The sequence below is a fragment of the Parafrankia soli genome, from assembly GCF_001854695.1.
Lineage (GTDB): Bacteria > Actinomycetota > Actinomycetes > Frankiales > Frankiaceae > Parafrankia > Parafrankia soli.
Window position 1 is genome coordinate 57,672 of sequence record NZ_MAXA01000113.1, and the last position, 57,671, is coordinate 115,342.

Below are 57,671 nucleotides of genomic sequence, written 5' to 3' on the forward strand. Positions count from 1 at the left end.
CTCCGGCCGCCCGCCAGCGCCGCCCGCAGCGGGCGCCTCGGGAGCGGGTACGGCTGTGGTCCGGGTGGTGCTGGTCGGGAACTCGCCGCCGCCCGTCACCGATCGGCGGACCGTGGTCGTGTCGACCGGGACGCCCTACCGTCCGCCGGTGGCCGCAGGGGCGTGGCTGGCGAGCTATTCACGCGACCCAGCGTCGATGAAGGCGCTGGCGGCGGTGCTGGCCGGCGCGGTGCCACCCTCCGGCCGGCTGCCGGTCGTCACCCGAACCGCGACCGGCACCGCGTTGCCGCGCGGCGCAGGCCTACCGACCCCGCGCGCCTGCTGACCTCGGCCGCTCCTCCCGACCCGTGGTCGGTGGCGTGCCTGCCGCCGGGCCCCATCGCCGCAGGTGGTGGGCTGTGGTCCGCACCGGTCGGGGTCGGCGCTGCGCCCCGTCGACGTTGCCCGGCAGGAGCCCGGGCGGAGGCCTACCGCCCGGGCTCCTGCCGGGGATTGATAGCACTTTGCCCAGCGCCAGGGCCGCCACCGTGGACCCCAAGCCACCACAATCTGGTCGCTAGAAAACAACTGTGGCGGGTGAGTGAGTCCATGGACTCACTCACCCGCCACGCATCAATGCTGGGGCTGGTAAGGGTGCCGGGGAAGGTGTCAGGGGTGGAGTCGCCCTGGTGGTCGGGGGGAGTGGCATAGCGCCGGGGATGCTGTCGCAGGTACCTCTCGGGACCTGTGTCCGGGATGCCGCGTGGTGTCGGGGTTGCCGCCGCAGGCTGTGGGCTGCCCTCGGGAGCCGGTGGTTGGGGGGCGCAGCCCGGTGTCGGGGCTGTCACCGCAGGCTGTGGGCTGCCCTCGGGAGCCGGTGGTTGGGGGGCGCAGCCCGATGTCGGGGCTGCCACCGCAGGCCGCAGGCCGCCCCCAGAACCCCACCCGCCGAGGGGGCCACGGGGGGCACCGCCCCCCGGCAGACATGGCGAGTCGACCAGGCCCAGGTTCCCTGGGCACAGCAAACCCATCGACGAGCGGGTGACCGGGATCGAACCGGCATGGCCAGCTTGGAAGGCTGGGGCTCTGCCATTGAGCTACACCCGCGTAGGTGATGGAGGGAAGCTTACCCCGTAGGATGTGGGGGCAACGCCTCGGGGCGTAGCGTAGTGGCCAGCGCGCCTGCTTTGGGTGCAGGAGATCGGGAGTTCGAGTCTCCCCGCCCCGACCGATACCCTCGGCGCGTCACCCCGTCCAACGTCGTACCAGGAGACCGCCGCGCCGTGAAGGCCACCAAGGAGACCCTCAGCCCGACCCGGGTCAAGCTCACCGTCGAGGTGCCCTTCGACGAGCTCAAGCCGTCCGTCGATGCCACCTACCGCAAGCTGGCGCGCCAGGTGCGCGTCTCCGGATTCCGCCCGGGCAAGGTCCCGCCGCGGATTCTGGACCAGCGCCTGGGGCGCGGTGTGATCCTCGACGAGGCGATCCAGGAGGCGCTGCCGCGCCTTTACTCGGAGGCCGTCCAGGCCGAAGAGGTGGACGTCCTGTCGCGGCCTGAGGTGGACATCACCGAGTTCGCCGATGGCGTGCAGCTGGTCTTCACGGCCGAGATGGATGTGCGCCCGGAGGTGACCCTGCCGGAGTTCGGCGAGCTGGAGCTCGTCGTCGAGCCGGCGACGGTKACCGATGAGCAGGTCGAGGAGCATCTGACGAACCTGCGTGACCGGTTCGCCGTGTTGAAGCCGGTCGAGCGCCCGGTCCAGGAGGGCGACTTCGTCTCGCTGGACCTGTCGGCGTCGGTCGACGGTGAGGCGATCGAGGACGCGACCGCGACCGGCATGTCGTACGAGGTCGGCAGCGGGAACCTGATCGACGGGATCGACGAGGCCATCACCGGCGCGTCGGACGGCGATGAGCGCACGTTCGACACCGAGCTGCTCGCCGGTGAGTACGCGGGCCGCACGGCGCAGGTCACCGCTGTGGTGCGGGGCGTGAAGGAGAAGGAGCTCCCGGAGCTCGACGACGACTTCGCGACGACGGCCAGCGAGTTCGACACGCTGGAGGAGCTGCGCGCCGACGTCCGGACCAGGCTTGAGTCGAACCGGAAGGTCGAGCAGCTGGGCGAGGCCCGCGACAAGATGCTCGACAAGCTGATCGAACTGGTCGAGGTTCCGGTGCCGGATTCGGTGCTGGCCGGCGAGCTGGAGGCCCGTGAGCACCGCCTCGGGCACGAGCTGGAGCACATAGGTACGGACCGGGCGACCTACCTGGAGACGCTGGGCCAGTCGGCGGAGGAGTTCGACGCCGAGGTCCGCAGCTCGGCGGGTAAGGCGATCCGCTCGCAGTTCATCCTGGACGCGGTGATCGACGCCGAGTCGATCGGCCTTGACCAGGGTGAGCTGATGGAGCAGATCCTGATGCGCGCGCAGCGGGCCGGTGTGCAGCCTGACCAGTACGCCCAGCAGCTCGCGCAGGGCGAGGGGCTGACCGCCCTGATGGCGGATGTCCTCCGCACGAAGGCGCTGTTCCTGCTGCTGGAGAACGCGAAGGTCGTCGACACTGAGGGTAACGCGGTGGAGTTGAACCTGCCGCGCCGTCCGTCGGGCGAGGCCGAGGACGACGTCCGGGACATCTCGGACGAGCTGGACGCCGAGGAGCTTGAGGTCCCGGCGGCGGCTCCCTCGGCGGAGGTCACCGCCGCGGCCGGCGACGAGGCCACCGCCACCGCTACGGACGCGGACGGCGAGGGCGACTCCGAGCCGCCCGCGTCCGAGACCAAGTAACGACTGCCAGGTAACGACTGCCAGGTAGCGACCTCCAGGTAACGACCGCCGAGCAGCGGCCGCCCCTGTGACGACGCCGCCCTGCGCCACGGGCGCCGGGCGGCGGCCGTGGGGCACGGTGCGTGGCACAGCGGGTGGATTCGACCGACGGCCTCCGGAACGCGAGTTTCGGAGGCCGTCGGCGTGTCCGGTGCCACGCATGGACACCGAGAGGCACGCTGTCGCCCGGCACGGTGACGACGGGTGCGCGGCCGGGCCGGCGGCTGGTCACGGGCCCTCGACGCACATCGATGCCGGACTGGCTCGGCCTCACGCCGAGCGCGAACATCGAAGGAGAAGCACCGGAACCGGCTCGTGTCACAGATAGTGTCGAGCCGGTCAATCAGACGCCGCCGAAGGAAGCCGAGGATCCGACCGTGAGTGACATCGCCGCCCCTGGCCTGGCTGTCCCGGGCCCGAGTCTCCGCTCGCCGGGACAGAATGGCCCCGGCTTCGACGAGCAGGTCTTCAACCGTCTCCTCCGTGAGCGGATCATCTTCCTCGGTTCGGTGGTGGAGGACTCGATCGCCAACGCGATCTGCGCGCAGCTCCTGCTGCTGAACGCCGAGGACCCCGAGCGGGACATCTTCCTCTACATCAACTCGCCCGGCGGCTCGGTCAGCGCCGGYATGGCGATCTACGACACCATGCAGTACGTCGAGAATGACGTCGCCACGGTTTCGCTGGGGCTCGCCGCGTCGATGGGCCAGTTCCTGCTCTGCGCGGGCGCGCCGGGCAAGCGTTACTCGCTGCCGCACGCGCGGATCATGATGCACCAGCCCTCCGGCGGCATCGGCGGAACGGCGTCCGACATCGCGATCCAGGCGGAGCAGATGCTCTACACCAAGCGGATGATGCAGGAGCGCATCGCGTTCCACACCGGTCAGCCCGTCGAGCAGATCGAGCGGGACTCCGACCGCGACCGCTGGTTCACCGCGGACGAGGCGAAGGACTACGGCTTCGTCGACCACGTCGTCCAGCGGGCCCGCCAGGTCCCCAGCGAAGGACCGGTGAGCTGACGCCCGCCGCGGYAGCGAGCCGTCCCGACCCTCGTCACCCGCTCTCCTCGGAGGCAGTCACCATGCACGGACCACAGGGCTACTACGGAACGCAGAGCCGGTACGTCCTCCCCAACATCATCGAGAAGACGTCCCGCGGTGAGTACGGGATGGACCCGTACTCGAAGCTGCTGAAGGAGCGCATCGTCTTCCTCGGCGCGCCGATCGATGACACGTCGGCGAACGACGTGATGGCGCAGCTGCTGTTCCTCGAGTCCGAGGACCCGGACCGCGACATCTCGATCTACATCAACTCGCCCGGTGGGTCGTTCACGTCGCTGACCGCGATCTACGACACCATGCAGTTCGTGCGTCCCGACATCCAGACGATCTGCATGGGCCAGGCGGCGTCCGCGGCGGCGGTGCTGCTCGCGGCCGGTACCCCCGGCAAGCGGTTCGCGCTGCAGAACAGCCGCATCCTCATCCACCAGCCGTCGGCGCAGGGCGAGGGCCAGTCCAGCGACATCGAGATCCAGGCGCGCGAGATCCTGCGCATGCGGTCGCTGCTGGAGCACATGCTCGCCGAGCACACGGGGCGCACCGAGGAGGCCGTCCGCAAGGACATCGAGCGCGACAAGATCTTCAGCGCTGACGAGGCCAAGGACTACGGCATCATCGATGAAGTGATCAAGACCCGGAAGTCCTCGCGGCTCGCCTCGGCGCGCTGAGCCGGCGCCGAGTCGGCCCCGCCGGGCCCGGGCACGGCGGGGCTCACCGGGCCGCCCTCGGTGGGCGCCTCCGGGGCGCCGCTTCCTCCGTCGGACCCGGGCCGCGGGCCCGGCGGCCCTGTGGTGGCGCGGTACGCGAGAGGCTCGTCGGTGGCGGGCCGGGTGCGACGGGTTGGCATCCTCCCGTCCCCTTCCGGACGCCCGATCGGGCGGTGGTGCCGAACGGGCCGTCTGGACGAGCGGGGACGGGTCCGATGACCGTAGGCTGACCGGTATGAGCCCAGCGATTGGGCTCTCACCGGACGCCCCCGCGGGGTACCGTCCCCACGGGGACGGATACAGGCAGACACGCGACGACCGGGCGGTGCCCACCGCCCCCGACACGCAGGCGACACCATCGTCTGGACGAAGGGACTGAGTCCTCGGTGGCACGCATCGGTGATGGCGGTGACCTGCTCAAGTGCTCCTTCTGCGGTAAGTCTCAGAAGCAGGTGAAGAAGCTCATCGCCGGCCCCGGCGTCTACATCTGCGATGAGTGCATCGATCTCTGCAACGAGATCATCGAGGAGGAGCTCTCCGAGTCCTCGGAGCTCAAGTGGGAGGAGCTCCCGAAGCCCCGGGAGATCTACGAGTTCCTCGACGGGTACGTGGTCGGTCAGGAGGCGGCGAAGAAGACGCTGTCGGTGGCCGTCTACAACCATTACAAGCGGGTGCAGGCGGGCGGTGCCTCCGGCGGTGACGCCGGCAAGGGCGAGGTGGAGCTCGCGAAGAGCAACATCCTGCTGCTGGGCCCCACGGGGTGCGGCAAGACCCTGCTGGCGCAGACGCTGGCCCGGATGCTGAACGTCCCGTTCGCCATCGCCGACGCGACCGCGCTCACCGAGGCCGGGTATGTCGGCGAGGATGTCGAGAACATTCTTCTCAAACTCATCCAGGCCGCCGACTACGATGTCAAGAAGGCCGAAACCGGCATCATCTACATCGATGAGGTCGACAAGATCGCCCGGAAGTCGGAGAACCCCAGCATCACCCGGGACGTCTCCGGCGAGGGCGTGCAGCAGGCGCTGCTGAAGATTCTCGAGGGAACGACGGCGAGCGTCCCGCCGCAGGGCGGCCGCAAGCACCCGCACCAGGAGTTCATTCAGATCGACACGACGAACGTCCTGTTCATCGTCGGTGGGGCTTTCGCCGGTCTGGACCGCATCATCGAGTCGCGCATCGGCAAGAAGTCGCTGGGGTTCCGCGCGGTGCTGCACGGCAAGGACGACCCGGACGCCTCGAACGTCTTCGGCGACATCATGCCGGAGGACCTCCTCAAGTACGGAATGATCCCGGAGTTCATCGGCCGACTGCCGATCATCACCAGCGTCTCCAACCTCGACCGCGAGGCGCTCATCCGGATCCTCACCGAGCCGAAGAACGCGCTCGTCCGCCAGTACAAGCGGCTGTTCGAGCTGGACGGCGTCGACCTCGACTTCACCACCGACGCACTCGAGGCCATCGCGGACCAGGCCATCCTGCGCGGGACGGGCGCCCGCGGCCTGCGCGCGATCATGGAAGAGGTCCTGCTCTCGGTGATGTACGACATCCCGAGCCGTAAGGACGTCGCCCGCGCGGTGATCACCCGGGAGGTCGTGCTCGAGCACGTCAACCCGACCCTGGTGCCACGCGACGTCGCCGCGTCGAAGCGCGGCCCGCGCCAGGAGAAGTCCGCCTGACGAGATCGCGGCCGGCCGCCCCGGCACTGGTCGCCGTGGCCTCGGCGACGGCGAGGTGCCCGTGCCGGCCGCGGCCTCGGAACGGGCGTCCCGATGCCATAACCTCGGCTCCGTGACAGACGCACGCACGGGGCGCACGCCGGACGACGCGGCCGAGCTCGCCCGGGTGGAGAAGGCACTGGCCGGGCGGTTCCCGCACCGGATGCACCCGGACCTGGACCGGATGCGGGATCTCGTCGACCTGCTGGGGCACCCGGAGCGGTCCTTCCCGTCCATCCACATCACCGGGACGAACGGCAAGACGTCCACGGCGCGGATGATCGACGCGCTGCTTCGGGGCTTCGGACTGAGGCCGGGCCGGTACACCTCCCCGCACATGGAAAGCGTCACGGAGCGGATCAGCATCAACGGCGTGCCCGCCGACGCTGAGGTGTTCGCCAGGGCCTACGACGACGTGATCCCCTACGCGGAGCTCGTCGACAGCCGCCATCCCGAGCGGGTCACGTTCTTCGAGCTGCTCACCGCGATGGCGTTCTCCGCCTTCTCCGACTCGCCCGTGGACGCCGGGGTCGTCGAGGTCGGCATGGGCGGCACCTGGGACGCGACGAACGTGGTCGACGCGGGCGTCGCGGTGATCACGCCGGTCTCCCTCGATCATCCGGAGCTGGGTGACACCGTGGAGGCGGTGGCGGCGGAGAAGGCGGGGATCATCCGGCCGGACGCCCTGGTGGTGCTGGCGCAGCAGTCGCTGCCCGCCGCCGAGGTCCTGCTGCGGCGCAGCGCCGAGGTCGGCGCCACCGTCGCGCGGGAGGGCCTGGAGTTCGGCGTCGTCGGCCGGCGGGTGGCGGTGGGCGGCCAGGTGTTGACCCTGCGCGGTCTGGGCGGGACGTACGAGGAGGTCTTCCTGCCGCTGCACGGCATCCACCAGGCGCACAACGCGGCCGTCGCGCTGGCGGCCGTCGAGGCGTTCCTCGGCGGCGGGCAGGGCCAGCTGGACGCCGACGCCGTCCTCGCCGGGTTCGCCCAGGCCGACTCGCCCGGCCGGCTGGAGGTCGTGCGGCGCTCGCCGACCATCGTCCTGGACGGCGCGCACAACGTCGCCGGCGCGCAGGCCCTCGCGGCCGCGGTCGACGAGGCCTTCGGCTTCGACAATCTTGTCGGGGTCGTCGGTGTGCTCGGAGACAAGGACGCCGAGGGCATCCTCGCCGCCCTGGAACCGGTGCTCAGCAGTGTCGTCGTGACCCAGAGCACGTCACCGCGGGCGATGGGCGCGGACGACCTGGCCGCGATCGCGGTGGACGTCTTCGATGCCGACCGGGTCGAGGTGGCGCCACGGCTGGACGACGCCCTCGAGGCCGCGGTGCGGCTCGCGGAGGAGGAGGGCGAGCTGGGCGGCACGGGTGTGCTGGTCACCGGCTCGCTGGTGACCGTGGGTGAGGCGCGGCACCTGCTTCGTCGCTGACCGTCCGTCGGCCGGCGATGATCTGATGTGCCTGGTGATCCCGGTGTTGCCCGCGCGGTGCTCTGACGGGTGGTCCGGGGGACTGCGCGGACCGGTGGTGAACGCCGACCCTGTAGGTTTGCCAGGGGCCAACCGGTGTCGCGTAGACGCGGTCCGGGCGCCCCTACCACGTCGAAGATGACGAAACGATTCCGAAGGAGTCCCGTGTCCGCCGAGCGCACCCTCATCCTGGTCAAGCCCGATGGCGTCAGCCGCGGCCTCGTCGGTGAGGTCGTCGGCCGCATCGAGCGTAAGGGGCTGAAGATCGTCGCACTCGAGCTGCGCACGCTTGAGCGCTCGGTCGCCGAGACCCACTACGGCGAGCACGCCAGCAAGCCGTTCTTCGGCGAGCTGGTGGAGTTCATCACCTCCGGCCCGCTCGTCGCGCTGGTGGTCGAGGGGCCCCGCGCGGTCGAGGCGCTGCGTGGCCTGATCGGCGCCACCGACCCGGTGAAGGCGGCTCCCGGGTCGCTGCGCGGTGACTTCGCGCTCGAGATCGGCCAGAACCTCATCCACGGTTCGGACTCGCCCGAGTCGGCCAAGCGCGAGATCGACCTCTTCTTCCCCGGCCTGAGCTGACCCACCCGGCTCCGGCCGGCCCGTCCGAGGGTGGCCGGCGGCACCGTTGCGGGTGAACCGCCGGCCGCGCGGCGCCCCGTCGCGGTGGCACCCCCGTGGGGCCGCTGGCCGGGCGAGCCGTCCCGGCGGGCGTTTCGTCACCGATCCGGGGCGGTTGCGCTCGGAGCCCGGCGCCCGATCGGTGGCGCTGCGCCGCCCGCTCGGCAACCGTCCCGGATGGCCTGGCGCCGACCGGCGTGCCGTGCACGCCCCGCTACGCGCGGGGTGACACGCTTCCCGGTCGGCGCGGCGACCCCACCGGGGGCGGTCTACGCTTTCAACTGCCCGGAACGTGTCCGGCGGGCTGCGGCGAACGACCTTTCAGGCGGTCGCCGTGACCGTGTTCTCGCGCGGCGCATCCGGGCCGTCCCGCCCGCTCGACGAACTCTGTACGCGTTTCGCGCGTTGGTCGGAGACGGGCCGGTCGGTGACGCCCGCGTGCGCCGCCCGGACCCGTCCCACCTCGCGCCCCCCGGGAAGGCCGGCACCCGACGATGTCCAGTTCGCTGTCATTCCTCGGTCGTGACATGGCCGTCGACCTTGGTACCGCCAACACGCTCGTCTACGTCCGCGGCAGGGGGATCGTCCTCAACGAGCCCAGTGTGGTGGCGATCAATACGACCACCTCGGGCATCCTCGCCGTCGGCACCGACGCCAAGCGGATGATCGGGCGCACCCCGGGCAACGTGGTGGCCGTCCGCCCGCTGAAGGACGGCGTGATCGCCGACTTCGAGACCACCGAGCGGATGCTGCGCTACTTCATCCAGAAGGTGCACCGCCGCCGGCACTTCGCCAAGCCGCGGCTGGTGGTGTGCGTGCCGTCCGGTATCACCGGGGTGGAGCAGCGGGCCGTCAAGGACGCCGGCTACCAGGCCGGGGCCCGCAAGGTCTACATCATCGAGGAACCGATGGCGGCGGCGATCGGTGCCGGCCTGCCCGTCCACGAGCCGACCGGGAACATGGTCGTCGACATCGGCGGCGGCAYGACCGAGGTGGCGGTCATCTCCCTCGGTGGGATCGTCACCAGCCAGTCGATCCGCACGGCCGGTGACGAGCTCGACACGGCGATCATCTCCTACGTCAAGAAGGAGTACTCGCTGATGCTCGGCGAGCGGACCGCCGAGGAGATCAAGATGGCCATCGGCTCGGCGCACAAGATCCCGGACGAGCCGAGCGCGGAGATCCGCGGCCGTGACCTCGTCACGGGCCTGCCCAAGACGATCGTGGTGACCGCCGAGGAGATCCGCAAGGCCATCGAGGAGCCGGTGAACGCGGTGATCGACGCCGTGAAGGTCACCCTCGACAGATGCCCTCCGGAGCTCTCCGGCGACATCATGGACCGCGGGATCGTGCTGACCGGTGGTGGGGCGCTGCTGCGCGGGCTCGACGAGCGCCTGCGCCACGAGACCGGGATGCCGATCCACATCGCCGAGAACCCGCTGCACTCGGTGGCGATGGGCTCGGGCAAGTGCGTCGAGGAGTTCGAGGCGCTCCAGCAGGTCCTGATCTCCGAACCGAAACGCTGACCGCGGCCCGGGGCCGGGAACCCAGCCGGCCCGCCGCTCGTCCGACCAGGAAGATCGACGGTCGCGGGCGCGGCGTGTCGTGGCGGCGCCGGTCGAGGGTGTTGTGACAGCGCCGGCCAAGGCTTGCCCGGCCGTTTCGGCGGCCGGGCGGCCGGCCGGCCCCGGCTCGAGGGCTTGTCGCGGCCCCGGTAGAAACATCACCGGAACCTTGCGGCAACCGTGGGCCGGCAGCCATCCGGACCACACGGCAGGAGGACGGCACCGGTGACGGAGGACCGACGTGGGACGTGACACCAGGCGCTCCCGCCTCGTCATCGCCGCGCTGCTCGTCCTCGCCTTCACGCTGATCACGCTCGACTACCGGACGGGTGACTCCGCGACCGGGGTGCGCGGGGTGCTGCACTCGGCGGTCGGCGGCGTGGAGAACGCGGTCACGACGGTGACCCGCCCGGTGGGGCGCACCGTCTCCTCGCTGACCCACCCGAACCGCTACCACGACCGTGCCGACCGGCTCGGTGAGGAGAACGCCGCGCTGCGGCGCCAGATCGCCGACGGGGCCGAGATCGACCGGCTGGCGGGGGATCTGTCCGACCTGCGCCTGCTCGCGGACAAGGGCCAGTACACGATCGTCCCGGCCCGGGTCATCGCGGTCGGCGACGTCACCGGGATGGACTGGACGGTGACGATCAACGCCGGCCGCCGGGATGGCCTCGCCGTCGACAAGGTGGTCGTGAACGCGTCGGGCCTGGTCGGGACGGTCGCCTCGGTGACCGACAGCACCGCCGTGATCAAACTGCTCTGCGACCCGACCAGCCGGATCGGCGCCCGGCTGGAGACGACCCAGCTGCTCGGCGCGGTGGCCGGCGGGCAGGGACCGAGCTCGCTGACCTTCACTCTTTATGACGCCTCGTACCAGGTTAAAAAGGGTGACCGTTTGGTGACGTTCGGTAGTCTTGACTATGTGGCGGGCGTACCGATCGGTGAGGTGACCAAGGTGGTGGACGTCGGCGGGCTCTCGCGCACCGCGGAGGTCCGTCCCTTCGTCTCCGTCGGCACGCTCGACATGGTCGGCGTCGTGATCGGCGGCCCACCGGCGGACCCGGGTGACCGGGTCCTCCCGCCCCGCCCGGCGCCCGCGCCCGACGCCGCGCAGCCGCCGGCCGGCCAGCCGTCCGCGCCCGCCCAGCCCGACGGCGCCCAGCAGCCGGCCGGGCAGCCCCAGGCCGGGCAGCCTCAAGCCGGGCAGCCTCAGGGTGGTCAGGCGCAGGGCGGTGCGGGCGTCCCCGCGGCCGCGGGTGCGGGCTGAGGTCGGCCGTGTGGGATACCGGAACCTCCGAGGAGAGCCTGCATCCGCGCACGTTCGTGGCCGCGGTGGTGGTGCTGCTGGTCGCGGTCGTCCTGCAGGTCTCGGTCGTGGCGCGGCTCGGTGCGCCGCTCGGCCGGCCCGATCTGGTCCTCGTCCTGCTCGCGATCATCGCGTTGATCGAGGGGCCGATGCTCGGCGCGGTCCTGGGCTTCGCCGTGGGGCTCGTGGCCGACCTGTTGTCCACGCATGTGATCGGGCAGACCGCGCTTGTCCTGTGCCTGGTCGGGTATCTCGTCGGCCTGGTGATGAACGCGGCGGAGCGCTCGATCGTCGTGCCGCTCGCCGCGGTCGGCGCCGCGGCGGCGCTGGGCACCCTGGGCCACGCGGCGACGACGTCGATCCTGGGCGACGCGGCCCTCACCGGTGGCCAGGCCATCGTGCGCGCGATCGCCGCCGGGCTCTACGCCCTGCTCGTCACGCCGTTCCTGTTCCCGCTCGCGGCGGCGGCCTCCCGCCGCCTGCACGGGGATCGGAGGCGGGTGTGACCGACCGGATGCGCATCCGGCTGCTGATCCTGCGGGTCCTCGTGCTCTCCCTGCTGGTGACGCTCGGCGCCCGGCTGTGGGTGCTACAGATCCTCGACGGCGAGCGCTACCGCCAGGTCGCGGAGACCAACCGGGTCCGCGAGGTGGTCACCCCCGCCACCCGGGGCATGATCGTCGACGACGAGGGTCAGCCCCTGGTGCGCAACCGCACCTCGCTGGTCATCTCGGTCAACCGGTCGACCATCGACCGCCAGGCGGACAAGGGCAAGGCCGTCCTCGACCGGCTGGCCTCCGTCATCGGGGCGCCGCTGGCCGAGCTCGAGCAGCGGGTCCGCTTCTGCTCGGCCACGGTGCGGGCGCCGTGCTGGAACGGCTCGCCCTACCAGCCGGTGCCGGTGGCGAAGGACGTCACCCCGGCGCAGGCGCTCGCGGTGATCGAGCACCCGGACCGCTTCCCGGGTGTCTCCGCGGACCTGCAGGCCGTCCGCGAGTACCCGAACGGCCAGCTCGCCGCGCACGAACTCGGCTACCTCGCCCCGGTCTCCCAGGACCAGCTCGACAAGCAGGGCGACGAGAAGGGCTACCACCTTAACAGCCTGATCGGCGTCTCCGGCCTGGAGTACACCTACGACGACGCGCTGCGCGGCGCGGACGGGGTGGAACGCCTCGAGGTCGACCGGTTCGGCCGGGTCGCCGGCACCGCGTCGACGACCCCGCCGGTCAGCGGCGACCACCTCGTGCTCAACCTCGACCTGGACGTCCAGCGCGCGGCCGAGGAGGCGCTGGCCACGACGCTCAACTCGCTCGGCGGGGGAGCGCGGTCCGCCTCCGCGGTGGTGCTGGACGTGCGCACCGGCGGCGTCGTCGCGTTGGCCAGCCTGCCGTCCTACGACCCGTCGGTGTTCGTCGGCGGCGTCTCCCAGAACGACTACGCCGCGCTGTCCGACCCGGCCAACGGCACCCCGCTGCTCTCGCGGGCCTACCAGGGCTCGTCCGCGCCGGCGTCGACGTTCAAGGTCGTCTCCACCGCGGTCGCGCTGGAGCACCTGGGCGCGAGCGGCGACGACACATACGACTGCGCGCCGACGCTCCAGGTCGGCGACCAGGTTTTCCACAACTTCGACGGCTCGTCCGCGGGACCCATCACGCTGCACCAGGCGCTGGTGATCTCCTGCGACGTCATCTACGACAAGTTCGCCTACGACGCCTGGGTCGCCGACGGCGGGCTGCGCAACGGCCGCGGCCCCTACCCGGAGCCGAAGGAGTACTTCGCCCGAATGGCGGAGGGACTGGGCTTCGGCCGGCGCACGGGCATCGACCTTCCCGGCGAGACCGCCGGCACGGTCGTGGACCGTGCCGAGGCCAAGCAGATCTGGGAGGAGCTCAAGGACTCCTACTGCCGGCGGGCGCAGAACGGCTACCCGGAGGAGCCCGACCCGACGAAGGCAGAGCGTTTCCGCAGATACGCGGCCGAGGCCTGCGTCGACGGCTACCTCTACAACGCCGGTGCCGCCGTGCAGTTCTCCATTGGGCAGGGGCAGTACCTCTCCGCCAGCCCGCTGCAGCTCRCCACCGCCTACGCGGCCATCGCGAACGGCGGGACTCTCTACAAGCCCACCCTCGCCAAGGCCACGGTCTCGCCGGATGGCAGAGAGGTGAAGAGGATCGAGCCGACGGTCACCGGGAAGCTGCCCATCTCGCCGGAGAACCTCGCCTACATCCGGGACTCCCTGCGCGGGGTGACGACCGAGGGCGGCGGGACGGCGGCCGGGGTGTTCGCCGACTGGCCCAGCGACATGGTGCCGGTGGCGGCCAAGACCGGAACGGCCGAGGTCGAGGGCAAGGCCGACACCTCGTGGTTCGCGTCGTTCGCTCCGGCGAACGACCCGCAGTTCGCGGTCGTGGTGAGCATCCCGGAGGCGGGGACCGGCGCCGAGTACGCCGCGCCGGTCGCCAAGGAGATCTACAAGGCGCTCTACGGGGTAGGCCGACCCGGGGCGGTGCCTGGGGGCAAGCCACCGGCCGAGCTGCCCGAGCTGGGCCGCGACGGCACGTTCGCTGCGGCGCCCGGGGCCGCGCCGGACGCGGGCGCACCCGGTACGACCGCCCCGGGCCCCCAGGCGCCGGGAACAGCGGCGCCGGGCGCGGGTGCGTCGGGTACGACAGCCGCCGCCGCGGTGCCGGGGGATGCAGCCGCGGGAACGACGGTCCCCGGTGCGGTGCTGCCCGCTGTTTTCGCGGAGGCCAGGCACCCGGCGCCGCCGGTGGAACCGGGTGCCGGCGGCACCGGCGAGCCGGCGGCCGGCGAACAGGTGCCGCGGGCACGCGGCCCAACCGGGCACGACTGACGGTGCGAGGCCGGCCGGCGCCGATCCGGCCGGCCACCGGGTCCACAGCCGGCGACCAGGGCCACAGCCGGCCGGACATCCCACGGACGGCCACTCGGCAGTTCGGTCCACCCACAGTGCGGCCGGCATAGCCGGGGCCGCCCACAGACGGGGAGGGGAACGATGACGCAGGACCCGGGTCCTACCGCGCTGCGCTCCTCCCCGGTGCTGGTCCGGGGGCGGATCGGGCAGCTGCGCGACCGCGCGTCCGGGCGGCACTCGCCGCTGCGCCGGCTCGACTGGCCGCTTCAGATCAGCGTGATCGCGCTGGCGCTCCTCGGTGCCCTGCTGGTCTGGTCGGCGACCCGCCAGCGGCTGGAGGAGACCGGGGGAGACCCACAGACCTTCCTGAAGCGCCACCTGCTGAACCTGGTGATCGGCCTGCTGCTCGGGGCCGCCGCGACCCTGGTCGACTACCGGATCCTGCGGGCGTACGCGCCCTTCGTCTATCTCGGCTCGCTGGTCGGTCTCATCGCCGTCCTCCTGGTCGGCACCACCGTCAACGGCGCCCACTCGTGGATCGTGCTCCCGGCCGGCTTCCAGCTCCAGCCGTCGGAGTTCGCCAAGGTCGCGCTCGTCGTCGGGGCGGCGATGATCCTCGGGGAGAAACACGAGGACCGGCACACCGGCATCCGGCGCGGCGCGCCGGGCCACGGCGACGTGCTGCTCGTGCTCGGGCTCGCCGTCGTGCCGATGGCCCTGATCATGCTGCAGCCCGACTTCGGCACGGTCATGGTGCTGGTGTTCGTCACCCTCGGCATGCTGGCGGTGAGCGGCGCGCCGCGGCGCTGGGTGCTCGGCCTGATCCTGTGCGGGGTCCTCTTCGGCGGGGCGATCCTGCAGTTCCACCTGCTCAAGCCCTACCAGGAGGCACGCCTCACCTCGTTCGTCTCCGAGAACAAGGCGTCGTCGTCCACCGGATACAACGTCGACCAGGCGATGACCGCGATCGCGAACGGCGGCATCACCGGTCGTGGTCTGTTCGAGGGCCAGCAGACCCAGGGCCAGTTCGTGCCCGAGCAGCAGACCGACTTCGTGTTCAGCGTCGCCGGCGAGGAGCTCGGCTATCTGGGGGCCGGCGGTGTGATCGTCCTGCTCGGCGTGGTGCTCTGGCGGGCGCTGACGATCGGCTTCCACTCGCAGGACTCCTTCGGGGCGCTCATCGCCACCGGCGTGGTCTGTTGGTTCACCTTCCAGATCTTCGTCAACATCGGCATGTGTCTCGGTGTGATGCCGGTGACCGGCCTCCCATTGACGTTCCTGTCATACGGCGGTTCCTCGATGTTCGCGAACATGATCGCGGTCGGGCTGTTGCAGAACGTCCGCCTGCGCTCGCGCTCGGACCCCTACGCGCTCTGAGGGCTGAGGCGGTCGGCCACCCTCCGGTGCCGTAGGCTCGCGGGCATGTCCGGACAGTCGCTGTTTCCCCTCCTGGAGCCGCTGCTCCCACGGGTCCGGAAGCCCGTCCAGTACGTCGGCGGCGAGGGGAACGCGGTCGTCAAACCCTGGGGCGACGCCGCGGTCCACTGGTGTCTGATGTACCCCGACGCCTACGAGGTCGGGCTGCCGAACCAGGGCGTCCAGATCCTCTACGAGATCCTCAACGAGCAGCCGGACGTCCTCGCGGAGCGCACGTACTCGGTCTGGCCGGATCTCGAGGCCCTGATGCGTGAGCACCGAATACCGCAGTTCACTGTGGACGGCCATCGCCCGGTCGGGGATTTCGACCTCTTCGGGGTCAGCTTCTCCACCGAGCTCGGCTACACGAACCTGCTCTCGGCCCTGGATCTCGCCGGCATCCCGCTGCGCACCGCGGACCGTGCCGCCCCGGGTGACGGCCTGACCTGGCCGGTCGTCATCGCCGGCGGGCACGCGGCCTTCAACCCCGAGCCGATCGCGGACTTCGTCGACGCCGTCGTCCTCGGGGACGGCGAGCAGGCCGTCCTGCTGATCACCGACATCACCCGGGCCTGGAAGGCCGCCGGCGCGCCCGGTGGGCGCACGGAGCTGCTGCACCGTCTCGCCCGCCGCAAGCTGGTCTACGTCCCGGAGTTCTACGACGTCAGTTACCGGCCGGACGGGCGGATCGCGGCGGTCACCCGCAACCGGGACGACGTCCCGGAGCGGCCCGCCAAGCACACCCTGACCGACCTCGACTCCTGGCCGTACCCGAAGACCCCGCTCGTACCGCTGGCCGAGACGGTGCACGAGCGGCTGAGCGTGGAGATCTTCCGCGGCTGCACCCGCGGCTGCCGGTTCTGCCAGGCCGGGATGATCACCCGTCCGGTGCGGGAGCGCAGCATCACCACCGTCGGCGAGATGGTCGACGCCGGGCTCGCGGCCTCGGGTTTCTCCGAGGTGGGCCTGCTGTCGCTGTCGAGCGCGGACCACAGCGAGATAGGCGAGATCGCCAAGGGCCTGGCCGACCGCTACGAGGGCACCAACACGGCGCTGAGCCTGCCCTCCACCCGGGTGGACGCCTTCAACGTCACCCTCGCCAACGAGTTCTCCCGCAACGGCCGCCGCAGTGGGCTCACCTTCGCCCCCGAGGGCGGCTCGGAGCGGCTTCGCAGGGTCATCAACAAGACGGTCAGCGCGGAGGACCTGGTCCGCACGGTCAGCACGGCCTACGCGAACGGCTGGCGGCAGGTGAAGCTCTACTTCATGTGCGGCCTGCCCACCGAGACGGACCAGGACGTCCTGGAGATCGCCGATCTCGCCCGCGAGGTCATCCGGGCGGGCCGGCGGGCCAGCGGCCACCGCGACATCCGGTGCACCGTCTCGATCGGCGGGTTCGTCCCCAAGTCGCACACGCCGTTCCAGTGGGCGGGGCAGGCATCCCATGAGGTGACCGACCAGCGCCTCAAGCTGCTGCGTGACACCGTGCGCGCCGACCGTGAGGTCGGCCGGGCGGTCGGCTTCCGCTACCACGACGGGCGTCCGGGCATCATCGAGGGGCTGCTCGCACGCGGTGACCGCCGGGTCGGCCGGGTGATCGAGCGGGTCTGGCGCGACGGTGGCCGCTTCGACGGCTGGAGCGAGTACTTCTCGTTCGCCCGCTGGGAGGCCGCGTGCGAGGCGGAGCTCACCGGGCTCGGCGTCTCGCTGGACTGGTTCACGACCCGCGAGCGCGACGAGCGCGAGATCCTGCCGTGGGATCATCTCGACGCCGGCCTCGACCGTGACTGGCTGTGGGCCGACTGGCAGGACGCCCTGCGCGCGACCGAGCTGGACGACTGCCGCTGGACCCCCTGCTACGACTGTGGGGTGTGCCCGACGATGGGAACCGAGAACCAGATCGGCCCCACCGGGCGCACACTGATCCCGGTGATCCCGGTGGGTCGTACCGATGCGTCGGCTGCATCGGCTGAACCGGGCCCTGCCGGGTCGTCCCCTGTTCCGTCCGACCTGGCGCGGGTCAGTGCCTCGTCGACCTGAGGGCCCGCCGCCCCCGCCGGTCGTGGCCAGGGTGCGGGTCCGGTTCGCCAAGCGGGGGCGGCTGCGCTTCCTGTCGCACCGCGACATAGCCAGGACCTTTGAACGCGGCCTGCGTCGCGCCCGGATACCGGTCGCGTTCTCGGCCGGGTTCAGCCCCCATCCCCGGGTGTCGTGGGTCGGCGCGGCACCCACCGGCGCCGCAAGCGAGGCCGAGTACTTCGAGGTCGCGCTGTCGGCCCCGATGGAGCCTGAGCAGGTACGCGCGGAACTCGACGCGGCGCTCCCGCCCGGGCTGGACGTCCTGCACTGCGTCGCGGCGGACAGCCCGCCGCTGCCGGACCGGATCGACGCGTCCCGGTGGCGGCTGCGGATGCCCGGCGCCGCGATCGCCGATCTGGACGTCGCCGTCGCCGAGCTGCTGGGTCGGGAGTCACTCACGGTCGAGCGGGCCACCAAGGACGGACGGCGCCGCGTGGACGTGCGCGAGGCCGTGGTCTGGGCCGTTTGCCGTGCAGAGAACGACACCTGTGCGATACTGGACGTGGTCGTACGGCACACGACGCCCGCCGTTCGACCCGACGACGTGCTGACCGCCCTTTCCGCGGTCGCCGTCCTCAGCGTCCCGGTGCCGCCCGAGCCAACACGACTCGAACAGGGCCGGTTGCGCGAGGACGGAACGCTGGCGGACCCGCTGGTACCGGACCGCGACGAGGCTGCCCGGCTGGTGGGTCAACTCGAAGCGTGATGCAGGGCGTCGCAGGATTGCCGGCGGCACAACCGTCGGACCGAGACAGTGGCTTCTGCGCGGCCGCGACTGCTGACACAGCGCGCCCGGGAGCCCGAGAGGCTTCATAACCCGTGCCCGAAGATCAGATCATCGAGGACCAGGCCACGCGCTCCGAGGTAACGCCCTCCGAGACCGTGCCCTCCGACAACACCCTTGCCGATACCGCGGCCCCTGCGGCGGCGGCTCCCGAGTCGGTGACTCCCGCGACAGCTGTCGCTGAATCTGCGGCCCCTGAGAGCGTGACCGCCGAGACCGCTCCGCAACGCCCCACCCGGCGCCGCCGCGCGGCTGGCCGACCGGCCGGGCCGCCACCCGAGGAGGCAGGCCCGCCTGCCGCCGCGGCCGGTGGCGAGACCGCCGTGGACGCGGCCGATTCCGCCACTGGTGCCGGTGCCGCGTCCAGCACTCTCCCCGTGTCCGACGGCGCGGCGCCTGACGCCGCGGTACCGCTGGTCGAGGCCGGCGCCGAGCCGGCGCCCGAAGCCGCGCCGGCCAAGCCGGCCCGGCGGGCGAGGACGACCCGGCCGCGCCGGGCCTCCCGGGAGGTCAGCGAGGCCGTACCCGACACCACAGCCACCCCCGCTCCCTCCGACACCACGTCGCCCGCCGCCGGCTCGCCCGACACGACGTCGCTCGACACCAGGACACCTGAGACCACGTCGTCCGCCACCGCGGCGCCCGAGGCCGGAGCGGACAACGTCCCCGGCTCGCCCGGGCAGGTCGCGAAGGGCGACGTCACCGCGTCCGATGCGCTCGCTGACACTACGGCGTCGGGCGAGGCTGCCCCCGCCGTGACCAAGCCGCGTCGCACCCGTGCTCGTCGGGCGGCCACGAAGGTCGAGCCGGCGGCCGAGCAGACTCCCGCCGCCTCCGCTCCGGCCACCGCCGCAGCCCCGGACTCGGCGGCCGACGCGGCCACCCCGCCGGCTCCCGAACCGGCCATCGACGAGACCGTCGACCCGCTCGCGGAGCCGGTCGACGAACTGTCGGCGAACGCCACCCCCGACGTGGACGCCGGGACCAGCGCTGCCGGGACTGGCGCCGCCGCGACGGACGCGCCCGGGGCTCAGCCGGCGGTCGCGTCCTCGCCGGAGCCCGTGATTGCCGCGACAGTGGCGGAAACAGCGGCTGTGACGGGAGCCGGAACCACCGGAGCCACCCCCGCGGCCGGTCCCGAGGCGGTCGCCGGAACGGAGACCGCCCCCGGTCCCGAGGCGGTCGGTGCGCCCGAGCCCCCGCGGGCGGAGCGCACCTCGCGGCGGCGCACGCGGGCGGTCGCCCCGACGTGGACCAGCGGCGCCGAGGCGCCCGCCCCCGCGCCGGTGACCCGGCAGTCGGCCCGTCGCCCGGTGGCGATGATCACCTTCCAGCAGCCGGAGCCGGCGGTCGTGGAACCGTGGCCCCGCCGCCGTCGTGACGCCGACGACGCGCCGGCCGAGCCCGTCGTGACCGGTCGCGGCGGCCTCACCGGTGCGGGCCTCGACGACGTGGCCTCGGCCGACGAGATCGTCGACGCGGCCGACGACGCGGTGGCGTACGACACCGCGGAGTTCGGTGAGGCACTGGAGACGGAGAGCAGCGAGCAGGCGTTCGACGGCGGCGAGTACTCGTCCACCGACGCGGACGGCGACGACGCCGGACCGGGCGGAACCCGTCGCCGTCGCCGCGGCCGCCGCGGCCGTGGCCGGGCCCGCGGCGAAGACGAGATCTCCGAGACCAGCGACCTTGCCGAGGAGCAGGTCGACGAGGCCGAGGAGCACGACGACCGCGAGCCCGAAGCCGAGCCGGTGGAGCGTGAGCCCAGGTCCTCCCGCCGCCGCTCACGTCGCTCGCCGACGAGGGAGACGTTCGACGCGGCGGAGGAGATTGACTCCGAAGCCGAGCTGGTGGCCGGAGCCGACTCCGGAGCCGACGCCGACACCGACACCGACGCCGAGTCTGACGCCGACGACGGCGCGGACCTCGAGGACGGCGCGGACGACTCGGCCGAGGACGGTTCGGACGATGACCGCGCCGGTGGATCTCGCCGCCGCCGCCGGCGCCGCCGCCGTTCCGGGACCGGCGCGGAGACCGCGCCGATCCCCGACGACCCCCCGAACACCGTCGTGCACGTGCGCGAGACGCGCCGGGACGACGACCTCGTCCGCGGGGTCAGCGGTTCCACCCGGCTGGAGGCGAAGCGCCAGCGCCGGCGCGAGGGCCGCGACAGCGGTCGCCGCCGCGCACCCATCGTCACCGAGGCCGAGTTCCTCGCCCGGCGGGAGTCGGTCGAGCGCCGGATGATCGTCCGGCACAACGGTGACCGCACCCAGATCGCCGTGCTTGAGGACGGCGTCCTGGTCGAGCACTTCGTGACGCGCGCCAGCTCGGCGTCCTACGCGGGCAACGTGTACCTCGGGCGGGTGCAGAACGTCCTGGCCAGCATGGAGGCGGCGTTCGTCGACATCGGCAAGGGCCGCAACGCCGTCCTGTACGCCGGTGAGGTCAACTACGACGCCTCGGGCCTCGACGGCCGGCCGCGCAAGATCGAGCAGGTGCTGAAGTCCGGGCAGTCGGTGCTCGTCCAGGTCTCGAAGGACCCGATCGGGCACAAGGGCGCGCGGCTGACCAGCCAGGTGAGCCTGCCCGGCCGCTACCTCGTGTACGTGCCGGACGGCCAGAACGCCGGAATCAGCCGCAAGCTGCCGGACACCGAGCGCGCCAGGCTGAAGAGCATCCTCAAGAAGATCACTCCGGAGAACGGTGGGGTGATCGTCCGCACCGCGGCGGAGGGCGCGAGCGAGGCCGAGCTCGAGCGCGACATCGAGCGCCTCGTCGCGCAGTGGGAGGACATCCAGCGCAAGGCGCAGAAGGCCAGCGCGCCGTCCCTGCTCTACGGCGAGCCCGACCTGGTGGTGCGGGTCATCCGCGACATCTTCAACGAGGACTTCACCGAGCTGGTCGTCCAGGGGTCGCACGAGGCCGCGACCGTCGAGGGCTACGTCGACACGGTCGCCCCGGACCTGCGCGACCGCGTCCGCCGCTACGTCGGCACCGGGGACGTCTTCGCCGAGTACCGGGTGGACGAGCAGCTCGCGAAGGCGCTGGACCGCAAGGTCTGGCTGCCCTCCGGTGGCTCACTGGTCATCGACCGCACCGAGGCGATGACCGTCATCGACGTCAACACCGGCAAGTTCACCGGCAAGGGCGGCAACCTCGAGGAGACGGTCACCAAGAACAACCTCGAGGCCGCGGAGGAGATCGTCCGCCAGCTCCGGCTGCGCGACATCGGTGGCATCATCGTCATCGACTTCATCGACATGGTGCTGGAGAGCAACCGCGAGCTGGTGCTGCGCCGGCTCACCGAGTGCCTCGGCCGGGACCGGACCCGCCACCAGGTCGCCGAGGTGACGAGCCTGGGCCTCGTCCAGATGACCCGCAAGCGGGTGGGCCAGGGCCTGYTGGAGGCCTACAGCGAGCCGTGCGCCCACTGCAACGGGCGCGGTGTGCTCGTCCACCTCGACTCCGCGCACTCAAGGGACGCGCAGTCGCGGGACGGGGCACAGCCGAGGGAGGCGGCGGCGGCGTCGTCGTCGGCGAGCCAGCCGGCGGCGGAGGCTCCGGCCCAGGCGGCCGGTACCTCCACGGGCCGCCGCGCACGGCACGCGACAAAGCCCGCTGGTCCGGCCCTCGTGGCTGCCGCGGTCTCGTCGGCCGTGGACGGGGCGCATATCTCCTCGGACGATGCCATCGGGTCCGTGAACGGCTCCGCATCGGCTGAATCGACTGATTCGTCTGGATCAGTTGGATCGGCTGGGGTGTCGGGGTCGGCGGAGGCGGTGGCTCCTGGTGAACACCCGGCCACTCAGGCCGGCGCGTCCTTGCCGGACGCCGTCGCACCGCGGGCCGCCCGGCTCGCCGTAACGGTTGGAGCCGGAAGCGATCAGGGCACTGAGAGCAACGGCGTCGACAGCAGCGGCGTCAGTGGCGGGCCCGGGGCTAACGGGGCCGGGAGTGGCGGGGCCAAGGGCACCACGGTCGACGGTGAGTCGCGGCCGGGTTCCGGCGGAATCCCGGTGTTCGCGAACACCGACGATCCGGACAGCGTGTTGCATTCCGGGACGAACGGTGCGGGCACTCCGGCTGGCGCCGAGAAGCCGGCCCGCGCCCGTCGCCGTCGCGCATCCCGCCCGGTCTCCAAGCCCACGGACACCGCCCAGCCGATCCCCGTTCCCTCCGAAGCCACCAGCACCTGACCCCCTCACCCGCCACGGCGGGTGAGTCCCACGTACGACAGAAGTGTGGCGGGTGAGCGAGTCCACGGACTCGCTCACCCGCCACACTTCTCTCGGCCGCCGACCCTATCTGCGTGGGTTGTCCGGCTGAGGGGTTGAGGGGTTAGTAGAGGTTCGGGGTGTTGCGGCCGGCGGCTGCCGGGGCGGCTCGGACGAGACCGTGGCATCCGCGCTGGCGCATCAGCTCGTCGAGGGTTGCCCGGGAGCGTCGCAGCGCTCCGTCGACGGCCTGGCGCGCGCGGGGCTCGTCCCCCATCTGCAGGGCGTACGAGGCCATGACCAGCGTCTGGACCAGATCGTCCTGCTCGGACAGCGGGTCCGCCATCCGGGCCGGCCCCGCTGGGTCGGCGTCGGCCGGGCTGGTCGTCAGCCGTGTGCCGCTGGTAGCCGGCCCCGCGTCGCTGGTTGCGGGCATCGTGCCGCTGGCGGCTCCCGCGCTGCCGGTCGTGGGCAACGCGCCGCCGGTGCGGGTGGTGGTGGGCGGGGCCGGTGTGGTCAGTTCGCGGCCGTGGGCGGCGAGCCACGCCGCCGCGACCGCGGTGGTGATCGCCCATCCGGCCCGGACCCAGGCCGGGGGGTCGACCAGCCCGTCGAAGGTCAGCTCGGTCGCCATCAACACGACGAGGATGACGAGCACTCCTGCCGCCGCGGGGGCCGCCCGACCGGGCACGGCCTGAGCGGGCACGGCGTGCGCGCGCATGGAGTGGGTGGGTACCGCCTGGGTAGGCGCGGTGGGGGTGGGAACGGTGGGGGCGGAGTCGGTCCGGCGCGGTGACGGCTGCGCCGCGGCCGGGGTGACCGCCGCCGCGATCAGCGGGAGGCAGGCGACGGCAAGGGCGGCCATCGTGGCGGCGCCTGCCGCCCATGTCACGTAATGCCAGTGCACCCCGATCGCCCCCTCTGAATCCTCTGGTCCGCCCGACTCACCCCGCCTGGCGGGGTCCGCCCCGACCCGACTCGGCCCGCCCCCACCAGGGGTGCGGCGACTCGAGCCACGGCGACTCGGTTCGCGGTGAGTCCCGTTGCCCGCGCGTCCGCGAGCCTGGCGCGGACGTCGCGCGGCGTCGTGTGACGCGGGGTCACGTGCCTCCTCGCGTGCCCCCAGGGCAGGCACCGCCGGTGCGCTCCGCCGGCGACCCGTCCTGGTGGGGACGGCCCTCGTCGCCGCGCTGGAGGACCCCACATGTTTTCCCCGCGACTCGTTCGTCACCATGGCCCGTCCGGGTCATAGGCAACATGACCCTCTCGGAACCCGCCTATCGCCCGTGTCTCCATCGCAGTGTGTCTTTCCGTGTTCTTCTGTCGTTCTTTCATTGATGTCCCCCGGGCTGCGCCTTCTTTTTGATCTTCTTTGTGGTCGATCGGTGGTCGTGCCGGGTGGGCGTGTCTCACCCTTGCCCGGATGACCTGTAAGGTGGATGGACACGAGGCAGGCGCGTCCTGGGCGTGCGTCGGTACTCGCGGGCCTCCTGACCCGCGAGCGCGGATGCGGGTCGATGGGTGCGGGCATGTGCGGGCATGGTTGCGGGCGCGGATGTCGCACCGGCGAGACCGCGTGCCACGGGCGCCCAGCTCGTGAGGCAGGCTTGACGGGCCGCTCCAGGCGGTCCAAGCGAGATCCAACAGCAGGGAGATCTGGTGTACGCGGTCGTTGCCAGCGGCGGCAAGCAGCACAGGGTCGCCGTCGGCGATGTCGTCGACGTCGAACTCCTCTCCGGGGAGCCGGGCGCGGCCGTGAACCTTCCGGCGGTGCTGCTCGTCGACGGCGAGTCGGTCACACACGACGCTGACGCTCTGGCGTCCGTCGAGGTCACCGCCGAGGTCGTCGGTGTCGTCAAGGGTCCGAAGATCCGGATCCACAAGTTCAAGAACAAGACCGGCTACCACAAGCGTCAGGGCCATCGCCAGAAGTACACGCGCCTGAAGGTGACCGGGATCGAGACGGGGAAGGCCTGACGAGATGGCGCACAAGAAGGGCGCGAGCTCCTCGCGCAACGGCCGTGACTCGAACGCCCAGCGGCTCGGCGTGAAGCGGTTCGGTGGCCAGCTGGTCAAGGCCGGCGAGATCATCGTCCGGCAGCGGGGCACCCACTTCCACCCGGGTGACCTGGTCGGCCGCGGCAAGGACGACACTCTGTTCGCGCTGGCTCCGGGCCACGTCGAGTTCGGCCGCAAGCGGGGCCGCCGGGTCGTGAACATCGTCTCGGCCGACACCGAGCGTGCCGAGAAGGTCGCCGTACCGGCCTGACCAGCCCAAAGAGGTCCGGCGATTCAGAGACCTGCCAGAACCGCGGCGCGATGCCGCCGGGGATGTGCGGGCCGTCGCCCGGGTCGTAGTCGTTCACAGGGCGCCGCGCGAGCCACAGCCCCTCCGGTGTGGCATGCGCGGCGCCCTTGTGTGTCAGACCGCGGTCAACCGCGGAGTTAGGAGAGGTGGCAGATCATGCCGACGTTCGTTGACCGGGTGGTTCTGCACGCCGCCGCCGGCGACGGCGGGCACGGCTGCTGCTCGATCCACCGTGAGAAGTTCAAACCGCTGGGCGGGCCGGACGGCGGCAACGGCGGCCGTGGCGGCAACGTGCTGCTGCGCGTCGACAGCGGCGTGACGACCCTGCTCGACTTCCACTTCCACCCGCATCAGCGGGCCGGCGGCGGCCGTCCGGGCCAGGGCTCCAACCGCCACGGCGCGGACGGCGACGACCTGGTTCTGTCGGTGCCGGACGGCACCGTCGTGCTCTCGCCCGACGGCGAGCAGATCGTCGACCTGGTCGGGGCGGGAAGCACCTACGTCCTGGCACACGGCGGCCGCGGGGGGCGGGGTAACGCCTCGCTGGCCTCGGCCCGCCGCAAGGCGCCCGGCTTCGCCGAGTTCGGGGAGCCGGGTGAGCAGCTCGACGCCGTCCTCGAGCTCAAGAGCGTGGCCGACGTCGCGCTGGTCGGCTTCCCGAGCGCCGGGAAGTCCTCGCTGGTCTCGGTGCTCAGCGCCGCGCGTCCCAAGATCGCCGACTACCCGTTCACCACCCTGGTCCCGAACCTGGGCGTCGTCCAGGCCGGTGACCATCGCCCGTTCACGGTCGCGGACGTCCCCGGGCTGATCCCGGGTGCCAGCCAGGGCCGGGGGCTGGGCCTGGAGTTCCTGCGGCACATCGAGCGGTGCTCGCTGATCGTCCACGTTCTCGACTGCGCCACGCTCGAGCCCGGCCGTGATCCGCTCACCGACCTCGACGTGATCGAGGCGGAGCTCGCCGCGTACACGACCGACCTGTCGGACCGCCCGCGTCTCGTGGTGCTGAACAAGGTCGACGTCCCGGACGCGGCCGAGCTCGCCGAGCTGGTCACCCCTGACCTGCAAGCCCGCGGTCTGGCCGTGCACCAGATCAGCACGGCGAGCCGGCACGGGGTCCGCGGGCTCGCGCTCGCGCTCGCCGAGCTCGTCGCCAGCCTGCGCGCCGCCGCGCCCAGCCCGGCCGCGACCCGGATCGTGCTGCGCCCGCGCGCGGTGGACGAGCCGGACTTCACGGTGCGGGCCGAGGGCGACGGCTTCGTCGTCGGCGGGACCAAACCGCTGCGCTGGGTGCGCCAGACCGACTTCAGCAACGAGGAGGCGATCGGCTACCTGGCCGACCGCCTGGCCCGGCTGGGCGTCGAGAAGGAGCTCGCCAAGCGGGGTGCCTTCCCCGGGGTCGCGGTCACGATCGGTGCCGTCACCTTCGACTGGGAGCCGACGCTGTCCGGCCGGGAGGCGCTGCTCGCCGCCGGTGGCGAAGATGGCGACGGCTACGGCGAGGCGGGCTACGGCGCCGTCGACACCGCCGTCACGATCGCGACCGTGGGCGGCTCCGGGGGCACGAGAGCCGGCGCGCGCGGCGGAGCAGTGGTCTCCGACCTCCCGCTCGGTCCGCGGGGCACCGACCTGCGGCTGCGGACGTCCAAGCGGCTCACCAGGGCACAGCGGACGGCCCTGAACGACTCCGCTGACGACTTCGGCGACAGTGCCGGCTTCGGTGACGGCGCCGGCTTCAATGACAGTGCGGCCTTCGGCGACAGCGGTGGCTCCGGCGGTGACGCCGACGGCGGGCGTGGCTAGGCCGTGGTCCGTTCCTTCGTCACCGAAGCGAACCGGGTCGTCGTCAAGGTCGGCTCGTCGTCGCTGACCACGGCGGCCGGTGGGCTGGACGCCGACCGGGTCGAGGCGCTGGTCGCGGCCGTCGCCGGCCGGGCCGGCAGCCTGGTGCTGGTGTCGTCGGGCGCGATCGCCGCCGGTCTCGCCCCGCTCGGGCTGACCAGGCGGCCGCGTGACCTGGCCACTCTGCAGGCGGCGGCGAGCGTCGGCCAGAGCTCGCTCGTCCACTGCTACGCCGGCGCGTTCGGCCGGGCCGGGCACCGGGTCGGCCAGGTCCTGCTCACCGCCACCGACGTGATCCGGCGGACGCACTACCGGAACGCGCGCACGACCCTGGAGCGGCTGCTGGCCCTCGGTGTCGTGCCGATCGTGAACGAGAACGACGCGGTCGCCACCCAGGAGATCCGGTTCGGTGACAACGACCGGCTCGCCGCGATCGTCTCCCACCTGGTCTCCGCGGACCTGCTCGTCCTGCTCTCCGACGTCGACGGCGTGTACGAGTCGAACCCGCGGCTGGGGCCGGCGAGCATGGTGCGCGAGGTCCGCTCGGACGCCGATCTCGACGGCCTGACCGCCCGCGGCACCGGCGCGGCCGGCGTCGGTGTCGGTGGCATGGCGACGAAGATCGACGCCGCGCGGATGGCGGCGTCCGGTGGCGTCACGACGGTCGTCACCTCTGCGGCCAACGCGGCCGCGGTGCTGGCCGGCGAGGAGATCGGGACGGTGTTCCACCCGACCGGCCCGCGCCGGCCGTCCCGCCTGCTCTGGCTGGCCCACGCCACCGCTCCCGAGGGCCGGCTGCACCTGGACGAGGGCGCGGTCGCCGCGGTGGTGGACCGGCGGGCCTCGCTGCTGCCGGCCGGGGTCACGAAGGTCGAGGGGGACTTCTCCGCCGGCGATCCGGTCGACCTGGTCGACCCGCGGGGCCGTCCGGTGGCGCGTGGGCTGGTCGAGTTCGACTCCGTCGAGCTGCCGGGCATGCTCGGCCGCTCGACGATGGACCTGGCGGCCGAGCGGGGCCCGTCCTACGAGCGTGAGGTCGTCCACCGCGACGACCTCGTCCTGCTCCTCACCCGTCGCTGACCCGCCGCCGGTAGCCTCAGGGAACGGCGCACAGCGGCGCGCCGTCGACGCCGGGCCCGCGTCCGCGCCGGCCGTCGCGGACAGTCGGGAGGAATTCGGTCATGAACACCTCTGCGGAGGACGTCCGCGCCAGCGCGGTCCGAGCCCGGCAGGCCGCCGGGCAGCTCGCCCCGCTGTCGCGGGCGGCGAAGGACGCCGCGCTGCTGGGCATGGCCGCGGCGCTGCTCGACCGGTCCGCCGAGATCCTCGCCGCGAACGCCCTGGACACCGCCGCCGCGCGGGCCGCCGGCACGTCCGCCGCGCTGGTCGACCGGCTGACCCTCACCCCGGAGCGGATCGAGGCGATGGCCGACGGCCTGCGCCAGGTCGCGGCGCTCGAGGACCCGGTCGGTGAGGTCGTCCGCGGGCGGGTGCTGCCCAACGGGCTGGAGCTGCGCCAGGTCCGGGTGCCGCTCGGCGTCATCGGGATCATCTACGAGGCCCGGCCCAACGTCACGGTGGACGCGGCGGGCCTGTGTATCAAGAGCGGCAACGCGGTGCTGCTGCGGGGCAGCGCCTCGGCGCTGAACTCCAACCGGGTGCTGGTGGACGTCCTGCGGGAGGCGGCGGTGGCCGCGGGGCTGCCGGCCGACGGCGTGCAGCTCGTCCCGGGGGCGGACCACGACTCGGTGAAGCACCTCATGCGGCTGCGCGGCCTGGTGGACGTCCTCATCCCGCGCGGCGGGGCCGGCCTGATCCGCGCGGTCGTCGAGGAGTCGACGGTTCCGGTCATCGAGACCGGCGTCGGTAACTGCCACGTTTACGTGGACGTCGACGCCGACGTCGACACCGCGCTGGCCATCACGCTGAACGCGAAGACGCAGAAGGTGTCGGTGTGCAACTCGGCCGAGACCCTGCTCGTCCACGCCGGGATCGCCGCGGAGTTCCTGCCCCGGGTGCTGACGGCGCTGCGCGACGCGGGCGTGACCGTGCACGGTGACGAGACGGTGCGCGCGGTCGACCCGTCCGCCGTGCCGGTCACCGACGAGGACTGGGCGACGGAGTACCTCTCGCTCGACATGGCGGTGGGGGTCGTCGACTCGCTGGACCAGGCGCTCGACCACATCCGGCGCTGGAGCAGCGGCCACACCGAGGCGATCGTGACCCGGTCGCTGGCGGCGAGTCGCCGGTTCGTCGCCTCCTGCGACAGCGCCGCGGTGATGGTGAACGCCTCGACCCGCTTCACCGACGGCGAGCGGTTCGGGATGGGCGCCGAGATCGGCATCTCCACGCAGAAGCTGCACGCCCGCGGGCCGATGGGCCTGCCCGAGCTGACCTCGACGACCTGGGTGGGCATCGGGGACGGCCACCTGGTGTGACCGGGCGGCGCGTGGGCGTTGCGGGTGGCCTTCCGGGAGGCCKGAACAGCCGTCTCCGGAGCACTCCGGAGCACTCCGGAAGCCCGTCATCCCTCGTCAATCCGTCATGTGCTGCCAACCACTGGCACTATGGACCGTGGTGGTGCTAGGCGCTGGACCGGAAGGTGGCCATGTCGTTGCAGGGATACGCGTTCGCAGACGTCGCTGATGTCCGGGAGCGGCTCCGGGAGACGGGCTACCTCGCCGACGAGGCGATCGCCACCACGGTCTTCCTCGCCGACCGGCTGGGCAAGCCGCTGCTCGTCGAGGGGCCGGCCGGTGTCGGCAAGACCGAGCTCGCCAAGTCGCTGGCCGCGGCGGTCGGCGCCGAGCTGATCAGGCTCCAGTGCTACGAGGGCCTGGACGAGGCCCGCGCGCTCTACGAGTGGAACTACAAGAAGCAGCTGCTGCGCATCCAGTCGGCCTCCGGCGCCACGGGCGAGGCCGCCGGGGACGCCGCCGCTGGCACCGCCAGCTGGCAGCAGACCCACGACGACATCTTCAGCGAGGAGTTCCTCCTCTCCCGTCCGCTGCTCACCGCGATCCGGCGGGACGACCCGACCGTCCTGCTCATCGACGAGACGGACAAGGCCGACGTCGAGGTGGAGGGCCTGCTGCTGGAGGTGCTCTCCGACTTCCAGGTCACGATCCCCGAGCTGGGCACCGTGAAGGCGACCCGCCGGCCGTTCGTCATCCTCACCTCGAACGCCACCCGCGAGCTGTCGGAGGCGCTCAAGCGCCGCTGCCTGTACCTGAACCTGGACTACCCCTCGGCCGCCCGGGAGAAGGAGATCGTCCTCGCCCGGGTGCCCGAGCTGCCGGAGAAGATGGCCGAGTCGCTGGTGCGGATCGTGCGCGCGCTGCGGGCGATGGAGCTCAAGAAGGCGCCGTCGATCGCGGAGACGATCGACTGGGGCCAGACCGTTCTCGCGCTCGGTTTCGACACCATGGACGACGCCGCCGTCACCTCCACCCTCGGCGTGGTCCTCAAGCACGCCAGCGACCAGGCCCGCGCCATCAGCCAGCTCAAGCTCGGCGCCAACTGACGCAGGACCGGGAGGTCCCGATGAACCTGCTCGACCGCACCGTCGAGTTCACCGCCGCGCTGCGCCGCGCCAACGTCCCGGTGAGCAGCGCCGAGACGGTGGACGCCGCGCGGGCGGTCGGTGCCATCGGCTGGGCCGACCGGGACGCCCTGCGGGCCGCGTTCGCCGCGACGATGTGCAAGCGCCCGCTGTACCGGAGCGCGTTCGACTCGCTGTTCGACCTGTACTTTCCGCCGCGGATCGGCGACGGTGTCGTGCTGCCCGACGAGGGCGGGCCCGCCGGGGAGCAGCAGCCGGGGGAGCAGCGGAACGGCGACCCGTCCGAGCTGACCCCGCAGGAGATCGAGGCGCTGCGCCGGGCCATGCGCGACCAGCTCCGCGACGCGCTGCTCGACGGCGACGACGAGAAGCTCCGCGACCTGGCCCGCCGTTCGGTCAGCGCCTTCGGCGCGGCGCAGAACGGGCCGGGGCAGCGCAGCTACTTCATCTACCGGGTGCTGCGGGCGATGTCCCCGGAGACACTCATCGCGGACCTGCTCGCCGCGATGCTCGGTGACGACGATCGCGGCGGCCTCGAAGAGCGGATCGCGCGGCAGACGATCGCCGACCGCATCCGGGCGTTCGAGGAGATGATCTCCTCCGAGGTCCGCCGGCGGATGGCCGAGGAACGTGGCATCGAGGCCGTCGAGCGGACCGCGGTGAAGCCGCTCGCCGACCAGGTCGACTTTCTGCGCGCCTCCCAGCGTGATCTGGTCGAGCTGCGCCGCCAGGTGTATCCGCTCGCCCGCCGGCTGGCGACCAGGCTGACGGCGCGGCGCCGGCTCGGCCGGGCCGGCCGGCTCGACTTCCGCCGCACCGTCCGGGCGTCGCTGGCGACCGGTGGCGTGCCGATCGAGACCAAGCACCGGCCGCACAAGCCGCACAAGCCCGAGCTTGTCGTGCTGTGCGACGTGTCCGGATCGGTGTCCTCCTTCGCGCACTTCACCCTCATGCTCACGCACGCGCTGCGCGAGCAGTTCTCCAAGGTCCGCGCGTTCGCGTTCATCGACACGACCGACGAGGTCACCCGCTTCCTGCGCGGGCTCGAGCTGGGCGACATGATGGCCCGGATCGCCTCCGAGGCCGACCTGGTCTGGTTCGACGGCCACAGCGACTACGGCCACGCGATCGAGGTCTTCGCCGAGAAGTACCCGGACGCCGTCGGGCCGCGGACGTCGCTGCTCGTCCTGGGGGATGCCCGCAACAACTACCGGGCCACCTCGGCCGCGGTGTTCCGCCGGCTGTGCGGGCAGGCCCGGCACTCCTACTGGCTGAACCCGGAGCCGCGCAGCTACTGGGGCTCCGGCGACTCGGCCACCACCGCCTACGCCGACCTCGTCGACGAGATGGTCGAGTGCCGCAACGTCGAGCAGCTCCAGCACTTCATCGAGCGGCTGCTACCCACCTGAGGCGCCCCGCCTTGAAGCCCCACCTGAGGCGCCTCGGCGTGGTCGCGCCGTTGTGGGAGATTTGACGTTTCCGGCGCTTTCGGGGTGAACCGATCGCCGGGCCGCTGCGTCCAACCCTTCGACGGCGGGCGCATGGTGTGACCGCCGACGCCCGCGCGGGTGACCGCGCAGGCCGGACGGAGGGGTGCCGCCATGGCGACCGAAACGACGGCGACGACCATGCCGACAGGTCCGACCGACGCGACCGGACAGGCCGATCCGGGTGAACCGACGACCGCAGGCACCGCCGCGGGCGGGCAGCCGGGGCAGCCCGGTCCGGCCGCCCCTCCCGGTCCGGCTGCCCCTCCCGGTCCGTTCGGGGCGCCCGGCCGGAACGAGCGGCCCTGGTCGTCCCGCCTGCCGGCCATGCCGGACCCGCGCCGCCGCCGGCGCCTGATCCTCGGCGCGGGCGCGCTGCTCGTCGTGATCCTCGGGGTGGGCTTCATCGCCGCCGGAACGGACGGCGCCGGCACGAACTCGGCGGACACGGCGGCCGTCCCGATGCCGGCGTCCGAGCCCGGTACACCCGGCGAGATGGGCACGTCGGCGGACTCCAGCGCGTCGGCGCCGTCGCCGGCGCCCGGTGCGGCCCGGGAAGACGGCATCGCCGCGGGAGCGCCGTCGACCGTCCCGGGCGGGCCCGGCGGCACCGGCGGCGAGCCCGCCCGGCCCGCCGGCGCCCAGCCGCGGATCGTCCGCAACGGCACGGCCACGCTGTCCGTGCCGGCCGGTGCCGTGGACAAGGCGGTCCAGGATCTCTCCGCGGCGGCGCGGGGGCTTGCGGGGTACACCGAGTCCAGCGAGGTCAGCGGCACTCCGTCGACCACTGATGACGGCAGCCAGTACGCCACCGTGACCCTGCGGGTGCCGAGCGAGTCGTTCGACGAGCTGCGGTCCGGCCTGAGCCGGATCGGCACGGTGTCGGCGTCGACGATGTCCTCGCGCGACGTGACCGGGGAGTACGTCGATCTCGAGGCGCGCAAGCGCGCGCTGGAGGCCTCCCGTACCGCCTACACGACGCTGCTCTCCAATGCCACCACGGTGGGGGAGACACTGTCGGTGCAGCAGGCCATCGACGGCGTGCAGATCCAGATCGAGCAGATCGAGGGCCAGCGGATGGTCCTCGCCGACGCCAGCGACCTCGCGACGTTGACGGTGCAGATCGCCGAGGACGGAGCGGACCCCGCACCCGGGCCGGACGATGACGACTCGGGGCTGGTCGCTGCCGCGCGGACATCCTGGAACCGTTTCGTCCGCGGTATCGAGGAGATCATCGCGCTGCTCGGCCCGCTGGCGCTGGTCGGCCTGGTCGCCGCGTGCGTCTACGGGGCCGTCCGGATCGCGCGCCGGTGGGGCTGGATCCCGACGACCCCGGCCCCGCCCGCGCCGCCGCGGGACTCGGCGGGGTCGTAAGCGGGCCGGTGCGCTCTGGCACGGAAGGGGTCCGGGGCGGCACGATGGACGGGCACACGCAGGCCGCCGGCGACCGGCACCGACACGTCCGTGTCGGTGCCGGTCGCCGGCCGCGGACGGGAGCGCCGGGATGCCCGAGGCAGGCGAGGAATCCGGATCGGGGCTGACCAGCGCCCGCTGGACGCACGTCGCCCTGCCCTCCAGCGACCTCGACGCCTCGATCGTCTTCTACACGTCGATGACCCCGCTGGTCGTCGTGGCGGTCCGCGAGGACGCCGCCGGCCGTAGCGCCTGGCTCTCCAACGAGGGCCAGTGGCGGACGCCGTTCGTCCTGGTGCTGGTGGACTTCGTCCGGGAGCGCGGCGCCCGGCATCCGATCATGACGCCGTTCGCGCACCTCGGGATCGAGGTCCCGCGCCGGGCTGACGTGGACGACGCGGCGGCGCGGGCCCGGGCCGCCGGCTGCCTGCACTGGGAGCCGCAGGACCTGCCGGACCCGGTCGGCTACGTGTGCGCGCTGACGGACCCCGACGGCAACGTGATCGAGATCAGCCACGGCCAGCGGGTCTTCTCGACGGTGCGTGACCTGTGGGGGCCGCGCGGCTGACCGTCCGGCGCCGCGCCTTGACGTGGCCTCGTCCGGTGATCACGGTGCGTGACGGGGAGCGGGGCCGGTCCGGTGGGGTGGGGGAGCGGAATCATCCGGGCTGCCCGCTCGATAACCTGCACATGAGACCCATAAGGCTCTATTCGGGGCGCTCGACGCGGGCAGCCGGTGATCGCCTGGTTGTGGGGGATTCGTCACCGCGCGTCGAGAGCCGCCATCGCGGGGATCCTGCGGACCCCCGAAAGGACGTGACGCCAGGTGACACCTCCGAGTCCGGCCGTTCACGACGTGCCGGCGATCGGTGGCCTCGGGATGACCGACGTCGCCCGGCAGACCGTCGCTCGGCAGACCGTCGCTCGGCAGGCCGGTGCCGGCGGGGCCCAGCCGGCCGCTGAGCCGCCCTGGCCGGCGTGCTCCGGTGTGGATCTCACCCGTCCCCATGCCGCCGTGGTGCTGCACTACGACGGCGCCCGCCGCGACGCGTGGGGCGCCGCCCTGGCCGCGCTCGACGTCCCGGTGCGCCGGGACGGGGCGTTCGGCGAGCTCGGGTGGGCGGTCCTGGCAGGTGACGCCGCCGACGTCGGCCGGGAGCTGGCCGCGGTGCGATCCCGCCTGGCCGCTGCCGTCGGATCGGACCGGCCGGTGCTCGCCGCCGCCGGGCGGATGGTCGTCGGCGACGGCCGGGACACCTCCGAGACGGCATCGTCGCTCGCCGAGGCACGGGCCGTGCTCGCGCTGCTGCGCCATCGCGGCGACGGCGTGCAGCTCCTGCACTCGGACACCGGGCTGGCCGGGCTGCTGCTGGCCGTCCCGCGGGCGCGGCTGGAGTCGTTCGCCCGGGCCGAGCTCGGGCCGCTGCTGGACCGGCCCGAGCTGCTGGCCACGCTCGCCGCCTGGCTGGAGACGAACGGCAGCCGGGCCGCGGTCGCCGCGCGCATCCACATGCACCGCAACTCGGTCGGCTACCGGATGGACCGGGTCCGCGAGCTCCTGGGCCTGCACGGGGACCCGCCGGAGCGGATGTGGCGGTTGCACGCCGCCGTCGTCGCCCGCGAGCTGGTGGCGGCGCTTCCGGCCGGTGACGCCTTCCCGACCGGGGACCTTCCCGACGGCCGGGCTGGCCTGGCCGGGGCGGTCGGGGTGGCCGGCTACCCGCGGGCCAGCGCGGCGTCCACGAGGACCTGCGCCTCGGCGAGCACCGAGGCCAGGTGATCCGGGCCGGCGAAGCTCTCGGCGTAGATCTTGTAGACGTCCTCGGTGCCGGACGGGCGCGCGGCGAACCACGCGTCGGCCGTCGCCACCTTCACGCCGCCGATCGGGGCGCCGTTGCCCGGCGCGGCCGACAGGGCCGCGGTGACCGCGCCCCCGGCGAGCGTCGTCGCGCCCAGGACCTCGGGCGTCAGCGCGGAGAGGATCTTCTTCTGCGCCGGGGTGGCGGGGGCGTCCACGCGCCGGTAGGCGGGGGAGCCGAACCGCCCGGTCAGCTCGGTGTAGAGAACACCGGGGTCACGGCCGGTCGTCGCGGTCATCTCGGCGGCCAGCAGGCAGGCGATGATGCCGTCCTTGTCCGTCGTCCACACCCGGCCGTCGCGGCGCAGGAACGACGCGCCGGCGCTCTCCTCGCCGCCGAAACCGAGCGAGCCGTCGAGCAGGCCGTCGACGAACCACTTGAAGCCGACCGGCACCTCGACCAGCCCGCGTCCGAGATCGGCGGCGACTCGGTCGATCATGCCGGAGCTGACCAGCGTCTTGCCGACCGCGGCGCCCGCCGGCCAGCCCGGCCGGTGCGCGAACAGGTAGGAGATCGCCGTCGAGAGGTAGTGGTTCGGGTTGAGCAGGCCGGCGCCGGGGGTGACGATCCCGTGCCGGTCGGCGTCCGCGTCGTTCGCCAGCGCGACGTCGAACGACCCGGCCAGCCGCAGCAGCGACGCCATCGCGAACGGTGACGACGGGTCCATCCGGATTCGGCCGTCCCAGTCCAGCGTCATGAAGCCGAACGTCGGGTCGACCGCGGTGTTCACCACCTCGATGTCGAGCTTGTGCCGCTCGGCGATCTCCTGCCAGTACAGGACGCTCGCTCCGCCGAGCGGATCGACGCCGATGCGGACCCCGGCCGAGCGGATGGCGTCGAGGTCGACGACGTTCGGTAGGTCCGCCACGTAGGCGCTGACGAAGTCGTACACGGTCGCCGCCGCCAGCGCCTGGGTGTGCGGGACCCGGGCGACCCCGGTGAGACCCGCCTCGAGCAGCGCGTTCGCCCGGTTCTGGATCGCGCTCGTGGCCGCGGTGTCGGCGGGACCGCCGTGCGACGGGTTGTACTTGAAGCCGCCGTCGGCCGGCGGGTTGTGCGACGGCGTCACGACGATGCCGTCGGCGAGCCCCCCGGGCCCGCCGGCGCCCCCGTGCCCGTTGTGGGCGAGGATCGCGTGCGAGATCACCGGTGTCGGGGTGGCCTCACCGGCCGGCGCGACGCGGACGTCCACCCCGTTCGCGACCAGGACCTCGAGGGCGCTCGCCAGCGCCGGCGCGGACAGCGCGTGCGTGTCGACGCCGATGAACAGCGGACCGCTGACCCCGGCGGCCGCCCGGTGCTCGCAGATCGCCTGTGTGGTGGCCAGGATGTGGTCTTCGTTGAATGACGCCCGCAGTGCGCTGCCGCGGTGGCCGGACGTCCCGAACGCCACCCGCTGGGCCGGGTCGGCGGGGTCGGGACGCACGTCGTGGTAGGCGGCGAGCAGCGCCCGCGGGTCGATGAGCTCGTCGGGAGCGGCGGGCTGACCCGCGCGCGGGCTGTTCGGCATGGGCGGGCTCCATATGGGCGGGCTCGATCGGATCGTTCGGCATCGGATCGTTCGGCTCCCCGGCCAGCCTAGTGCCGCGTGCCGCGACGTTCGCCCCGTCGCCCTGTCACTCGTTGTGGCTCTGGCCGTCGGCCCCAGGCGAGGAGGGGGAGGGGGAAGGGCCGTGGCCTGGCCAGCGGGCGGGATGGCGACGTATCGTGATCGGCGTGCCAAGGTCGGCGGCCCCGCCGGACGGGGCGAGATGCTCCATCGCCCGCAGCCTCGAGGTGCTGGGCGAGCGGTGGACGCTGCTGGTCGTCCGCGAGGCGTTCCGCGGGCGCACCCGCTTCGCCGAGTTCCGCGACGCGCTGGGCATCGCGACGGACGTCCTGACCGTCCGCCTGCGCACGCTGGTCGAGGCCGGGGTGCTCGAACGCCAGGCCTACCGCGAGCCCGGGTCACGCGAGCGGTACAGCTACCACCTCACCCCGGCCGGCCACGACCTGCGCCTCGTGCTCGGGTCGCTGCAGCAGTGGGGCGACGCGCACCGGCCCTCCGGCCACGGTCCGGCCACGGTGTACCGCTCCGCGGTGGGCGGCGAGCCGGTGCGGGTGGCCTTCGTCGACGGCGCCGGGGCGGAGATCGACGTCCGCGACGTCGTCTCCACCCCCGGGCCGGGCTGGCCCCGCATCGAGGCCGGCCCGGAGGCGGCCCAGCCGGCCGTGAGTGTGCCGGAGGGCCGTCCGCCGGTGGACGCGGTGGGCGGGGCTGGTCAGCCCGCCAGCGTGGCCACGGGCTCGCGCGAGGAGTAGAGCTCGGCGAGCGCCGGATAGAGGTCGGTGAGCCCACCCGACAGCGCCGCCCGGATGTGAATGCTCGTGTCGTCCGCGAGGACCTCGGCGGCTCCGGCCTCGACGCCGTCCAGCGCGAGCGCCGCGATGGTGGCCGGGTCCGACTTCGGCGCCTGGACGGCGCGGGTCATCGGGATCTCGCCGTGGATACCCCGGCCTTCAGGCCCGGCGAGGAAACAGCGCCCCTTACTGGGCCGCATGATCGAATCCTTTCGGTAGAATGAGGGCATGTCCCGCTACCGGCTCGACCCGGCAGCCGAACAGGTCGCCGGAATGGAGGAGCACTGCGGGCACGCGCGTTTTGTCTGGAATCTCGCGGTCGAACAGCAGTCATGGTGGACGCCCGGCCGGGGAAACCCGCCGAACCATGCGGAGCGTTGCCGGCAGTTGACCGAAGCGCGGGCAGAGTTCGAGTGGCTGCGAGCCGGTTCGCAGACCGTTCAGCAGCAGGCGCTTCGAGACTTCGACCAGGCTATGCGGAACTTCTTCAACGGCTCGCACCGCCGCCCGACCTTCCGGAAACGTGGCCGGCCCGAGGGTTTCCAGATCGTGGGGAAGAACGCACGGGTCGAGACGCTGAACCGGAAGTGGTCCCGATGCTGGATCCCGAAGGTCGGCTGGGTGAGGTTCCGCGTGTCGCGGACGATCCCGGACTTCAGGTCGTACCGGGTGACCCGGGATCGGGCGGGCCGCTGGCATGTCGCGTTCGCCGTAGCACCCGACCCGGTCCCCGCACCGGGAACCGGCGAGGTCGGTGAGGTCGTCGGTGTGGACCGGGGTGTCGCCGTGTCCGCGGCGCTGTCCACTGGGGAGCTGCTGTCCTGCCCGACGCTGAGACCGAAGGAAGCCGAACGACTCCGCCGGCTCCAGCGCCGGCTGGCGAAAGCCACACGCGGGTCGAACCGGCGCGGCCGGCTGAAGACCCGGATCGCCCGGGTGAAGGCCCGGGAGGCCGACCGGCGGAAAGACTGGGTGGAGAGAACCTCCACCGATCTTGCCCGCCGGTTCGACGTCATCCGGGTGGAAGATCTCCGCATCACGAACATGACCCGGTCGGCCCGAGGCACTGCCGAACAGCCGGGCCGCAATGTTCGCCAGAAAGCCGGACTGAACCGGGGCATCCTCGCCAACGGGTGGGGTCTGCTTGCCCGGCGGTTGGAACAGAAAGCACCGGCCGGGTGGAGAAGATCCCGGCCGCCTATACCAGTCAGCGTTGCTCGTCCTGCGGGCATGTGGCGCCCGGGAACCGCGAGAGCCAAGCGGTGTTCCGGTGCGTCGCCTGCGGGCATACGGCCAACGCGGACGTGAACGCGGCATGCAACATCGCGGCTGGACGGGCCGTGACCGCGCGGGGAGGGGCGACGTCGGTCACGCCCGCAAACCGCGAACCTCAACACTCCACACCTCCTCTGGAGGGTGTGTAGGAGTTGGAATCCCCCGCGTTCACGCGGGGGAGGACGTCAAGTCGGTGTCCATGTAGCCGACGTGCAGCGCCGTCACGGCGATGCCCTGGTCGGCCAGCTCCAGCCGCTGGGAGTTCGTCAGCGACCAGGCGGCGCTCTTCGCCGCGCAGTAGCCCCCGCTCGTCGGCGCCGCCAACCACGACAGGGCCGACAGGACGGCCCCACCGGACGCGCCCGCGTGCCCCGTGGCTCCCGCACCGCCGGCGCCGGCCCCGTTCCCGTTCGCGTTGCCGTCACCCGCCGCGCCGGCGCCGGCGCGGTGCCGCGCGAGCTGCGGGGCGAAGGCGCGGACCGTGCGCAGCGGCCCGAAGAAGTGGGTCTCCAGCTCCAGGCGGATGTCGTCGACGTCCCCGGTGAGCACCGACGCGCCGGTCGAGCTGCCGGCGTTGTTGATCAGGATGTCGACGTCGCCGGTCGCCTCGGCCGCCGCGGCCACCTGGGCCGGGTCGTTGACATCCAGCCGGATCGGTACGGCGCCCGGGGTCTGGACCGACTGTGGGTCGCGCGCGGCCGCGTAGACCTTCGCGGCACCCCGGGCCAGCAGCTCCTCGACAAACGCCCGCCCCAGTCCCCAGTCCCCGGTTCGCCCCGGTCACCAGGACGACTGATCCCTTGATCCTCGCCATCGCCCGCGCTCCGTCCCTGCGGATCACCGTAGGGTTCTGAGTTGGAAACTGAAACTCAGCTGGGGAGTGACGCAGGACATCCCGCCGTGAGCGCTCTGGACGAGGCGCCACGACTTTGCGCGGAGTTAGTGTCCCCACGTGCGACTGGGCGTGATGGGCGGGACGTTCGATCCCGTCCACAACGGGCACCTGGTCGCGGCCAGCGAGGTCGCGGCGCTCTTCGACCTGGACGAGGTCGTCTTCGTGCCGAGCGGGCGGCCGTGGCAGAAGGTCGACCGCGAGGTCTCCGCCGCCGAGGACCGCTACCTGATGACCTTCCTGGCGACGGCCGAGAACCCGCGGTTCACCGTCAGCCGCATCGACATCGAGCGCAGCGGCCCGACGTACACCATCGACACGCTGCGGCACCTGCGCGGGCAGCGGCCGGGTGACGAGCTGTTCTTCATCACCGGCGCCGACGCCCTCGCCCAGATCTTCACCTGGCGGGACCACACCGAGCTCTTCGGGCTGGCGCACTTCATCGGAGTGACCCGGCCGGGCTACCACCTGCGTCGCCACGCCAGCCTGCCCGACGAGTCGGTCAGCCTCCTCGAGGTGCCGGCGCTCGCGATCTCCTCCTCGGACATCCGCCAGCGGGTCGCCCGGGCCGCCCCCATCTGGTACCTGACCCCGGACGGCGTCGTCCGCTACATCGCCAAACGCGGGCTGTACGACCCGCGGTCGGCCGTCGGCCCGCCCCCCGTCGACCCCGGGTGACCCGAGCCCGGGGACCCGGCGCCGGGGAACATTCGACCCGATCGCGGGACGGATGTTCGCCGGCACTCCCGTGGGTGTGTCACGCTTGATACGGCCGTCCGACAGCGGGCGGCCGGCGCTCCCGCCGGGGTGCTCCGATCGGGCGGTGTCAACGCCCGGCCGAGTGCCCCGCCAGGGCGCGCACCTAACCCGCTTTGGAGACCGACCAGCGTGACCGCTTCACCGCGAGCCACCGAGCTCGCCCTCGCCGCCGCCCAGGCCGCCGCCGACAAGATCGCCCAGGACATTCTGATCCTCGACGTGAGCGAGCGGCTGACGATCACCGACTGCTTCGTCATCGCGTCGGCCGAGAACGAGCGGCAGGTCAAGGCCGCCGTCGACGAGATCGAGGAGAAGCTGCGGGCGCTGGGGGCGAAGCCGTTGCGCCGCGAGGGCGAGCGCGAGGGCCGGTGGGTCCTGCTCGACTTCGCCGACATCGTCGTGCACGTGCTGCGCGCCGAGGAACGGGTCTACTACAGCCTCGAACGGCTGTGGAAGGACTGCCCGGTCATCCCGTTCGTGGACGCCACCGTCGGCGCCGGGGTGGCCACCGCGGCCACGGGTGGCGTGGCGGGCGCGGGCGGCGGTACGGCAGAGCCGCGGTGAGGCTGCTGCTCTGGAGGCACGGGCGGACGTCCTGGAACGACGCGGGGCGGTTCCAGGGCCACGCTGATCCGTCCCTGGACTCGACCGGCCAGCGGCAGGCCGAGCTGGTGGGCCCGTTCATCAGGGCTCTCAACCCTGAGCTCGTGGTCTCCTCGGACCTGCGCCGCTGCCGGGAGACCGCGGCGCGGATCGGCCTGCCCGTCCGCGCCGACGCGCGGCTGCGCGAGATCGACCTGGGGGCGTGGTCCGGGCTCACCGGCGCCGAGGCCGCCGCCCGCTTCCCCGCGGAGGACGCCGCCTGGCGCCGCGGCGAGGACGTCCGCCGCGGCGGCGGCGAGACGTACGAGGAGGTCGGCGCACGGGCCGGCGCCGTCTTCGACGACATCGTCGCCGAGGGTCTGCCGGTCACCGCCGGCGGCCTCGTCGTCTTCGTGTTGCACGGGGGGACGGCCCGGTCGCTCCTCGGGCGTGTCCTCGGCGTGCCCGTCCAGAACTGGTGGGTGTTCGGCCCGCTGGGCAACTGCCGCTGGTCGATGCTGCGGCGCGAGCCGGGCGGATTTCGGCTGGTGGAGCACAACACCGGACCCCTCGCCACAGTCGCCGCGGCGCCTGATAAGGTCGTCAGCGTCGGACCGGGGAGCACAGCTTCCCACCCACCAGCCGAGGCGATCCTGCCGACGCAGGAGGCCCCGACGACAAGCGACACGGAACCTGTACACTCGCAGACGCAACCAGCAAGCGGTTGAGACAGCAAGTACCGGTTGCGGTCGAGTAAGATATAAATAGTACGTCGTAATATGGGGCTGTGGCGCAGTCTGGTAGCGCATCACACTGGCAGTGTGAGGGTCAGGGGTTCGAATCCCCTCAGCTCCACAATAGTAGGTATGTTCGAACCCCTGTCGGAAGTCTGACGGGGGTTCGCTTCTTTTTCGGGCAGTCTGCCGTAGCGGGTCGCTGACAGCGTCGAGGACGCGAACCATCGCCGCCAGCGCTGACCCGCGCGTCAGGCAGGCGAGTCAGTCGCAGAGCCGCTTCCATGTGGTGGCGCCGGGCCGCAGTGCGAAGGCCACGCGATGCCCGGCGTCGTCCGTGAAGACGACTTCTGTATCGCTGGCCGGTGTCAGCGTTCCCGGCTGGACCGGGTTGCCCCAACCGGCCGGCGGGTTGCCGTTACCGTCGTGTAGCGGCGGGACGAGTTCGTAGTAGCGGTCCTGGTAACGCGCCTCCGTGATACCGCAGTGCGTGGAGAGTTTGTAAGCGACCGCAGGCCCCGGCCGCTCGTTGCTGACCAGACCCTCGCCGCGGCGCGGTTCGCCTCCGGCGGCGGGCTCCGAGGATGAGGACCCGCAGCCGCCGAGTAGTGCGGTCAGGCAGGCAAAGGCGACCGCGCTGGCCGCGCGCGTCCGTGTCGGGACGAGGGCATACATCGTTCTCCGTCGGCGTCGAAAGTAGAGTGTCAGCAGGTCGAGATGCCGTCCCTGCCCGCCGTCACGTCCAATCTGAAGTGACGGATCCCTGGTCCTGGTGAGTCGTTCCCATCCTCACCGGAGTCGTCCGGAAACCATATGGTCAGAAAAACGGTGCTGCCTTCGGTGGACTTGGAGTAGCATCGGCTTGATCCAATGTGCATAGGTTCGCCGGGATCGACCGGGCGATTGTCGACGTGCTCCAGCTTCCAGCCGGCCGCGGGCACGGTGCGATGGTAGAACTCCATCACTCCATCGGTCGTACCCGCCGGCCGGTATGTGCGCCCCGCATATGTTGCGCCGGAGCTTTCGCTGCAGCCAAATCCCTGTTCTTGGACCGTTGCGCCAGCAGGATGCAGGTCGAGTACGGCGAGGTTGTTCAACCTTGCGGCAAGTTCGTTGTCCCGGTCCGTGCATCCCGCCTCCGGCCATGAGACGGGCAACGCTGAGCAGCCAGCAGTTGAGAGGGCTCCTATCAGCATCCAAAAAATGATCTTGTTTGGCGCGTTCGAAGGGACTCCTCGTGTCACCACGAACATAATCTTAGTTTTCTGCCGGGTCGAGCGTGGCCGTCGCCTCGTCGAGCAGGACGATCGGGGCCCGCTTGAGCGGCGCCCGGGTGATCGACACCCGCTGGTGCTCGCCACCGGACAGGCGTGCACCCGCCTCCCCGACACGGGTGCAGGCCAGCGGCCCGGGCGCGGACGTCGCGTGGCCCGGGTGTGTCGCCCGGCGGCGGGCTCGGGCCGGTGCCGGGGCGGCCTTCCCGGAAGAATGCAACCCGCGAATGGTGGACACCTTACGGACACCTGCTCAATGGTGGGGCGGGTGAAGGTCGGTGCCATATAGTGACCACAGGATGAACAGCTATTCTGTCAACACCGTTTCGGCCCGCGGCAGCAGGAGTTCTGGTTGCCGGGCAGCCCTGGACGAGGCACACGGCGTTCTCGGCTTCGACTCGCCGAAATGCGCCTGTGTCGAAGAGTCGGAGCATTCGGCGCGCGTGGCGCTTGCCATACGCGACCTCGATGGCCAGGGCGTCCTGCGGCTCGCGCTGCGTGCCATTGCCGATCGGGTACACCCCAGAAGGGCAACCCGTGCCTGAGACGCCGTCTATCACCGCCCTTTCCGGTGCCGTGGGTTCCGGTATCGGCGGCATTACCCCCGGAATCCCCGGAACGGGGCCGGCCTGATGCCCGAGCACACCCTTTCGGTCACCCTCACCGCCCCCACGAGCGACAGTCTCGACGCGCTTGTCACCGCGGCCGACGTCGCGCTGATCGCCGCGGGCTGGGCTGTCGGGGGGAGCGCCGTGAAGGTCGCGTGCGAGTGCACCTGGCCCCGTGACAACAACCTGGCCGAGCCCGGCCGCCTGGGCCTGTTCGGCACCGTGGTCTACGTCGTCGCGGCCCTCATCGTGGCCCTGGGCATCCTGCGCGGGTCCGGGGTTTTGTGAGGGCCGGCCGCGCCCGCCCGCCGGCCACCGGGTGGGCGCGGCCGGCGACCAGGCAGAACATCGTTTTGTGCGGCAATTCCGGACGCACCTGACGGTGCGGTGCCATGATGACCCGAATAGCTGCCGGACCACCGTCGACTTCCTCGTCGTTCGGTCGGTGCGGGGCACGCGCGCGCGACGAGGCGTGTCTCATCACGGCGGACTCGCGTCAATGCGGCAGTCGGTTTGGTTGACTGCCAGCAAGGGGGTCAGTCATGGCACGTTGGGTGCGCGCCCGCCGTGGAGTCGTGTGTACGGCCGTTGTCGGTGTCCTCGCCGCGGCGTTACCGGTCGCGGCCGGGCTCCCGGCCGCGCGGGCGGCCGGTGAGAACACATCCACCAATGCCGTCATCATCTGGGACCGTAATGCGCAGACCGCGATCTGGGACGTCGCCGGCCAGCAGCCGCAGGTCCAGGCACGCAGCTTCGCGATGGTGCACGGAGCCGTTTATGACGCGGTGAACGCCATCGCCGGGCGGCCTTACCAGCCCTATCTCCTCGCCCCGCGGGCCAGCGGGCGCGAGTCGACGGACGCCGCCGTCGCGACCGCCGCCTTCCAGGTACTCAGCTCCCTGTTCCCGGCCCAGCGGCCGCGGCTGCAGACGCAGTACGACGAGTGGATGGCGAACCTTCCCGATGACGCGGCGAAGCGGAGCGGGACCGCCGTGGGTGGCCAGACCGCCGCGGCGATGATCAGTGCTCGGCAGAACGACGGGGCCTTCGGTAATCCGACCTGGCCGGTGGGCACCCAGCCCGGCCAGTGGCGGCCGACCCCGCCGACCTTCGCCTCCGACACGGCCTGGGTGGCGAACCTCAAGCCGTTCCTGATCCCGAGCGCGTCGATGTTCCGTTCGGCCGGGCCGCCGGCGCTGACCTCCGAGCGCTACGCCCGGGACCTGAACGAGGTCAAAACGATCGGCGCCGTCAACAGTACGACCAGGACGCTCGACCAGACCCAGGCGGCGATCTGGTGGCACGACCGGCACCTGGGTGAATGGGAGATCAAGCGCCAGCTCGCCACGGGCCGCCGTCTGAGCACCCTGCAGACGGCCCGCATGTTCGCGATGGTCGACCTCACCGAGGCCGACGCGACGATCGCCTGCTTCAACGAGAAGGCGGCCTGGACGTCCTGGCGGCCGGTCACCGCGATTCAGCTGGCCGACACCGACGGCAACCCGGCAACCACCGCCGACCCGACCTGGGCACCGTTGCTCGTCACCCCGCCACACCCCGACTTCACGTCCGGGCACACCTGCTTCACGACGGCGAGCATGTCGACGCTGGCGTTCTTCTTCGGCCGGGACGACATCCCGTTCAGTGCGTACAGTGCTGATTCGGGTACCACCCGCTACTTCCGTGGTTTCTCCCATGCCATCGCCGAGGTGATCGAGGCTCGCGTCTGGGGTGGCATCCACACTCGGTCGGCCGACACCGAGGGCGCGAAGACCGGAGCCAAGGTGACTGCCTACGCGACCAGGAACTATTTCCGCCCGCGGCGTTGACCGGCCCGCACGGCGCGGCAAGCGGTACCCGGCGCCGGGTTGCCCGGTGGTTGCGGCGGTGCCCTTTGCAGCCCCTGAGCAGGCAATATGTGGTCGCGGTCGCAACCTGAACCCGATCGGCCGGACCGCTTTACCGTCGTATGCCGATCCGGAAATGCGCGGGGGGTGCCATGGCGCCCCCGCTCCTGAACACCGCCATTTCTCGGCATTCCTCAACGCGGCCACATTGGTGGCCGCGTGGTGGCGACACAGGGCGGAGGAGTCGCGCGGGCCGGCCCCCTGGTGACGCTCCGGTCACATTGCGATGGCCGCGACAAGAGTGGGTGCCGCCCGGTGTACCGTCGATGCTCCGTGGAGTTTCTTGTTCCTGCGGAGTTGTCGGTGTTGGATGGCGAGGTATTGACTGGTGATAACTTCGCGGTCCGGTTCCACGGACATGTTCCGCTCAACTGGAGACCTGCTCGTGTGGTGGCCCGTTACGCTGCTCCGCGACAGCTTCGGCCTACTCCGCCGGCAGGTGGGGGGTGGTCGGGTGGCGGTGTCGGTCGGGGGCTCCGCGGTGGCCCGTCCTGCTGGCAGCAAGTGGACATCGTGACGACGGGCGGCCATCGGTCGCGGGTCGTGGCTGCCGCGCGGTGGGCGCGGCCCTCGTGACGGATGGCGCCGGGTGGCGTTTCACACCGCACGCACCAGCGGCTTCCCGCGCCTCGAAAACAACGGTCAGCATGGGTATTGTGCCGCGAAAGGCGTGCGGTCCGCGGTGGCCTGAGGTGTTGCTGCCGTCGCTGGCCGGATGTCAGTCTGAACGTGGCTTGGGGGGAGTCGTGTCAGCATGGGTTCGGGATCGTTCGGGGGCCGTCCACGGCCACGTTCTGCCTTGTCCCGCCGGTCGCGCGTAGCGGCGGTATTCGCCGGTCTCCTGGTGGTGGCCGGCCTACTGGCGACCGGTATCGCAGGTCCCGCGGCCGCCGCGGCGGGGCGGCCGCCGGCCGGCGCCGGTTCGGCCGCGTCCGTCGGTCCGGCTGCCATGCGTGCCGTGATCCTCGTAGACGAGTCCGGCAGCCTGGACGACGACGCGGTGCGGCGTGAGAAAGAAGCCGCCCAGCTGCTCGCGTTCAGTTCGCTGACCCCCGATTCGGAAATTGCGGTGGTGGGTTTCGGCAGCTCGAACGGCGAAGCCGGGCAGCATGCGGTCGAGGTTTACTGCCCGCTGACGAAGGCGGAGCCTGCGAAACAGCAGTTCTTCGTCGACTGCATCGACCGCCTGCACCGCCGTGAGCCGTCCGAGGGCGCCGACACTGACCACGCCGCGGCCATGACCCAGGCGCTGAGCATCCTCGGGCGGGCGCAGGAGGGCCGGCCCTCCTTCATCTTCCTGCTCACCGACGGCCGGCTCGACGTGGCGAACAGCCCGCAGTACGGCCAGCCGGGGGCACGCAACACCGAGGCGCAGCGCCGGGTCGACAGCCAGGTCGCGGCCGCCCGGAGCAACGGCGTCCAGATCTGGCCGCTCGGCTTCGGTGACGCCGACCAGGCCGCGCTTGACCGGTTCGCCGCCGGCGGTGCCCAGCAGACCTGCAACAACCTGCCAGACAACCAGCCGAAGGCGCGGGTGGTGACCTCGCCGGACGTCGTGGCGCGCTCGCTGTTCGAGGCGATCGGCAGCGCCAGCTGCGCCCAGACCACCGAGTTCGACACCGGCAAGCTCTCGCCCGGGTCGCCGGTCGAGCTGACCGTCTCCATTCCGGAGATCAGCACCGACGGGGTCATCGCCGTCATCAAGGGCGACTCGCGGGTGGAGGTCAGCTACGTCGACCCCAACGGGAAGGAGGTCGGCGACACCAGGGAGTTCGACGGCTCGATCTTCACCCGGAGCACCGCCAACGGCACGGTCGAGTCGCTGCGGGTGCAGAACCCCAGGCCGGGCACCTGGAAGATCCGGCTCACGGCCCCGGCCGACGTGCCGCCCGGCCAGATCGTCGGCGCCGCCGCGATGTGGCAGGGCGTGCTCCAGGCAGTGGTCGGTCTCAACCCGCCCGTGCCGCAGCCCGGGCAGCAGGCCGTCGTCAGCGTCCAGTTGCAGACCCGCGACGGCGCGATCGACGACCCCGACACCCTGGACGGCATCCAGTTCGGCGTGCGGATGTCCGGCGACAGCATCGAACAGCAGACCGTGCGGCTGACCAACGACGGCCGCGAGGGCGACGCCGTGGCCGGCGACGCCGAGTACAGCGGGCACATCACCGTCCCGCCGGACGCCAAGGGCGCGCTGACCTTCGTCGGCACGATCGACGGGCCGGGTGTCGTCGGCGCGTCCACCGTCTACACGACGGTGGTGGCGGCCCAGGCCAGCCCGATCACCGCGTCGCTGCAGCTCGGCCGCGGCCACGTGGCGCCCGGCGGCAGCCTGACCGGCTCGGTCGTGGTGGACAACACCGACGGGCAGGCCCGCACCCTCTCGCTCCAGCTGCGCAATCTCAGCAACGGGGCGCGCGCGACGATCGACCCGGCGACGATCGCCAGCCAGCAGCGCGGCCGCGGCGAGCACCGGCTCACCGTCACCTTCGGCGAGGACACCGCGCTGGGCGCCACCAGCGGGACGGTGATCCTGGTCGACGCCGCCAACCCGTCCACCGTGCTCGCGTGGTCCCGCCTCAACGCGGACGTCGGYCGTCCCGCGTCGTTGCTGGAGCGGTTCTGGTGGCTGTGGGTGCTGGCCCTGGCGGTGGTGCTCGCGCTGCTGCTGCTCGCCGCCTGGCTGCGCCAGACCGACCGCAGGGTCCGCGACGTCAGTGACGTCACCGTGTACCTGAGCCGCGGCGGTCAGCCGATGGGGCACCTGCAGGCCCGGTCGGACACCGGTAGCCGATTCCCGTTCGTGGTGCTCGACGCGACCGGCGTCGCCCCGCATCTCGACCATTCGTACGGAGGCGGCGGTGGGTACGCGGTGACCCGCAACCGGCACCGGGTCCTGCAGCTGAGGACCGCGGACGGGACGACGCGCGACATCTCGGCGGGGATGCCGGTGGAGATCGAGGCCGGCCTCGCGCTGACCGTGACCGCCGCCGTACGGGACGACCAGCCCTTCTCGACCGTCCCGGGCAGCGACGACCTGTACGAGCGGGCCGGTGATCATCGCGGGAGCGCTGACTCGTGGGCCGGCCACGGCGCGGGCCGCGCCTCCGCGCCCGCCGGCTCGTACGACCCGGTGTCGGGGGCCGACCAGTCCGAGGTGACGACCTGGATCCCCGGCGGCCCGTCGCAGCGCCCCGCACCGAGCGGCTTCAACCCACCCGCGAGCCCGGAGCCGCCGCCCGGCGGTGGCCGCTCGCCCCGTAACGACGACCTGTTCGACTGATCCGGATAGCGAGCCATGAACATTTACCAGCCCATGCTGTTCGTCGGACTGGGCGGAACAGGCTGCCTGGTCGGCGCCGAGCTCGAGCGCCGGCTGCGGCACGAGCTGTGCGGCCCGGACGGCCGGGCGCTGAACCTGCGGGTGCCCGGCAAGAACTACCTGCCCTACCAGCTGCCGTCCTGCGTGCAGTTCGTCTACGCCGACCTCAACGAGTCCGAGCTCACCAGGCTGCGCACCCGGGTCGTCCCCTCGGAGGAGCACGCGAACGCGGCGGCGCCCACCCAGCACGTCACGCACGGCCTCATCCCGACCGTCGACACCTACCCGGACGTCGCCCGCAGCCTGCGGGTGAACGCGCGGGAGCTGGTCCGGGGCTGGCTGCCGCCGGCCGAGGGCGAGCCCCGGGTGGCGCCGCTGATGCGGGGGGCGGGCCAGCTGCCCACCGTCGGGCGGGCGGCGCTGTTCGAGACGTTCCGGTCCGGGGTGGCGCCGGCCCGCCGTCCGCTGTCCGACGCAGTCGGCAAGATCGCGACCTCCGGCCAGGAGCTGGCGGCGCTCGGCGGCCGGCTCGGGCAGACCTGTGACGTCTTCGTCGCCTTCTCCGTCGCCGGCGGCACCGGCGCCGGCATCTTCTACGACTACCTGCACCTGATCGGCGACGCGTTGCAGCGCTCGAAGGTCCGGGCGCAGATCTACCCGCTGGTGCTGATGCCCTCGGCGTTCGACGAGGGGGTCGGCGGCGGCCGGCGGGCCCGGCTGAACGCCGGCCGCGCGCTGCTCGACCTGTTCCGTCTCATCGACGACCAGAACGGCCACGACGCGGGGACGGAGCTGACCGCGCGCGGCACCTCCGGCACGCTCGGCGTCCAGTATCCGGACGGCGAGGGCCAGATCAACCTGCTGCCCTCGACCATCCAGACCGGATTCCTGTTCAACCGGGCCGACGGCGTGGAACGCGACGACCTGCATCGCTCGGTCGTGTCGCTGATCCTCTCCCTGGTCGGCACCGGGCAGGAACACGACGACGGCGACGCCATCGCCGACCGGCTCTACCAGTCGTTCGCCGACGACTTCATCAACCGCGGCGTCGAGCGGGAGGTGCCGGCGTCCTCCGGCATCGGCCGGCGGGGCGTGTCGACGAGCCTGGTCGCGTCCATGACGATCCCGGTCGAGGAGCTGGCCGACCTGGTCGCCTCCCGGCTGCTGGCCCGCGGGGCGTACGACCTCGCCGCGCCCGCCCCGGGCACGGCCGCCGACGACGCCGGCATGATCAGGCGGTTCGCCTCCGCCGCGAACATCGGCCCGATGGTCACCCGGCAGCCCTTCCAGTTCACCGAGCCGGCACCGGCCCGCGGCGCGGCGGAGATCCTCTCCGCGCTGCGGGCCCGGCTGCAGGCCATGGAGGGCAACCTGGCGGGCCTGGGCACGATGGTCCGCCAGCAGGTGCCGGCGATCGCCGGCGCCTTCGACCCGGCGGCCGGCCTCGACGACCTGCTCGGCGAGGTCGACCTGCTGCACGCCCGCCGGATCGTCGAGGGCCGCGCGGGGGAGAGCGACCCGGTGAGCCGGGGCGGGGTGGTCGGCTTCCTGGCCAACCGCCGCACCGAGCCGCCCGCGCCCGCCGGGATCTCGGTGAACCCGCCGGCGCCGCTGGCGATCCGCGACCGGCGCCTCGGCGCCAAGGTGCGCTGGGGTGACCGGGAGGTGGTGGAGACCATCCACCGCCAGGACACCTGGTACAGCTGGCGTACCCGGTGCGTCTGGAACGCCGCCTGGGACGAGCAGCAGGTGCGCTGGGAGAAGGCCCTGCGGCGGTTCCGCGCGCAGCTGAGGCTCGCCGCCGAGGCCTTCGACGAACACAGCCGCTCCGAGCCCGGCGAGTTCGCCCGGCGCACGGCGGACCTGTTCCGGCCGCGGGTCGGGGTGACCTACCTGCTGCCCCCGCACGGCGACATGGACGACTTCTACCAGAGGGCCCTGCAACGGCTCACGTCCGCGCTGGGCCTGCGGGGAGCCGCCTCCGAGGGCGACGTGATGCACCGCCTGCTCGGCCCGGACGGCTGGCGCCGGGTGTGGGAGGCGACCGTCACCAGGGGCGGGGAGGCTGCCGTCGCCGTCGCCCGGGAGCGGCTGCAGGAGGCGGTGAAGCGGCTGTTCCAGGAGTCCGACGGGCTCGACGGTGAGCCGCTGCTGCCGACGATGGCGAGCCTGCTCGCCGCGACGGTGCGCCGGGACGGCCCGGCCGCGGTCGGGGAGGACGACATCCGCCAGTTCCAGACGAAGATCCACGGTCTGGTGCCGGCCAGCTTCTCGCCCCAGGGCTCCGGCAATCTGAAGATCCTCGTCTCCTACCCGGCCGGGGCCCGGGACACCCAGATCGAGGGCTACCTCGCCCGCGCGATCCGGCTGCCGAACGAGAGCGGCATCTCGATGGAGTTCCGCCCGATCAACGCGGACTCGGTCGCGGTCGTCCTGCTGCGCACCTCGATGAGCATCACCGAGGTGCCCGAGCTGCGGGAGATCCTGCACCACTGGGCCGACGCGCTGCGCAACGAGCAGTCGCAGGACTTCCTCAGGTGGCGCCAGCGGCTCGGCTTCGACTACGGCTGGCTGGCCACCACCGAGGAGGACCGGGTCCGCATCCTGCACCGGCTGCTCTGCGCGATGTGGAACGGGCAGGTCCAGGCGCTGGCCGGCGGGACGGAGTCCCCGTACTCGATCCGGGTCTCGCTCGGTGACCCCAACACCGACACCGACAGCGACGGCGTGAGCATGACCCTGGCGCTCTCCCCGTTCGAGCCGGCCTCGTCATGGGGCAGCATGCTCCGCGCCTACGAGGACTGGTCGCTCGCGGACGACGAGCGGGTGCGCCGGGACTTCTCCGAACAGCTGATGCGGGTGGTGCCGATCGGGGTGACCGGCCGGGCCGCCAACCCGCACCCGGTGTTCCGGGCGTTCGTCGACAACGCGGACAAGCAGGCCGACCTGCTCGCCGAGATGCTCATGAAGCTGCCGCCGGGCAGCCGGGGCTGGGCCGAGCAGCAACACGCCTTCTGGGCGTACACCGTGCCGGCCGCGCTGGACATGGGGTTCTCCAACGTCTCCACCCCGGTGCGGGCGAACCTGCGCCAGCTCTACGAGATGGTCGGCACCCGCGGGAAGGACCTCGGCAGGTGAGCACGGACACCACCGGCCGGACCTCCGCCACCGCCACCGCCGAGGCGAAGGTCATCGACATCGACCTCCGGGAGCGGTACGAGGACCTGCTCTCCTTCGGGTCCTTCACCGAGGTGCAGCGGGCGTTCGCCACCTCGCTCGGCTTCATGGAGAGCGACCTGACCCGGGTCCTGGTCATCGACGACACCCGCGACCTGGAGGCGCACGCGGACGCGCTCGGCCTGATCGTCAAGGCACCCGGGGTGCAGCAGGTGATCTGCCTCGCCGTCGGGCCGCCGCTGGACGACGTGGGCCGCGGGCTGGGCCGCCTGGTGGCCGACAGCGCCGTCGACCCGAACCGGGTCGCCCTGCACAAGCCGTTCGAGCTGGCGTCGCACGTGATGCTCTGGGTCGGCGACGCGCGCGGCATCGGTTGGGGTATGGGCCAGCACCGGGCCCAGGCGATCGCCACGGGTAGCTCCCCGGCCCAGGGGCCGGTGCTGGACGCGCTGTTCGACGCGCTGCTCACGCCGAAGGTCTTCGACCGGGTCTACGAGGTCGTCCGGTCGATGCCGGAGGGGGTGGCCTCGCCGGGCCTGCGGGCGATGATCGGGCAGGTCGACGACGACGTGCTCGCCGACGCCCGGGTCCGCGCGATCGACCGGATCCTCGCCCCGCGCCGGCACGGCGACGAGGAGCAGCCCGACGGCGGCCTGGTCACCGACCCGTTCCGGCTGCTGCTGCGCTACCCGCGGGCCAAGGAGGCGGGCAACCCGATCCTGGCCCGCGACGGCGGGATGGACCACGTCGCGCGGGGCTTCCGGGGCCAGCTCAAGGAGGCCGTGAACGCGCATGCCGTCATCACCGGCCCCGGGCCGGTGCTGCAGAACCTGCGGGCGGGCGGCAAGGCCGCCCGCAGCCCCGCAGGGCTGCTGACGGCCCGTGTCATGCAGGTGGGCCACGACCTCGGCAGGCTGCGCGACGATCTGTCGCGGATGTTCACCGAGTACGACAGCGTTCACCCGCTGGGCACGACCGACCTGCTCGAGCTTGGCCGGCGGGGCTTCGCCCTCGCCCCGCCCGAGGGCACCCAGCGGGTGGACCTGCTCGCCTCGCTGCGCCACCTCGTCACGGGCGCGCTCGACAGCCGCCGTCCGGTCACCGAGATCATCGGCTGGCTGAGCTGGATGCACGGGATGCTCGTCCCGGTCGGCAGCGCCGCCCGCCTGGACGACCTGGACCGGGCGTGCGACACCGATCGGCTCCAGTACCTGCGGGATATGCCGCGCAGGCTGGACGTCAACCTGCTGTCGGCACTGGCCATCCTGCCGGTGCTGGTCTGCGGGCTGCTCGCCGCCGCCGCGCCCGACTCGGCCCGCTCCAGTGCCCTCGCCGGGGCCGGCGCGGCCCTGCTCGTCGCCGTGCGCGGCTGGCCGCTCGTGGTGGCCCGCCGGATGACACCGCTGGCCAACCACAGGATGTCCGACTGGATCTTCCTGGCGGTGCTCGCGCTGTTCATCGGATCCGGGGCGACCGCCCTGCTGGCCGTGGGCGCGCAGGAGCCGGCCACCCTGGCGCAGGCCGCCGCCGCCCTGGGCCTGCTGGCCGTCGTCGGCCTGGTGGGCTGGTGGTTCCTGCTCGGTAAGGAGGCCACCCAGAGCGACCGGAGCCCGGTCGACCTGGCCGCTCTGGTCATCATCGCCCTCGGTGCCGGCTGTGTCGGGCAGGTGCTGGGCACCGCCGACAGCCTCGACCCGGTACTGAGCCTGCCGGTGCGGATCGTGGCCGGCGCGCTGGCGTTTGTGGGCCTGATGTGGTGGCCGTACCTGGTGTGGTCGCGGGCCGTGCGCCGGTGGCATCCCGGCGAGTACGTCACCCTCGCGCGGGCGATGTCCGAGGGGACCATCGCGCTCATGGAGGACGTCGCCCGGTACGACTGGTCGCTGACCGGCCCCCGGCGGGCCGGCGCCGACCTGGTCCGGGCGATGTCGCTGGCCTTCGAGGACGTCACCTCGGCGCTGACCGGCTACTCGGACCGGTTGCGCGGCTTCCCGGCGCGCCCGCCCCGCAGCCGCGAGGCCGGGGTCGACACCGACGTCTCGCTGCGCCTGCGCTCCATGGGCGCCGCGATCAGCGACGTGGTCGAGGCCGACGTCGTCGACCTGATCGCGAGCGTGATCGACCGGTGCTGGCCCGACATCGAGCGGGAGGCGCTCGACGCGCTGGGCGAGCGGGTCGTCTCCGAGACCCGGCACGGCCTCGACCGCTACAACCGGCACCTTGAACGGATGGGCGTCCACGCGACCCCGCCGTTCCGCGCGGACGACACGGACCGGCGCGAGCTCGTCGACGCCGCCTGGCAGCAGTCGGACCGGCTCGGCGTGCTGCTGCGCGCCGACGTCGCCGACAGCGGGCTGATGCAGCTGTGCGCGCCCGAGCACCTGCAGCTGCTCGACGTCGACGCCCGCTCGGCGGCCGTCGTGCGGTTCGCGCCGAGGGCCGCGCAGCCCTCGCTGGTGGCGCGCGGGCCCGGTACCGGCGCCGGCGGCGGGTGGGGGTTCGACCCGTTGCCCTCAGCGGTGCTCGGCGAGCTGGAATGGCCGGAGTGGGGCCAGGTCGCCGGAGTGCTGCGGCTGGTGCGGATGCGCCCCGGCACGGTGGAGACCGTGCTCAAGGGGGGGCGATGAGCCCGCCGAGCGGATCAGGACTCGGCGGCGACTGGTGGGATGCCAGCCCCCGCCCCGGCCGCGGCGACACCGACCTGCACCGGACCAGCCGCGGCGAGCCGATCGACACCTTGCGCGAGGAGACCATCGCGTATCGTGACGTCTATGGACGCCGCCGGACGATGCGGGCCCGGGTCACCGAGGACGACCCGGCGGCCGACCCGTTCTACCGGACCAGGCTGGTCGTCGATGCCGACCGGCTGGTCGAGTACGTCCAGAAGCGGGTGCACGCCGCCGGGCGGCGTGCACCCGCCAACTCCGCCGCGACCTCGCGGGCGCCGGACGGGATCGACGCCGTCGACAACGAGATCCAGATGGGCCTGCACCTCGTCGACGCGTTCGGCGAGGAGAACTACCCGCGGGAGCTGTCCCACCTGGTCGGCTACTACCCCGACGACGCCGACCGCGAGCCGTTCGTGCTGCTGGCCGAGCGCGGCCGGCCGGTCGAGCGGTTCGCCGGCCGGCTGCTGCTCGACCAGGTCGAGCAGTTCCCGACCAGCCTGCTGCGCGCGCTGGACCTGCTGGAGTCCGCCGGCGTCGTGCACCGCTGGCTGACCACCCGGACGGTCCAGTTCGACGACCGGCACGTCCAGATCACCGACTTCCGGCACGCGGTGCTCGTCGGTGAGCGCTGCGGCCCGGCGCCCGACCCGCGGTGGGCGGCACCCGAGGCGGTGTACGGCGACGGGCCGGCCACGACGAAGGAGGACGTCTACAGCGTCGGCCGCGTCCTCAACGAGGTGATCGCCGACCGGTCCGGCCGGGCCTCGACGCGCCGCGGTGGGGCCGAGCGGCTGCTGGGATCGGACGGCCCGCTCGGCCGGATGGTCGACCACGATCCGGACCTGCGCCCACCGGCCGCCGAGGTGCTGGCCGCCCTCGGCCGGGACGTCGACCGGGCGGCCGGCACCCGGCGCGCCAGGTCGGGCGGCGACGCCCGGTTCGTCGAGGGACTGCGCAGCTTCGACGCGATCGTGCGGCGGCGGGGGACCGGCGACGACGAGCCGACGCCGCGTCCTACGACCGGCGGCGCGGACCGCGGAAGGCGATGAGCACGGTGACCATCCCACTGGGACCGACCGAGGTGCGCTGCCCGATCTGCCTGGACGTCTTCGACTGGGACGAGACGGACCTGTTCACCTTCCGGGACGGCGCCTACGTCCCGCTGGACCTCTCCGGCGTGGGCGACCCGGTCAAGCGGAACGACGAGATGATCGGCGCCTACCGGCGCTGCCCGAACCCGTCCGCGGACATGGCCGAGCGGCACTACCTGCCGATCTCCTACGCCAGCTACGGGCCGCCGCTGGTGATCGGTTTCATCGGGCGCACGGAGTCGGGCAAGTCGCACCTGCTGGCCGCGATCGTCAGCGAGATCGAGCGGGGCGGCCTCGGTCCTCTGGGCTTCACCGCGGTGCCCGTCGACGAGGAGGCGCACCGGGCGTACTGGCGGCAGTACGTCGCGTCCCTGGTCGACGAGGGGCGGGCGATCGAGCACACCGCCAGGGTGCAGTCGGACGCCATGGTCACCTTCACCGACGCGCTCGTGGTGAGCGATGGCCGCCGGCAGCGCGCGGTGGCGTTCTTCGACGTCGCCGGCGACGACCTGGTGGCGCGGACCCGGTCGATGCGGTTCGTCCTCGCGCTCGACGCGCTGATCTTCGTGGTCGACCCGGAGTACGCGCTGCGCCAGAACGCCCCGTCCGACGGTGACGCCACGTTCGAGACGGTGATGGCCCGGCTGCGGGCCCAGCCCGGCCTGACCGACCGGCTGCCGGTGGCGCTGGCCGTCAGCAAGTCCGACCTCTACCGCTTCGAGCAGCCGGCGGCCCGCTGGTACCGCCGGCCCAGTCTGTCGGCCTACCTCGACGGTCGGGCCGAACCCACCGAGATCCGGGACGAAAGCCGCGACGCGTACGCGTTCCTGTACGCCCGGGGAGCCCGAGCCTGGCTGCGCCCGTTCGAGACGTTCCGCCGGGCCACGCTGCACTTCGTGTCCGCGACCGGCTCGAAGGCGGTCACGGACGACCGCGGCGACACGTTCGACAAGGTCTTCCCGCGCGGTGTCCGGCCCAGGCGGGTACTCGACCCGCTCGCGGCCATCTTCGCGATGTCCGGCCTGCTCGGGGAGGACGCCGCCAAGGAGGTCGGGACCTGATGGGCCGCATCGACCAGAACGAGTACGCGTTCGCGAACGAGCGCGACGGTTTCGTCCTCGTCGCCAGCTCGATCGAGAACCCGCCGGATCGTGGCTGGTGGTCGCAGTGGCTGGGCGGCTGGCAGAACATCAACCGCGCCAACCACGTCCGGCAGCCGTCCACCTCACGGGTCTACCTGCGCGACGACCAGCAGGGCGCCGTGGTCCTGCGCCAGCAGACCGGCTCGGACTCCCGGCGGGACATGCGGGTGAGCGTTCTGGTCGGCTCCGCCGAGGACCTCACCGGATGGGGGGCGGCGCGGCTGGCGCACTGGCCCGCCGGCCGGCAGCTGACCAATCCTGACCAGAGCGGGGTGGCGTTGATCGCGCGGCCGGACCTCACGGCCTACACCGGTGCGAACGTCGTCCGGCTGCAGGAGGCGGTCCTGGCGGACGCCCTGGAGCTGACCTCACCGGTGTCCGGGCGCGGGAACATCGTCCTGGTGAACCCGCTGGCGGCCCTGCTCGCGGCGGTACTGAAGCTGCGAGCCGAGTCTGTGGGCGGCGCACCCGTCTTCGGTGGGCGACGGCAGCTCGTGCCGGTCGGCGCGGACGAGCCCGTGGCGGCGGCGCTCGTCCTGGTCCTCACGGAGCTGCTGCGGCACATCGGCGACGGTCGCGACCGGCTGACGTACTCGACGTTCGAGGCCACCTACCCGCGCGTCGGTGCCCATCAGCGCGATCCACAGGTTCTGTTCATGCCGGACTTCGTGCAGCCGGAGCGTGGCCTCACCCGGCCGGTCGCGTATGTCTTCCTTGCTCCCGGACTGCGTGAGGACCATCAGCCGTACGTGCACGACGGTGCCGCCGGGGACGGTCCGTTCGAGTACATCGCCAGAATTGTGGTCTGGGCATACCTGCAGCGCGAGC

44 protein-coding genes, 3 tRNA genes and 1 pseudogene (2 of these 48 cut by a window edge) are annotated in these 57,671 nt (G+C 72.3%); 41 read left to right on the plus strand and 7 right to left on the minus strand.

Features of this window, described 5'->3' with window-relative positions; all coding sequences use genetic code 11:
- Nucleotides 1-325, plus strand: partial view of a glycoside hydrolase family 3 protein gene (locus BBK14_RS10695; RefSeq protein ID WP_071061496.1) — the end only. Its footprint begins 1,640 nt before the window's first position; only the last 325 of its 1,965 coding nucleotides appear in the window; its start codon lies off the left edge, out of view; it ends in the stop codon at nt 323-325.
- A gap of 690 nt (nt 326-1,015) precedes the next feature.
- Here the strand turns inward: BBK14_RS10695 and BBK14_RS10700 are convergent.
- Nucleotides 1,016-1,086 (minus strand) — tRNA-Gly (locus tag BBK14_RS10700).
- A gap of 48 nt (nt 1,087-1,134) precedes the next feature.
- Here BBK14_RS10700 and BBK14_RS10705 point away from each other — a divergent pair.
- The 15 genes from BBK14_RS10705 to BBK14_RS10775 all read left to right on the plus strand — a co-directional run bounded on the left by BBK14_RS10705 (nt 1,135) and on the right by BBK14_RS10775 (nt 22,588).
- Nucleotides 1,135-1,207, plus strand: a tRNA-Pro gene (locus BBK14_RS10705).
- A gap of 55 nt (nt 1,208-1,262) precedes the next feature.
- Nucleotides 1,263-2,762, plus strand: a complete 1,500-nt coding sequence (gene tig / locus BBK14_RS10710) for a trigger factor (RefSeq protein WP_071061498.1) — start codon at nt 1,263-1,265, stop codon at nt 2,760-2,762.
- Between the two features lie 416 nt (nt 2,763-3,178).
- Nucleotides 3,179-3,820 (plus strand): ATP-dependent Clp protease proteolytic subunit, encoded by a 642-nt coding sequence (locus tag BBK14_RS10715; protein WP_020462741.1) that lies wholly within the window; start codon nt 3,179-3,181, stop codon nt 3,818-3,820.
- A 62-nt stretch (nt 3,821-3,882) separates the two neighbouring features.
- Complete coding sequence (locus tag BBK14_RS10720; RefSeq protein ID WP_018500228.1) at nt 3,883-4,527, plus strand: ATP-dependent Clp protease proteolytic subunit; 645 nt, start codon at nt 3,883-3,885, stop codon at nt 4,525-4,527.
- Between the two features lie 425 nt (nt 4,528-4,952).
- The gene (clpX, locus tag BBK14_RS10725) at nt 4,953-6,245 is read left to right on the plus strand and encodes an ATP-dependent Clp protease ATP-binding subunit ClpX (RefSeq protein ID WP_020462740.1); all 1,293 of its coding nucleotides are present in this window, start codon (nt 4,953-4,955) and stop codon (nt 6,243-6,245) included.
- Between the two features lie 112 nt (nt 6,246-6,357).
- Nucleotides 6,358-7,707 (plus strand): bifunctional folylpolyglutamate synthase/dihydrofolate synthase, encoded by a 1,350-nt coding sequence (locus BBK14_RS10730; RefSeq protein WP_041254813.1) that lies wholly within the window; start codon nt 6,358-6,360, stop codon nt 7,705-7,707.
- Between the two features lie 204 nt (nt 7,708-7,911).
- On the plus strand, nt 7,912-8,325 hold the full coding sequence (gene ndk / locus BBK14_RS10735; protein ID WP_083390855.1) for a nucleoside-diphosphate kinase: 414 nt from the start codon (nt 7,912-7,914) through the stop codon (nt 8,323-8,325).
- 533 nt (nt 8,326-8,858) lie between these two features.
- Nucleotides 8,859-9,890 (plus strand): rod shape-determining protein, encoded by a 1,032-nt coding sequence (locus BBK14_RS10740; protein WP_071061502.1) that lies wholly within the window; start codon nt 8,859-8,861, stop codon nt 9,888-9,890.
- A gap of 280 nt (nt 9,891-10,170) precedes the next feature.
- On the plus strand, nt 10,171-11,196 hold the full coding sequence (gene mreC / locus BBK14_RS10745; protein WP_071061504.1) for a rod shape-determining protein MreC: 1,026 nt from the start codon (nt 10,171-10,173) through the stop codon (nt 11,194-11,196).
- 8 nt (nt 11,197-11,204) lie between these two features.
- On the plus strand, nt 11,205-11,741 hold the full coding sequence (gene mreD, locus BBK14_RS10750) for a rod shape-determining protein MreD (RefSeq protein ID WP_071061506.1): 537 nt from the start codon (nt 11,205-11,207) through the stop codon (nt 11,739-11,741).
- Entirely contained in the window at nt 11,738-14,089 is a 2,352-nt protein-coding gene (gene mrdA, locus BBK14_RS10755) for a penicillin-binding protein 2 (protein WP_071061508.1), read from the plus strand. The genes mreD and mrdA overlap by 4 nt, the downstream gene beginning before the upstream one ends.
- 162 nt (nt 14,090-14,251) lie before the next feature.
- Entirely contained in the window at nt 14,252-15,487 is a 1,236-nt protein-coding gene (gene rodA, locus BBK14_RS10760; protein ID WP_071061510.1) for a rod shape-determining protein RodA, read from the plus strand.
- A 45-nt stretch (nt 15,488-15,532) separates the two neighbouring features.
- Complete coding sequence (locus BBK14_RS10765; protein ID WP_071061512.1) at nt 15,533-17,566, plus strand: TIGR03960 family B12-binding radical SAM protein; 2,034 nt, start codon at nt 15,533-15,535, stop codon at nt 17,564-17,566.
- Complete coding sequence (locus BBK14_RS10770) at nt 17,550-18,311, plus strand: TIGR03936 family radical SAM-associated protein (protein WP_071061514.1); 762 nt, start codon at nt 17,550-17,552, stop codon at nt 18,309-18,311. The genes BBK14_RS10765 and BBK14_RS10770 overlap by 17 nt, the downstream gene beginning before the upstream one ends.
- Before the next feature lie 113 nt (nt 18,312-18,424).
- Nucleotides 18,425-22,588, plus strand: coding sequence for an Rne/Rng family ribonuclease (locus BBK14_RS10775; RefSeq protein WP_071061516.1), 4,164 nt, complete (start codon nt 18,425-18,427; stop codon nt 22,586-22,588).
- 142 nt (nt 22,589-22,730) lie between these two features.
- Here the strand turns inward: BBK14_RS10775 and BBK14_RS10780 are convergent, their stop codons facing one another.
- Entirely contained in the window at nt 22,731-23,498 is a 768-nt protein-coding gene (locus BBK14_RS10780; RefSeq protein ID WP_241831386.1) for an MFS transporter, read from the minus strand.
- Between the two features lie 767 nt (nt 23,499-24,265).
- Here BBK14_RS10780 and rplU point away from each other — a divergent pair.
- The 10 genes from rplU (at nt 24,266) to BBK14_RS10830 (ending at nt 34,995) form a co-directional block, all read left to right on the plus strand.
- Entirely contained in the window at nt 24,266-24,583 is a 318-nt protein-coding gene (gene rplU / locus BBK14_RS10785) for a 50S ribosomal protein L21 (protein ID WP_020462729.1), read from the plus strand.
- Nucleotides 24,584-24,587: 4 nt separating this feature from the next.
- A complete protein-coding gene (rpmA, locus tag BBK14_RS10790; protein ID WP_071061520.1) occupies nt 24,588-24,875 on the plus strand; it encodes a 50S ribosomal protein L27 in 288 nt (95 codons plus the stop codon).
- A gap of 195 nt (nt 24,876-25,070) precedes the next feature.
- The gene (gene obgE, locus BBK14_RS10795; RefSeq protein WP_071061522.1) at nt 25,071-26,714 is read left to right on the plus strand and encodes a GTPase ObgE; all 1,644 of its coding nucleotides are present in this window, start codon (nt 25,071-25,073) and stop codon (nt 26,712-26,714) included.
- A gap of 3 nt (nt 26,715-26,717) precedes the next feature.
- Nucleotides 26,718-27,833, plus strand: coding sequence for a glutamate 5-kinase (gene proB / locus BBK14_RS10800; RefSeq protein WP_020462727.1), 1,116 nt, complete (start codon nt 26,718-26,720; stop codon nt 27,831-27,833).
- 101 nt (nt 27,834-27,934) lie between these two features.
- A complete protein-coding gene (locus BBK14_RS10805) occupies nt 27,935-29,191 on the plus strand; it encodes a glutamate-5-semialdehyde dehydrogenase (protein ID WP_020462726.1) in 1,257 nt (418 codons plus the stop codon).
- A gap of 170 nt (nt 29,192-29,361) precedes the next feature.
- On the plus strand, nt 29,362-30,276 hold the full coding sequence (locus BBK14_RS10810) for an AAA family ATPase (RefSeq protein WP_071061524.1): 915 nt from the start codon (nt 29,362-29,364) through the stop codon (nt 30,274-30,276).
- Nucleotides 30,277-30,296: 20 nt separating this feature from the next.
- Complete coding sequence (locus BBK14_RS10815; RefSeq protein ID WP_071061526.1) at nt 30,297-31,724, plus strand: vWA domain-containing protein; 1,428 nt, start codon at nt 30,297-30,299, stop codon at nt 31,722-31,724.
- Between the two features lie 192 nt (nt 31,725-31,916).
- Nucleotides 31,917-33,176, plus strand: a complete 1,260-nt coding sequence (locus tag BBK14_RS10820; RefSeq protein WP_241831387.1) for a DUF4349 domain-containing protein — start codon at nt 31,917-31,919, stop codon at nt 33,174-33,176.
- 130 nt (nt 33,177-33,306) lie between these two features.
- A complete protein-coding gene (locus BBK14_RS10825) occupies nt 33,307-33,783 on the plus strand; it encodes a VOC family protein (RefSeq protein ID WP_071061528.1) in 477 nt (158 codons plus the stop codon).
- Between the two features lie 258 nt (nt 33,784-34,041).
- Complete coding sequence (locus tag BBK14_RS10830) at nt 34,042-34,995, plus strand: PucR family transcriptional regulator (protein ID WP_071061530.1); 954 nt, start codon at nt 34,042-34,044, stop codon at nt 34,993-34,995.
- On the opposite strand, the gene pgm is transcribed toward BBK14_RS10830, so the two are convergent.
- On the minus strand, nt 34,932-36,584 hold the full coding sequence (gene pgm / locus BBK14_RS10835; protein WP_071061532.1) for a phosphoglucomutase (alpha-D-glucose-1,6-bisphosphate-dependent): 1,653 nt from the start codon (nt 36,582-36,584) through the stop codon (nt 34,932-34,934). The genes BBK14_RS10830 and pgm overlap by 64 nt on opposite strands.
- A 206-nt stretch (nt 36,585-36,790) precedes the next feature.
- Between pgm and BBK14_RS10840 the strand changes: the two genes are divergently transcribed.
- A complete protein-coding gene (locus tag BBK14_RS10840; RefSeq protein ID WP_241831388.1) occupies nt 36,791-37,375 on the plus strand; it encodes a winged helix-turn-helix transcriptional regulator in 585 nt (194 codons plus the stop codon).
- On the opposite strand, the gene BBK14_RS10845 is transcribed toward BBK14_RS10840, so the two are convergent.
- A complete protein-coding gene (locus tag BBK14_RS10845; RefSeq protein ID WP_071061536.1) occupies nt 37,336-37,614 on the minus strand; it encodes a Rossmann-fold NAD(P)-binding domain-containing protein in 279 nt (92 codons plus the stop codon). The two genes, BBK14_RS10840 and BBK14_RS10845, sit on opposite strands and share 40 nt — an antisense overlap.
- 28 nt (nt 37,615-37,642) lie before the next feature.
- On the opposite strand from BBK14_RS10845, the pseudogene BBK14_RS10850 reads away from it, so the two are divergent.
- A pseudogene (locus BBK14_RS10850) lies at nt 37,643-38,838 on the plus strand (RNA-guided endonuclease InsQ/TnpB family protein).
- Between the two features lie 19 nt (nt 38,839-38,857).
- Here the strand turns inward: BBK14_RS10850 and BBK14_RS10855 are convergent.
- Nucleotides 38,858-39,445, minus strand: coding sequence for an SDR family NAD(P)-dependent oxidoreductase (locus BBK14_RS10855; RefSeq protein WP_338045451.1), 588 nt, complete (start codon nt 39,443-39,445; stop codon nt 38,858-38,860).
- A gap of 196 nt (nt 39,446-39,641) precedes the next feature.
- Between BBK14_RS10855 and nadD the strand changes: the two genes are divergently transcribed.
- The 4 genes from nadD to BBK14_RS10875 all read left to right on the plus strand — a co-directional run bounded on the left by nadD (nt 39,642) and on the right by BBK14_RS10875 (nt 41,777).
- On the plus strand, nt 39,642-40,259 hold the full coding sequence (gene nadD / locus BBK14_RS10860; protein ID WP_020462717.1) for a nicotinate-nucleotide adenylyltransferase: 618 nt from the start codon (nt 39,642-39,644) through the stop codon (nt 40,257-40,259).
- A 210-nt stretch (nt 40,260-40,469) separates the two neighbouring features.
- Nucleotides 40,470-40,904 carry a ribosome silencing factor gene (gene rsfS, locus BBK14_RS10865; protein WP_071061538.1) on the plus strand — a complete coding sequence of 145 codons (435 nt, stop codon included), beginning with the start codon at nt 40,470-40,472 and terminating at the stop codon, nt 40,902-40,904.
- A complete protein-coding gene (locus tag BBK14_RS10870) occupies nt 40,901-41,650 on the plus strand; it encodes a histidine phosphatase family protein (protein WP_071061541.1) in 750 nt (249 codons plus the stop codon). Before rsfS ends, BBK14_RS10870 begins: the two co-directional genes overlap by 4 nt.
- Nucleotides 41,651-41,703: 53 nt before the next feature.
- Nucleotides 41,704-41,777 (plus strand) — tRNA-Ala (locus tag BBK14_RS10875).
- Between the two features lie 143 nt (nt 41,778-41,920).
- Here BBK14_RS10875 and BBK14_RS10880 read toward each other — a convergent pair.
- Together BBK14_RS10880 and BBK14_RS42785 are read right to left on the minus strand one after the other, a co-directional pair.
- Nucleotides 41,921-42,331 carry a hypothetical protein gene (locus BBK14_RS10880; RefSeq protein WP_071061544.1) on the minus strand — a complete coding sequence of 137 codons (411 nt, stop codon included), beginning with the start codon at nt 42,329-42,331 and terminating at the stop codon, nt 41,921-41,923.
- A 582-nt stretch (nt 42,332-42,913) separates the two neighbouring features.
- Nucleotides 42,914-43,168: an ATP-binding cassette domain-containing protein gene (locus BBK14_RS42785; RefSeq protein ID WP_198541234.1), complete on the minus strand. Its 255-nt coding sequence runs from the start codon at nt 43,166-43,168 to the stop codon at nt 42,914-42,916.
- 61 nt (nt 43,169-43,229) lie between these two features.
- Here BBK14_RS42785 and BBK14_RS38840 point away from each other — a divergent pair, with 61 nt between their 5' ends.
- The 9 genes from BBK14_RS38840 to BBK14_RS10925 form a co-directional block, all read left to right on the plus strand.
- Nucleotides 43,230-43,475 (plus strand): hypothetical protein, encoded by a 246-nt coding sequence (locus BBK14_RS38840; protein WP_131625913.1) that lies wholly within the window; start codon nt 43,230-43,232, stop codon nt 43,473-43,475.
- An 87-nt stretch (nt 43,476-43,562) separates the two neighbouring features.
- A complete protein-coding gene (locus tag BBK14_RS10890; protein ID WP_071061548.1) occupies nt 43,563-43,826 on the plus strand; it encodes a hypothetical protein in 264 nt (87 codons plus the stop codon).
- A 254-nt stretch (nt 43,827-44,080) separates the two neighbouring features.
- Complete coding sequence (locus BBK14_RS10895) at nt 44,081-45,367, plus strand: vanadium-dependent haloperoxidase (protein WP_071061550.1); 1,287 nt, start codon at nt 44,081-44,083, stop codon at nt 45,365-45,367.
- 1,027 nt (nt 45,368-46,394) lie between these two features.
- A complete protein-coding gene (locus BBK14_RS10900) occupies nt 46,395-48,725 on the plus strand; it encodes a vWA domain-containing protein (protein ID WP_157904238.1) in 2,331 nt (776 codons plus the stop codon).
- Between the two features lie 15 nt (nt 48,726-48,740).
- Complete coding sequence (locus tag BBK14_RS10905; protein ID WP_071061554.1) at nt 48,741-51,902, plus strand: tubulin-like doman-containing protein; 3,162 nt, start codon at nt 48,741-48,743, stop codon at nt 51,900-51,902.
- Nucleotides 51,899-54,568: a hypothetical protein gene (locus tag BBK14_RS10910; RefSeq protein WP_071061556.1), complete on the plus strand. Its 2,670-nt coding sequence runs from the start codon at nt 51,899-51,901 to the stop codon at nt 54,566-54,568. Before BBK14_RS10905 ends, BBK14_RS10910 begins: the two co-directional genes overlap by 4 nt.
- Nucleotides 54,565-55,659, plus strand: a complete 1,095-nt coding sequence (locus tag BBK14_RS10915; RefSeq protein ID WP_071061559.1) for a protein kinase domain-containing protein — start codon at nt 54,565-54,567, stop codon at nt 55,657-55,659. Before BBK14_RS10910 ends, BBK14_RS10915 begins: the two co-directional genes overlap by 4 nt.
- A 5-nt stretch (nt 55,660-55,664) precedes the next feature.
- Nucleotides 55,665-56,762, plus strand: coding sequence for a TRAFAC clade GTPase domain-containing protein (locus tag BBK14_RS10920; protein ID WP_131802228.1), 1,098 nt, complete (start codon nt 55,665-55,667; stop codon nt 56,760-56,762).
- Nucleotides 56,762-57,671, plus strand: the beginning of a protein-coding gene (locus BBK14_RS10925; protein ID WP_071061565.1) for a hypothetical protein. 1,835 nt of this gene lie beyond the right edge of the window; the window shows 910 of its 2,745 coding nt (coding positions 1-910); its start codon is at nt 56,762-56,764; its stop codon lies beyond the right edge, outside the window. The genes BBK14_RS10920 and BBK14_RS10925 overlap by 1 nt, the downstream gene beginning before the upstream one ends.

What these genes read in the sequence shown, in the direction of transcription:
- BBK14_RS10720 (WP_018500228.1), top strand. Translation starts at nt 3,883, where the DNA reads ATGCACGGACCACAGGGCTACTACGGAACGCAGAGCCGGTACGTCCTC.
- rodA (WP_071061510.1), top strand. Translation starts at nt 14,252, where the DNA reads ATGACGCAGGACCCGGGTCCTACCGCGCTGCGCTCCTCCCCGGTGCTG.
- BBK14_RS10765 (WP_071061512.1), top strand. Translation starts at nt 15,533, where the DNA reads ATGTCCGGACAGTCGCTGTTTCCCCTCCTGGAGCCGCTGCTCCCACGG.
- rpmA (WP_071061520.1), top strand. Translation starts at nt 24,588, where the DNA reads ATGGCGCACAAGAAGGGCGCGAGCTCCTCGCGCAACGGCCGTGACTCG.
- obgE (WP_071061522.1), top strand. Translation starts at nt 25,071, where the DNA reads ATGCCGACGTTCGTTGACCGGGTGGTTCTGCACGCCGCCGCCGGCGAC.
- BBK14_RS10805 (WP_020462726.1), top strand. Translation starts at nt 27,935, where the DNA reads ATGAACACCTCTGCGGAGGACGTCCGCGCCAGCGCGGTCCGAGCCCGG.
- BBK14_RS10810 (WP_071061524.1), top strand. Translation starts at nt 29,362, where the DNA reads ATGTCGTTGCAGGGATACGCGTTCGCAGACGTCGCTGATGTCCGGGAG.
- BBK14_RS10815 (WP_071061526.1), top strand. Translation starts at nt 30,297, where the DNA reads ATGAACCTGCTCGACCGCACCGTCGAGTTCACCGCCGCGCTGCGCCGC.
- BBK14_RS10820 (WP_241831387.1), top strand. Translation starts at nt 31,917, where the DNA reads ATGGCGACCGAAACGACGGCGACGACCATGCCGACAGGTCCGACCGAC.
- BBK14_RS10825 (WP_071061528.1), top strand. Translation starts at nt 33,307, where the DNA reads ATGCCCGAGGCAGGCGAGGAATCCGGATCGGGGCTGACCAGCGCCCGC.
- pgm (WP_071061532.1), bottom strand. Translation starts at nt 36,584, where the DNA reads ATGCCGAACAGCCCGCGCGCGGGTCAGCCCGCCGCTCCCGACGAGCTC.
- BBK14_RS10845 (WP_071061536.1), bottom strand. Translation starts at nt 37,614, where the DNA reads ATGCGGCCCAGTAAGGGGCGCTGTTTCCTCGCCGGGCCTGAAGGCCGG.
- BBK14_RS10880 (WP_071061544.1), bottom strand. Translation starts at nt 42,331, where the DNA reads ATGTATGCCCTCGTCCCGACACGGACGCGCGCGGCCAGCGCGGTCGCC.
- BBK14_RS38840 (WP_131625913.1), top strand. Translation starts at nt 43,230, where the DNA reads ATGAACAGCTATTCTGTCAACACCGTTTCGGCCCGCGGCAGCAGGAGT.
- BBK14_RS10890 (WP_071061548.1), top strand. Translation starts at nt 43,563, where the DNA reads ATGCCCGAGCACACCCTTTCGGTCACCCTCACCGCCCCCACGAGCGAC.
- BBK14_RS10895 (WP_071061550.1), top strand. Translation starts at nt 44,081, where the DNA reads ATGGCACGTTGGGTGCGCGCCCGCCGTGGAGTCGTGTGTACGGCCGTT.
- BBK14_RS10905 (WP_071061554.1), top strand. Translation starts at nt 48,741, where the DNA reads ATGAACATTTACCAGCCCATGCTGTTCGTCGGACTGGGCGGAACAGGC.
- BBK14_RS10915 (WP_071061559.1), top strand. Translation starts at nt 54,565, where the DNA reads ATGAGCCCGCCGAGCGGATCAGGACTCGGCGGCGACTGGTGGGATGCC.